This window comes from Gracilibacillus thailandensis (assembly GCF_010994055.1).
Taxonomy (GTDB): domain Bacteria; phylum Bacillota; class Bacilli; order Bacillales; family Amphibacillaceae; genus Gracilibacillus; species Gracilibacillus lacisalsi.
On the sequence record NZ_WJID01000047.1, the window covers coordinates 1 to 44,161 of the forward strand.

General features: G+C 39.2%; 44 protein-coding genes, 1 pseudogene and 1 riboswitch. Of the genes and pseudogenes, 10 read left to right on the forward strand and 35 right to left on the reverse strand.

What is annotated here, in order from left to right:
- Window positions 1–23: 23 nt before the first annotated feature.
- Window positions 24–251 (reverse strand): nuclease-related domain-containing protein, encoded by a 228-nt coding sequence (locus GH715_RS21955; RefSeq protein ID WP_390308476.1) that lies wholly within the window; start codon window positions 249–251, stop codon window positions 24–26.
- Between the two features lie 393 nt (window positions 252–644).
- Window positions 645–2,138, reverse strand: a complete 1,494-nt coding sequence (locus GH715_RS13930) for a nitrate/nitrite transporter (RefSeq protein ID WP_153836859.1) — start codon at window positions 2,136–2,138, stop codon at window positions 645–647.
- A 293-nt stretch (window positions 2,139–2,431) separates the two neighbouring features.
- On the opposite strand from GH715_RS13930, the gene ahpC reads away from it, so the two are divergent.
- Together ahpC and ahpF are read left to right on the forward strand one after the other, a co-directional pair.
- On the forward strand, window positions 2,432–2,995 hold the full coding sequence (gene ahpC / locus GH715_RS13935; protein WP_018932371.1) for an alkyl hydroperoxide reductase subunit C: 564 nt from the start codon (window positions 2,432–2,434) through the stop codon (window positions 2,993–2,995).
- A 15-nt stretch (window positions 2,996–3,010) separates the two neighbouring features.
- Window positions 3,011–4,537 carry an alkyl hydroperoxide reductase subunit F gene (gene ahpF / locus GH715_RS13940; RefSeq protein ID WP_153836858.1) on the forward strand — a complete coding sequence of 509 codons (1,527 nt, stop codon included), beginning with the start codon at window positions 3,011–3,013 and terminating at the stop codon, window positions 4,535–4,537.
- A gap of 87 nt (window positions 4,538–4,624) precedes the next feature.
- Here ahpF and GH715_RS13945 read toward each other — a convergent pair whose 3' ends face one another.
- The 6 genes from GH715_RS13945 to modA all read right to left on the reverse strand — a co-directional run bounded on the left by GH715_RS13945 (window position 4,625) and on the right by modA (window position 10,518).
- Window positions 4,625–5,611 (reverse strand): Gfo/Idh/MocA family protein, encoded by a 987-nt coding sequence (locus GH715_RS13945; RefSeq protein ID WP_153836857.1) that lies wholly within the window; start codon window positions 5,609–5,611, stop codon window positions 4,625–4,627.
- Between the two features lie 186 nt (window positions 5,612–5,797).
- A complete protein-coding gene (locus tag GH715_RS13950; RefSeq protein ID WP_153836856.1) occupies window positions 5,798–6,094 on the reverse strand; it encodes a YerC/YecD family TrpR-related protein in 297 nt (98 codons plus the stop codon).
- 18 nt (window positions 6,095–6,112) lie between these two features.
- Window positions 6,113–7,162, reverse strand: coding sequence for a DUF3048 domain-containing protein (locus tag GH715_RS13955; RefSeq protein ID WP_153836855.1), 1,050 nt, complete (start codon window positions 7,160–7,162; stop codon window positions 6,113–6,115).
- Window positions 7,163–7,287: 125 nt separating this feature from the next.
- Window positions 7,288–9,030: an adenine deaminase C-terminal domain-containing protein gene (locus GH715_RS13960; protein ID WP_153836854.1), complete on the reverse strand. Its 1,743-nt coding sequence runs from the start codon at window positions 9,028–9,030 to the stop codon at window positions 7,288–7,290.
- Window positions 9,031–9,125: 95 nt separating this feature from the next.
- Entirely contained in the window at window positions 9,126–9,776 is a 651-nt protein-coding gene (modB, locus tag GH715_RS13965) for a molybdate ABC transporter permease subunit (RefSeq protein WP_153836853.1), read from the reverse strand.
- On the reverse strand, window positions 9,751–10,518 hold the full coding sequence (gene modA / locus GH715_RS13970; RefSeq protein WP_153836852.1) for a molybdate ABC transporter substrate-binding protein: 768 nt from the start codon (window positions 10,516–10,518) through the stop codon (window positions 9,751–9,753). Before modA ends, modB begins: the two co-directional genes overlap by 26 nt.
- A gap of 111 nt (window positions 10,519–10,629) precedes the next feature.
- On the opposite strand from modA, the gene moaC reads away from it, so the two are divergent.
- The 3 genes from moaC to GH715_RS13985 all read left to right on the forward strand — a co-directional run bounded on the left by moaC (window position 10,630) and on the right by GH715_RS13985 (window position 12,307).
- The gene (moaC, locus tag GH715_RS13975; RefSeq protein WP_153836851.1) at window positions 10,630–11,115 is read left to right on the forward strand and encodes a cyclic pyranopterin monophosphate synthase MoaC; all 486 of its coding nucleotides are present in this window, start codon (window positions 10,630–10,632) and stop codon (window positions 11,113–11,115) included.
- Between the two features lie 87 nt (window positions 11,116–11,202).
- Window positions 11,203–11,718: an RNA polymerase sigma factor gene (locus GH715_RS13980; RefSeq protein ID WP_163578667.1), complete on the forward strand. Its 516-nt coding sequence runs from the start codon at window positions 11,203–11,205 to the stop codon at window positions 11,716–11,718.
- Window positions 11,705–12,307 (forward strand): hypothetical protein, encoded by a 603-nt coding sequence (locus GH715_RS13985; protein ID WP_153836850.1) that lies wholly within the window; start codon window positions 11,705–11,707, stop codon window positions 12,305–12,307. The genes GH715_RS13980 and GH715_RS13985 overlap by 14 nt, the downstream gene beginning before the upstream one ends.
- Before the next feature lie 167 nt (window positions 12,308–12,474).
- Here GH715_RS13985 and GH715_RS13990 read toward each other — a convergent pair whose 3' ends face one another.
- Window positions 12,475–12,984 carry a MogA/MoaB family molybdenum cofactor biosynthesis protein gene (locus tag GH715_RS13990; protein ID WP_153836849.1) on the reverse strand — a complete coding sequence of 170 codons (510 nt, stop codon included), beginning with the start codon at window positions 12,982–12,984 and terminating at the stop codon, window positions 12,475–12,477.
- Window positions 12,985–13,038: 54 nt separating this feature from the next.
- Window positions 13,039–13,395 carry a hypothetical protein gene (locus tag GH715_RS21360; protein ID WP_194928297.1) on the reverse strand — a complete coding sequence of 119 codons (357 nt, stop codon included), beginning with the start codon at window positions 13,393–13,395 and terminating at the stop codon, window positions 13,039–13,041.
- Window positions 13,396–13,536: 141 nt separating this feature from the next.
- Here GH715_RS21360 and GH715_RS14000 point away from each other — a divergent pair, with 141 nt between their 5' ends.
- Window positions 13,537–14,412 (forward strand): helix-turn-helix transcriptional regulator, encoded by an 876-nt coding sequence (locus tag GH715_RS14000; protein ID WP_153836848.1) that lies wholly within the window; start codon window positions 13,537–13,539, stop codon window positions 14,410–14,412.
- 259 nt (window positions 14,413–14,671) lie between these two features.
- On the opposite strand, the gene GH715_RS14005 is transcribed toward GH715_RS14000, so the two are convergent.
- Window positions 14,672–15,520, reverse strand: a complete 849-nt coding sequence (locus GH715_RS14005) for a VOC family protein (protein WP_153836847.1) — start codon at window positions 15,518–15,520, stop codon at window positions 14,672–14,674.
- Between the two features lie 116 nt (window positions 15,521–15,636).
- The gene (gene purD, locus GH715_RS14010; protein ID WP_153836846.1) at window positions 15,637–16,893 is read right to left on the reverse strand and encodes a phosphoribosylamine--glycine ligase; all 1,257 of its coding nucleotides are present in this window, start codon (window positions 16,891–16,893) and stop codon (window positions 15,637–15,639) included.
- 113 nt (window positions 16,894–17,006) lie between these two features.
- Here purD and GH715_RS14015 point away from each other — a divergent pair, with 113 nt between their 5' ends.
- Window positions 17,007–17,450, forward strand: a complete 444-nt coding sequence (locus GH715_RS14015; RefSeq protein ID WP_163578668.1) for a hypothetical protein — start codon at window positions 17,007–17,009, stop codon at window positions 17,448–17,450.
- 37 nt (window positions 17,451–17,487) lie between these two features.
- Here GH715_RS14015 and purH read toward each other — a convergent pair whose 3' ends face one another.
- The 14 genes from purH to GH715_RS14085 form a co-directional block, all read right to left on the reverse strand.
- Window positions 17,488–19,023, reverse strand: a complete 1,536-nt coding sequence (gene purH, locus GH715_RS14020) for a bifunctional phosphoribosylaminoimidazolecarboxamide formyltransferase/IMP cyclohydrolase (protein WP_153836403.1) — start codon at window positions 19,021–19,023, stop codon at window positions 17,488–17,490.
- A 2-nt stretch (window positions 19,024–19,025) separates the two neighbouring features.
- On the reverse strand, window positions 19,026–19,598 hold the full coding sequence (purN, locus tag GH715_RS14025; RefSeq protein WP_153836402.1) for a phosphoribosylglycinamide formyltransferase: 573 nt from the start codon (window positions 19,596–19,598) through the stop codon (window positions 19,026–19,028).
- Entirely contained in the window at window positions 19,591–20,619 is a 1,029-nt protein-coding gene (gene purM / locus GH715_RS14030) for a phosphoribosylformylglycinamidine cyclo-ligase (RefSeq protein ID WP_153836401.1), read from the reverse strand. The genes purN and purM overlap by 8 nt, the downstream gene beginning before the upstream one ends.
- 139 nt (window positions 20,620–20,758) lie before the next feature.
- Window positions 20,759–22,171, reverse strand: coding sequence for an amidophosphoribosyltransferase (purF, locus tag GH715_RS14035; RefSeq protein ID WP_163578669.1), 1,413 nt, complete (start codon window positions 22,169–22,171; stop codon window positions 20,759–20,761).
- Window positions 22,147–24,375 carry a phosphoribosylformylglycinamidine synthase subunit PurL gene (gene purL, locus GH715_RS14040; protein ID WP_153836400.1) on the reverse strand — a complete coding sequence of 743 codons (2,229 nt, stop codon included), beginning with the start codon at window positions 24,373–24,375 and terminating at the stop codon, window positions 22,147–22,149. Before purL ends, purF begins: the two co-directional genes overlap by 25 nt.
- The gene (gene purQ, locus GH715_RS14045; RefSeq protein WP_018932347.1) at window positions 24,359–25,042 is read right to left on the reverse strand and encodes a phosphoribosylformylglycinamidine synthase subunit PurQ; all 684 of its coding nucleotides are present in this window, start codon (window positions 25,040–25,042) and stop codon (window positions 24,359–24,361) included. The genes purL and purQ overlap by 17 nt, the downstream gene beginning before the upstream one ends.
- Window positions 25,039–25,290, reverse strand: coding sequence for a phosphoribosylformylglycinamidine synthase subunit PurS (purS, locus tag GH715_RS14050; protein WP_153836399.1), 252 nt, complete (start codon window positions 25,288–25,290; stop codon window positions 25,039–25,041). Before purS ends, purQ begins: the two co-directional genes overlap by 4 nt.
- A complete protein-coding gene (purC, locus tag GH715_RS14055; protein WP_153836398.1) occupies window positions 25,287–26,000 on the reverse strand; it encodes a phosphoribosylaminoimidazolesuccinocarboxamide synthase in 714 nt (237 codons plus the stop codon). Before purC ends, purS begins: the two co-directional genes overlap by 4 nt.
- A 13-nt stretch (window positions 26,001–26,013) precedes the next feature.
- On the reverse strand, window positions 26,014–27,309 hold the full coding sequence (gene purB / locus GH715_RS14060; protein WP_153836397.1) for an adenylosuccinate lyase: 1,296 nt from the start codon (window positions 27,307–27,309) through the stop codon (window positions 26,014–26,016).
- 13 nt (window positions 27,310–27,322) lie between these two features.
- Window positions 27,323–28,450 carry a 5-(carboxyamino)imidazole ribonucleotide synthase gene (gene purK / locus GH715_RS14065; protein WP_153836396.1) on the reverse strand — a complete coding sequence of 376 codons (1,128 nt, stop codon included), beginning with the start codon at window positions 28,448–28,450 and terminating at the stop codon, window positions 27,323–27,325.
- Entirely contained in the window at window positions 28,437–28,928 is a 492-nt protein-coding gene (gene purE / locus GH715_RS14070) for a 5-(carboxyamino)imidazole ribonucleotide mutase (protein ID WP_018932342.1), read from the reverse strand. Before purE ends, purK begins: the two co-directional genes overlap by 14 nt.
- A 351-nt stretch (window positions 28,929–29,279) precedes the next feature.
- Window positions 29,280–29,378, reverse strand: a riboswitch (purine riboswitch).
- A 191-nt stretch (window positions 29,379–29,569) separates the two neighbouring features.
- Window positions 29,570–30,259, reverse strand: a complete 690-nt coding sequence (locus GH715_RS14075; RefSeq protein WP_153836395.1) for a hypothetical protein — start codon at window positions 30,257–30,259, stop codon at window positions 29,570–29,572.
- 121 nt (window positions 30,260–30,380) lie between these two features.
- Window positions 30,381–30,545 carry an NETI motif-containing protein gene (locus GH715_RS14080; protein ID WP_153836394.1) on the reverse strand — a complete coding sequence of 55 codons (165 nt, stop codon included), beginning with the start codon at window positions 30,543–30,545 and terminating at the stop codon, window positions 30,381–30,383.
- Complete coding sequence (locus GH715_RS14085; protein WP_153836393.1) at window positions 30,535–31,140, reverse strand: DUF2179 domain-containing protein; 606 nt, start codon at window positions 31,138–31,140, stop codon at window positions 30,535–30,537. Before GH715_RS14085 ends, GH715_RS14080 begins: the two co-directional genes overlap by 11 nt.
- 120 nt (window positions 31,141–31,260) lie before the next feature.
- Between GH715_RS14085 and GH715_RS14090 the strand changes: the two genes are divergently transcribed.
- Complete coding sequence (locus GH715_RS14090) at window positions 31,261–31,674, forward strand: Hsp20/alpha crystallin family protein (RefSeq protein WP_240469395.1); 414 nt, start codon at window positions 31,261–31,263, stop codon at window positions 31,672–31,674.
- 50 nt (window positions 31,675–31,724) lie between these two features.
- On the opposite strand, the gene GH715_RS14095 is transcribed toward GH715_RS14090, so the two are convergent.
- The 5 genes from GH715_RS14095 to GH715_RS14115 form a co-directional block, all read right to left on the reverse strand.
- Window positions 31,725–32,855, reverse strand: a complete 1,131-nt coding sequence (locus GH715_RS14095; protein WP_153836405.1) for a Gfo/Idh/MocA family protein — start codon at window positions 32,853–32,855, stop codon at window positions 31,725–31,727.
- A 20-nt stretch (window positions 32,856–32,875) separates the two neighbouring features.
- A complete protein-coding gene (locus GH715_RS14100) occupies window positions 32,876–33,844 on the reverse strand; it encodes a sugar phosphate isomerase/epimerase family protein (protein ID WP_153836391.1) in 969 nt (322 codons plus the stop codon).
- Between the two features lie 238 nt (window positions 33,845–34,082).
- Complete coding sequence (locus GH715_RS14105; protein WP_153836390.1) at window positions 34,083–35,183, reverse strand: Gfo/Idh/MocA family protein; 1,101 nt, start codon at window positions 35,181–35,183, stop codon at window positions 34,083–34,085.
- Between the two features lie 13 nt (window positions 35,184–35,196).
- On the reverse strand, window positions 35,197–35,847 hold the full coding sequence (locus GH715_RS14110; protein WP_153836389.1) for a ThuA domain-containing protein: 651 nt from the start codon (window positions 35,845–35,847) through the stop codon (window positions 35,197–35,199).
- A 2-nt stretch (window positions 35,848–35,849) separates the two neighbouring features.
- On the reverse strand, window positions 35,850–37,433 hold the full coding sequence (locus tag GH715_RS14115) for a glycoside hydrolase family 43 protein (protein WP_153836388.1): 1,584 nt from the start codon (window positions 37,431–37,433) through the stop codon (window positions 35,850–35,852).
- A 227-nt stretch (window positions 37,434–37,660) separates the two neighbouring features.
- Here GH715_RS14115 and GH715_RS14120 point away from each other — a divergent pair, with 227 nt between their 5' ends.
- Window positions 37,661–39,655 carry a YjhG/YagF family D-xylonate dehydratase gene (locus GH715_RS14120; protein WP_153836387.1) on the forward strand — a complete coding sequence of 665 codons (1,995 nt, stop codon included), beginning with the start codon at window positions 37,661–37,663 and terminating at the stop codon, window positions 39,653–39,655.
- A 146-nt stretch (window positions 39,656–39,801) separates the two neighbouring features.
- Here the strand turns inward: GH715_RS14120 and gucD are convergent, their stop codons facing one another.
- The 3 genes from gucD to GH715_RS14135 form a co-directional block, all read right to left on the reverse strand.
- Window positions 39,802–41,256 (reverse strand): alpha-ketoglutaric semialdehyde dehydrogenase GucD, encoded by a 1,455-nt coding sequence (gene gucD, locus GH715_RS14125; RefSeq protein ID WP_153836386.1) that lies wholly within the window; start codon window positions 41,254–41,256, stop codon window positions 39,802–39,804.
- Window positions 41,253–42,152, reverse strand: a complete 900-nt coding sequence (locus GH715_RS14130) for a fumarylacetoacetate hydrolase family protein (RefSeq protein ID WP_153836385.1) — start codon at window positions 42,150–42,152, stop codon at window positions 41,253–41,255. The genes gucD and GH715_RS14130 overlap by 4 nt, the downstream gene beginning before the upstream one ends.
- 109 nt (window positions 42,153–42,261) lie before the next feature.
- Window positions 42,262–43,026 (reverse strand): IclR family transcriptional regulator, encoded by a 765-nt coding sequence (locus GH715_RS14135; protein ID WP_153836384.1) that lies wholly within the window; start codon window positions 43,024–43,026, stop codon window positions 42,262–42,264.
- A 578-nt stretch (window positions 43,027–43,604) separates the two neighbouring features.
- On the opposite strand from GH715_RS14135, the gene GH715_RS14140 reads away from it, so the two are divergent.
- Window positions 43,605–43,763 (forward strand): S-Ena type endospore appendage, encoded by a 159-nt coding sequence (locus GH715_RS14140; protein ID WP_153836383.1) that lies wholly within the window; start codon window positions 43,605–43,607, stop codon window positions 43,761–43,763.
- 210 nt (window positions 43,764–43,973) lie between these two features.
- Here the strand turns inward: GH715_RS14140 and GH715_RS21595 are convergent.
- Window positions 43,974–44,161 (reverse strand): annotated as a pseudogene (locus GH715_RS21595) (hypothetical protein); the annotation flags it as partial.

Sequence of the window (44,161 nt, forward strand, 5' to 3'; positions counted from 1 at the left end):
CACTCCAGGAAGCACCACCACATTTAGTATAGAGCCAAAAATAATTTATCTTTTTCATAATAGTATACTCCAGGATAATTTTTCACTTCGTACATATAAAAGATGTTATTCACAAGCAGTGCATTATCTATTTGGAAGCATTTATTGTGGTGGGTAAGCCAGAGGTCATTTAAGGAAAGGAAATCACAAGGTAATTCTTCAATGAAGGTATCAAATAGAAGTTCTCCCTCATATCCTCTTTTCAACTTCACAAATTTCCTTTTTTCTTGCTTTGAAAATGGTTTTCGGACACGGAGATATTCATAGACCTTGAGCTCATTTGACTTTTGACGAGTTATCAATAAAACCCTTCCTTTCTATTAAATTTGTCTATATTTTACAACACTCACAAAATAATGTCGATAAGAAAAGCGCAGAGCGCGCCCGCTTAGAAACGTAGCGACTGGAACGAATTAACTGAGATAAAGGAATCACGGTGAGTTTACGAACCGATGATGACTTATCGTAGGGCGATTCGTGAAGTCGCCTAGTTTCTGGGCGCTCGGAGCTAGACATCTGCTCAAAATTTATACTTTCTTATCTTACAAAAAAAAGAGCTTGATTTCATACCAAGCTCTCTACAAATATTAAAATTGGCACATAAATCACTCATGTATTTCACTAAATACCCCGACATAATTAGTTATATTATCCCCTGCATCTTTTAGCACACTTATAGACAACCATTGCGTATAGAGTTCTCCGTTTTTACGCTTATTAGTAATCTTACCTTGCCAAATGTCTTTCTCTTTCAACTGCTTCCACATTCCTTCATAAAAACGTGGATCTTGCTGTCCAGAGCTTAATATATTGGGATTCTGACCAATTACTTCTTCTTCGCGATAACCGGTTATTCGTTCAAAGGCTCGGTTTATCTTTGTAATGCTGCCATTTTCATCGGTCACTAAAATGCCTTGTCCCGCATTATTCACAATATAGTTGGACAAATTCAATTTATCAGTATAATACATCCAAATAATGATGATTAAACTCGCCAGTGCAAACTGGGATAGTGCCATAAAGCCAATCGCATAGTGACCATTAATATCATAAACCAAAGTGAGAATTATCGGTGGGAAAAATCCACCTAATCCTCCCATGGCAGCCACAATACCATTAACGATTCCTGCTTGTTTAGTGAAATATAAAGGAACAAGTTTAAAAATCGTCCCATTGCCAATACCAGCAAATAGTGCCACTGATAAACTACCAATTGTGTATAGCGGTATCGTTGGTGAAAAAGATAACAGAACACCTGAAATCGTCAAGCCTGTAAAAACGAACATCAACACTTTAAATGGGTCAAATTTATCTCCTAACCAGCCACCAACAGGTCTGAGTAATGTACATAATGCAATAAAGCCCGCCGTTCGTAATCCGGCATCAACTTCAGATAGTTGAAATTCCGATACTAAAAAGTTTGGTAAATAAACCGTTAAAGCAACAAAGGACCCGAATGTTAAGAAGTAAAAGAAGCTTAAAAACCATAGTTTATTATTTCTATAAACTCCTAATACCTGTTGCTTTAATGAAGTTTGAACTTTTGGTTCATGGCGATCTCCCCATATAAAGTTGAGCACCGCAAACAGTAATAAGGGAATAATAAATGTAAACACTGCCATTCGCCAACCAAACATCCCAGCAATAATTGGTGCACCAAATGAAGTAATCGCCGTCCCGATGTTCCCGACACCATAAATACCGTTCACAAATCCGTGTTTTTCTTTCGGATAATATTTCGGTAGTGACGTAACCCCGACAGAGAATACCGCTCCACCAATACCAAGGAATAATCCTGATAGAATTAAATCTGTGAAACTATTTGCCATACCTAAATAACCAACTGGCAGGATTAAAAAGAGTAAACTTAACAGAAATAAACCTCGTGCCCCAAATCGATTCGTATAAAAACCTAACGGAACTCGTAATACAGAACCTAAGATAACAGGAACTGCGGTAACAAACGATATTTGTCCTGCAGTTAAGCTAATATCTTGCTTAATAAAACTCATTAAAGATGAGAGTAATACCCATACCATAAAGCCGACGACAAGGCTAAGTGTTTGTAAGGGTAGTTGCATTTTTTTCACATTCATCATGTTCACCCATCCTTTCTTACACTGTTTTGTTAATGTCATAATATCGGCTCTCAATTAAAAATTGTGTGATCTTCTTCACATCTTGAATAATAATTTTATAATTGTGAATAAACCATGAATTTTACGTTCAAAATGGTAGAATAGATAGATTTATTTTTACGAATTTATGAAATATCATTTGTATCATTACACTTATAAGATAATTTATTTTATAATAATTGTTGTGTAATGAATACTTTTTTTAGAGAATAAGTATTCAAAAAATAAAAAAATACACAAGGAGGACAATCATTATGTCATTAATCGGTAAAGAAGTACTACCATTTCAAGCATCTGCATTCCGTCAAGGAGACTTTGTAGATGTAACAGAAGAAAATTTTAAAGGTCAATGGAGCATTGTTTGCTTCTACCCTGCAGACTTTACCTTCGTTTGCCCAACAGAATTAGAAGACCTACAAAATCAGTATGCAGAATTACAAAAGTTAGGTGTAGAAGTATACTCTGTATCTACGGACACGCACTTTACACATAAAGCATGGCACGAAAGCTCTGATGCAATCGGTAAAATCGAATACACAATGATCGGTGACCCTTCACACATCATCTCTCAAAACTTTGATGTACTACGCGAAGACGAAGGTTTAGCTGATCGCGGAACATTCATTATTGACCCTGATGGTGTCATCCAAGCAGCGGAAATCAATGCAGAAGGTATTGGTCGTGACGCAAGCTCACTAATTAACAAAATTAAAGCAGCTCAATACGTGCGTAACAATCCTGGTGAAGTGTGCCCCGCTAAATGGGAAGAAGGCGGCGAAACACTTAGACCAAGTATTGATCTAGTAGGGAAAATATAAGAAAAGAGGGTCAAAATGCTTGATCAAGAAATAAAAACACAGCTTAATGAATATTTGAAACTGTTAGAAAATGATATTGTCATCAAGGCAAGCGTCGGTTCTGACGATGTTTCAAAAGAAGTAGACGAACTAGTAAATGAAATTGCAAGCATGTCTGATAAAATCACAGTAGAGAAAGGCTCTTTTGACCGCACTCCTAGCTTTAGCATTAATCGTGCAGGCGAGGACACTGGCGTTATTTTCGCTGGTGTCCCACTTGGTCATGAGTTTACTTCTCTTGTGTTGGCATTATTACAAGTAAGTGGACGTCCACCTAAAGTGGATGATTCTATTATTGAACAAATCAAAAAACTAGAAGGTCCGCTTAACTTCGAAACGTATGTAAGCTTATCATGCCAAAAGTGTCCTGATGTCGTTCAAGCACTTAACATTATGAGTGTTGCACATCCTGACATTACTCATACGATGGTAGAAGGATCTGCTTTTAAAGAGGAAGTAGATAGTAAAGACATCATGGCTGTTCCTTCCGTTTATTTAAATGGCGAACAGTTTGTTGATGGTCGACAAACCATCGAAAGCATCCTTGAAGCACTAGGAAGCAGTGCTGACATTTCCGAGCTAAATGATAAGGATCCTTATGATGTATTAGTCGTTGGTGGAGGACCTGCTGGTTCCAGTGCTGCTATTTATGCTGCTCGTAAAGGTATCCGTACTGGTATCGTGGCAGAACGCTTTGGTGGACAAGTACAAGACACACTTGGTATTGAAAACTTCATCACAACGAAATATACAGAAGGTCCTAAATTAGTAGCTAACATGGAAGAGCATGTACGTGATTATGATGTAGATATCATGAACTCTATGCGTGCTAAATCTTTAGAGAAAAAAGATCTTTTTGAACTAGAATTAGAGAATGGTGCAACACTAAAAAGTAAAACAATTGTACTTTCAACCGGTGCTCGCTGGCGTAATATCGGTGTTCCTGGCGAAGCAGAGTTCAAGAACAAAGGTGTTGCATACTGTCCACACTGTGACGGTCCCATCTTTGAAGGAAAAGATGTTGCTGTAATCGGTGGTGGAAACTCTGGTGTCGAAGCAGCTATTGATCTAGCAGGTATTGTTAAACATGTAACACTGATTGAATTCGCTCCAGAATTAAAAGCAGATAATGTTTTACAAGACCGCCTATATAGTCTATCCAATGTAACAGTGCTTACAAACGCCAGAACTTCTGAAATCTATGGTTCTGACAAAGTCGAAGGACTAAAATACGTAGATCGAGAATCAGAAGAAGAGAAACAAATTGAGCTTGCAGGTGTCTTCATTCAAATTGGACTTGTTCCAAACACAGAGTGGTTGAAGGATACTTTGGAGTTAAATAAGTTTGGCGAGATTGTAGTCGATGAGCGTGGTACCACAAGTATCCCTGGTGTATTTGCAGCAGGTGACTGTACGAACAGCGCTTATAAGCAAATCATTATTTCAATGGGATCTGGTGCTACTGCGGCATTGGGAGCATTTGATCATTTGATTCGGAATTAACATAGAAAAGGCTGTCACACCGATGACAGCCTTTTTTATTTCTTATGGACAAGTTTTAGTGATGTTTGCATTTTTTGTCCGTAAGATTTATTTTTCATCAGCCTGAAATACAAGCCCGATTTCTTTTCGTGCCTGATCTAGTATTCGCATCGTTTTAAGGGAATGCTCCCATGTGTTGATATCATTTTCCAGCTTCTTTTGTTCAATTGACTCGATAAATGATTTTGCTTCATAATACATCGTGTTATCTTCTTGCCCGGCATTTAAAACCTCTTCAGAACCATCTTTGTACACGATTTTTACATTGTTCATATCAGAAAGTTTCCCAATAACAATTGATCCTTTTTCCCCTTGAATTTCTGATGGGATAGCAGAGTTCGTAATTTTAGAAAACATACAGACACCGTTCAATGAGGGATAGTCCACTGTCACGGTTCCTTCACCGTCAACATCCGATTCCAACATATATGCTGTTGCTTTCACACGGTCTGGTCCGCCAAATAAAGCGACCATCGGATAAATGCAATATACACCAATATCCATTAATGACCCATTTGACAATTCTGGTTTAAATGCGTTTAATACAATTCCTTCTTTGTATTTATCATAACGAGAGGAATATTGACAGAAGTTCGCAACATAGCGGCGAACTGGTCCAATTTTAGCTAAACTTTCTTGAATAAGCTTAAAATTAGGAGTATGCGTCGTTTTCATTGCTTCCATCAGCGTGACGTTTTGTTGTTTTGCGGTATCAATCATCGCTTGTACCTCTTGCTGATTAGAGGCAAAAGGTTTTTCAACAATAACGTGTTTACCACCTTTCATACAAGCTGTCGCATGTTCACAGTGATAAGCTGTCGGTGAAGCAATATAAACGGCATCGACTTTGTCACTGTCTGCCAACTCCTGAATAGTTGTATATGTATGCTCGACATTATACTTACTCGCAAAATCTCTTGCTTTTTCCTCCGTGCGTGAATAAACAGCATTTAACTTAAAATCATCTAATTTACTTGCTCCATCAATAAAACGATCGGTTATCCAATTTGTACCTATTACTCCAAAGCGAATCATATATATTGCCTCCATTTTGTTATTATATTTTCTGGACACTTTCAAAGATTATCTGGACACTATCCCACTCTTTCTGGACACTTATGTGCATTATCTGGACATTTTCCACTGTTATCTGGATACTTTCATCACTTTTCTGGACACTACCTAAAAAGAGTCCCTTCTACTAAGAAGGCACTCTTGATTTTACTCTTTTTCCTTCAATCGGTCTAACACTAAACGATATCCATCGGTACCGTAAGCGAGGCATCTCTTCACTCGAGAGATAGTTGTCGTAGATGCGCTAGATTCTTCTGCAATAGCTGTATATGTTCTGCCTTCGTCAAGCATTTTCGCTACTTGCAGGCGTTGTGCTAATGATTGAATCTCGTTCATTGTTGCAATATCATCAAAAAAGCGGTAGCATTCTTCCCGGTCTTCCAGCGATAAAATAGCATCAAATAATTGATCTAATTGTTTGCCACGCAATTTATCGATTTGCATGGTATACATCTCTCCTTTTTACTCCGCCGTGTTTGAAAGTTCTATACCATCAATACCAGGGCTCGTAGGAATCACATTGATCCACGTTTGACCTGGAACAAACGGAACTGGCTCTCCATCTTTCATTGGGATTATTCTACCATCATTTCGCTCCCATTGCACGTCTTGCACTTTACCTTGTTGTAGCAATAAAGCATTTCCTCCAGAGTTAAAGTCAATTTCGCGACGTCCCTCGTCATCAATTACTTGATGGGCTGTTTCTATGATTAATACATTATCCAATTGAATAGGTGAACTGTCTGTATATTCTACTGTTTGTACACCATCGCTATATCGTAAATATTTCTCTGTTGTCTCATCATATTGGTATCTTACACTATAATTACCGTAATTAAAGCTAACACCAGAAGCATCTTCACCTTCTACAGACTCGTCCTCTAAAAATGTCATTGGTTGATAATCTGCTTCAAGCCTATACCCCTGTTCCTCTGCCCGCTGGTAGATACCGTCAAATAAGGTATACGAATTATGCGGTGGGTTACGGTCCGTTGATCTTTCAAATAACACTTTATCATTATCATAGTACATGCCATTTAACCCTTGCACTGCACCAGATTGAACCATATTCTCAATATGATCCGCAGCACCGTGATAGACATAAAGCGCATTATAATCGTTTGCTAAATTAAAATAGTATGGCCTTGCACTTCTAACAGGACCAACACGATCAGGCATATGACTGTGATAGAGCGCCATAAACCGAGTTACATTGCCTTCTGCCAAAATCTCAAAAACTATATCTGCCTGAGAAAGGCCTGTTTGCGGTCTTGCTTTTGGATGGTTATTGACCATAACAGCAATTAATCGATTGGTCACATCCTCCTCCGCTTCAAGCCCTGTTAAAGGGTATATATGCTCTGGTTTTTCCGGTTCTTCAGGCTCAACCGGCTCCTCTTCCACAATTTCTTCTGGTTCTTCCTGATCTTGCTCGTTTGTCGTTTCTTCATCATTAGAACATGCTACAAGTGAACATAATAAAATAATAAAAAGTACACACCATTTCTTCATCAAAAAGGCCACCTTTTCTAATCTCTAAAAATAGTTTAAACGGAATATCGGCATGCTTATTCACTGCATGCCGATAGAACTAATTCTATTATAGAGGAAAGTTGACTAATCGCCAACCTCTTTTCTTAACGCATAATCGCTGGAAAGAGTATATCTTTTTTCTTCACATCGATGATTCCTAACGGAGTAATCCGGACAAAAGGTAAATGCATCGACGATAAAAAAAGTAAATTGTAAGGCGGATCCTCGTATTGATAGCCGTGATCAATTAAAATTTCCTTTAATCGCTTATCTTCTTCTATCAGTTTTGGCATCTTGCCATTGTACATCATGCCAGCAATTTGTAACGGTAATTCAAAAACAACTTTTCCTTGATGTACAAGGACAATTCCTCCACCAATTTCCTTCATTCTTGAAAACGCTAGTAATAGATCTGATTTACTTTTCCCAATTAACACAATATCACCGGTTAACGAATAGGAACTGGCCAATCCACCTAATGTTTTCGTAAATCCTTTTATAATTGTGTTTACTCGCCATTGCCCTTCACGATCGATTAACATCAGGAACGATTCATCTTTTGAATTTGTAATTTCTTCCGTATTGGCATCAATTGTAATTGGATATGGTTTCATAATGACATCATTAACCATCTTCAGTCCAACCGGCATCGAGAATTGCAAGTCTTTTTCTGTTAGCTGCCAATCTAAGCTAAGCTCTCCTAATCCGTATTTATCCCAATCGATTTCGATATTTTGCTCAACCAATTGTCCGTCTCTTTTCAACCATCTTCCTTTCGCAATAACAGATTCAGGTGTGGCATTGTTTACTTCTGATAAAATATTTAGGTGTGCTACTCGACCTGGAGCAATGCCACCGAGTCGTTCCTCTAAATGGAATTGCTCTGCTGCATTGTATGTTCCCATCATATATGCCTCAATCTCCGGAACCCCACTGTCTATTGCAATCTGAATACATTGATTAATGATGCCGTTCTCATAAAAGGCAGGTGTAGAACCATCTGTTGTCATTGTTAGGAAATCATAAGAATGAATTCCGAGATCCTGTAGCTCTTTTAACAACTTTGCCAAGTCAGGGCGTACCGAAGAATTGCGCAAACCTACGCGATACCCCATTGATAGACGATTATATACCTCTTCACCAGATAATGCTTCATGATCTGAGCTGACACCGAGAAGTTTTAGCTTTACCAATGTATGCTCAGAAGCACCTGGGAAGTGTCCCTCTACCGGCTTACGAAGTCGTTTTGCTTCCTGCATCCAATAAAGAATACGGTCATCATCACGCATGACTTGCGGCCATGCCGTTAATTCTCCTCCTTGCACGACTGCTTCATGCTGCAACCATGCTTGGACTTCCTCATCCTTAAAAATCTCTTGTTCCTCATTAATTTCAGATTGTGAATCAAATCTTGCCCACCAGTACATGGATACAGGGAGCTTCATGAAATCCTCTAACAATGTAAACGCTTTCTCTCTATTAGTTAAATAAAGCCATGGTAAGTTGTCATTCATCAATGTTGTTGTTCCTGTTTGCCCGGCATACATAGCTAATTCATAAGGATTATAAAGTTGAAATGGATGTGCATGTGGTTCAATATATCCCGGCACCACATATTTACCTGTACAATCCACTACTTCTATACCTGTTAAGGATGTTGGTAATTTCGAACCCACATATACAATTCGGTCATGGTAAATCCAAATATGAGCCTCCAGCCATTTTCTTAAAAAAACGTTTAAATAATAGGCATTTGTCAAAATCAGTGTAGGTGACTCTTTGCCATCAATAACAGCTACTTGCTTACGAATTTCTTTATTTCTCCATCTATATAAATGATCATTCATCCTAATCTCCTCAACTTCTTTTGTGATTTCCTTCTATTCTAACACGCATTGATAGCGTTTGCATTGTGTGGTTTTTACAAATTTATGACTATTTTTTAGGCAGATTTACGTATAAAAAATAGCATAACAAAAGATACGACAATGATAGACAAAACCCATGACCATGCTAATGTCATTTTATTGGATTCAAAGGCCACGTAAATTGCCATAGGTATTGTCTGTGTTCGTCCGGGAATATTTCCAGCAAACATTAATGTCGCTCCAAATTCGCCTAATGCCCTGGCAAAGCTTAGAATCACACCTGAAAGAATAGGTCTCTTGATTAATGGTAACGTGATATACCGAAAAACGCCCCATTCGTTGGAGCCATCTACTCTTGCGGCATCTTCAATATGACGGTCCACAAATGATAAACCTGTCTTAACAGACTGATACATAAGTGGAAAAGCAACTACTACCGCTGCAATAATAGCTGCCCAAATCGTAAACATAAGTGATTGATGAAACAGCAGATTCGTTAATGTACCCAATATTCCATTTTGACCAAACAACATAATTAAAATAAAACCAATTACAGTTGGAGGTAAAACAATTGGCAACAATAATACCGTTTCAATCAATACTTTGCCCCTAAACTCTTTTCTGGACATCAGCCATGCTGCTGAAACGCCTAAAATAAAGACGATCAATAATGCTATACTTGCAACAATTAATGATAATTTAATCGGTTGAAAAAATGCTTCCATCTGCGTCACCATCTATTTCTTGAAATCCGTATTGTTGAAATATTTCGAGTGCTGCTGCCGACTGTAAATAGTTATAAAAAGCTTCAACCGCTTGGGAATCCTTAATGATACCTACGGGGTATATGATTGGTTCATGCTCTCCCACTGGCAGAGTTTCATTGATTTGCACCTTATCAGAAATCATGGCATCCGTTTGATAAACAATGCCTGCATCTACATTATTACTTTCTACATATTGCACGACTTGTCTAACATCTTTCGTAAAAATGAGTTGCTCTTCTATTTCCTTATAAATTCCTTGCGCTACCAACGCTTGTTTTGCATAGTTACCAGCTGGTACGGTTTCTGGTGTACCAATTGCCATTTGATCAAATGATTCGACTGTAGTAGCTAGTTGAACATTTTGTGGCTGAATCCACACTAGTTGATTGGCTAATAAAGCGTGAGCACTCTCTTCCTCGATTAACCCTTCTTGTAAAACCCGTTCAAAATGTGGAACAGACGCAGAAAAAAAGATATCTGCTGGTGCCCCTTGTATAATTTGCTGACTCAATGAACCTGATCCGCCTAGATTAAGTGAAACGGTGATATGAGGGTTTTCCCCTTCGAACTGATGTACAATTTCTTGTAATGCGTCCGTTAAGGATGCTGCTGCCGAAATTGTTATTTCTTCTTTTTCTTGCTGACATGCCGTTATTAAAGTAAGAGCTAATAGTATGTATAGTATTCGTTTCATGTTCATTGGTAACCCTTCCTGTCAAGATCTTTCTATTATAACATGTTTTGTTATAGTATAATGGTGAGGAGTATCACAAGTTGTTATCGTATAATAGGGATGAAGGTTGGTGATAGCATGACTGAATTTTCTCATATAAATAAACAAGGTAGAGCAAAAATGGTGGATATAACAGACAAACAGATAACAAGCAGAACCGCGATTGCCCGCTCAAGTATTTTGGTAAACAAGGAGATTTACACGAAAATCGTAGATCAAACCATTGGTAAAGGGGATGTCCTTTCTGTTGCACAAGTAGCCGGAATTATGGCAGCCAAGCAAACATCGACAATTATTCCGATGTGTCATCCGTTACCATTAAGCGGGGTCAACATTCATTTTGACTGGAAAAACGATGAGAATACATATGAGTTAGTGATAACAGTAGAAGCCAAAACTAAAGGAAGTACTGGTGTGGAGATGGAAGCCTTAACCGCTGCTTCTATTACAGCGTTAACCGTTTATGATATGTGTAAAGCAGTTGATAAAGGTATGGTAATTGGCCAGACTTATTTAGTTGAAAAAACTGGTGGAAAAAGTGGGGTATATAAGAGAGAGGAGTAATCACTCAATAAGATGTTGAGTGATTTTTTTTATTTTGTGTAACCTTTTGAGAACGAATACGTTGTTAAGGTAGAAAAACAGAAAGGAATGGGGGCATTGGATTCTTTGCAACATTGGTATCAAAAATACCATCAAGATATTTATAATTACATCTATTTTATGATTGGTGATCACGAACAAGCGAAAGACTTGATGCAAGATACGTTTGTTCGAGCCTATCACAGATTTGATTCGTTCCATGGTGGTGACGAAAAAGGCTGGTTAGTTCGAATAGCAAGGAATATAACAATTGACCATATTCGCAAACAAAAACCGATTGCCTTTTTATTAGATCGACCTACTACTTTACAGGCACTAGATAAAACGCCCGAACAAATATCAATGCTAAATGAGTCGGAAAAAGAATTGTATCATGCATTACAAAAGCTAAAGATCTCTTACCGCGAAGTCATTATTTTACGAAAAATTAAAGAATTCTCTATTAAAGAAACCTCTGCCATTTTACATTGGTCTGAAAACAAAGTGAAAGTACAGTTATTTAGGGCTATGAAATCGTTAAAGAAAGAGCTGCAAAAGGAGGGATACATTCATGAGCAAATTTGATAACGAATGGCAAGGGCTTGATCAAAAAATTAAGTTATCCAAAAAGGAAAGTGCAGATTTATACGACAGTATTTTTCGAGAAGTGCAAGAACCTAATAAGGAAGTCCAAACAACTCACCTATCTATAAAGCCGCTCTTAAGTTTAGTTACTGTAGCTTGCCTCGTCACCATTTTGGTACTTAGTAATTGGAATACCACAGATGATAATGGAATATTAACTCCCGCCTCCAACGATGAGGCTAATGAGGAGATAATAATAGTTGTCACCAATAACACGACATTTGAGTTTCTAGGCATCTCCATTAACGTTTATAAGGATGGGTTAAAAGTTTCAAATCAAACGACGATCAATGCAGATAATTCTACAGTAGATACTGGTCAAGAACTCCATTTTCAATTCTTGAAAGAGGATTTTTCATTAACAGGAGAAGTCTCATTAGAAGCTTCGGTCGTATTAAATAATGAAAACCAAATTCCTATAACACCACATGTTCCTATCACTATTGAAAAAGGAAACAAATATTATTTATCAATTGAGGGAGATTCTGTTGAGTCATCTCAACTAACTATTGAAAACAGAGCAGAATAATAATCTGCTCTGTTTTATTCACGGTAATCATAATACATTTTCCTTTTTGAGATCCGTTTTATTTTACCTTCTGCAACAGCCTTTTCCCATCTCGCTATTGCGATTTTATCCAGTGCTTTTCGTTCTCCTATGCTCTCAAACGGGGGGTTTACAAATGATTAGTACCGTTAGATATCCTTATTGATCTCCCTGATAACATGTCCCAATTCTGGAATAATCAATTTTTCCATCGCTAATTTAACAGCTCCTGAGGAACCTGGCGTAGCAAAAATGGCTTTATCCTGCACTACTCCTGCTGTTGCTCGGGAAAGAATCGCTGCTGAACCAATATCTTCGGTATAACTTAGCATACGAAAAATTTCTCCGAACCCAGGTATTTCTTTATCTAGCATATTTTCAATCACTTCAATGGTCACATCACGTTTGGCAATTCCTGTACCGCCATTGATTAAGATTGCATCAATGTCAGTCTGCTGAATACCATTTTCGATCGCTCGTTTAATTTCTGTTTGTTCATCTTTTACAATATCATACGCATTCACTTGATGATGGTGTTCTTCTAAATATTGGTACATTAGTTTCCCACTTTTGTCGGTGTCTTGTGTTCTTGTATCGCTGACGGTAATGATTTTACATCTTACTATTTTAGGTGCTTCTGCTTTGTGTACTTGTGACATGCTATTAAACTCCTTTTTTAGAGAAAGCTGTTTCGTTCATTTTATCATAGAAAACTAGCGTAGTGGTGCCTCTCCTTGGTACTGTAATCGGATTATTTTATTATCTACAAGTGTTGCTGGGTATAGAATAATTTCACCGGTAGGAGGATCTGTTGTGTTTTGATCAAAGTAAAAATCATCCCCTAATCCAATTGTCCATACAGCTTCATTATTTTCCGCTAACACGATAGCCAATGTACCATCGGAACTAGTGATTCCTTTTTCTTTGGATGTATCGCTTTCCTCTTGTTGTTGGTTCTGTTCAATATTATAGTAAGGTAAAGGGACTGGTTCACGACTTTGCTCATAAAAAATGGTTAAGATAATCGTTAGAACGATCATACAACTAAGTGCTATTAATACTTTTTGCATAATGTGATCCTCCTTAATCGAATTATACAACATTATCTTACATTTAAGGGGATTATTAGTTTTTTTACATATTCGAAGCAAAAAAAATCAAAAAAAGAAAAAATTGTGCTTTTATAATGAATTTGTGAGGGGGAATTCATATTGTCATACAATGAAGCCATAAAAAGAACAATTGACTGGATCGAACAGCACCTTCAAGAAGAGATTCATATTGACGATGTTACCAGAGTCAGCCATTTCTCTAGATATCACTTCCATCGTATTTTTCAGCATGAAGTAGGAATGTCAGTTGCTTCGTACATTCGATTACGAAGAATCGTTCATGCAGCAATGAAATTACTACATACATCAGAAAGAATCCTTGATATTGCATTAACATATCAATTTGAATCTCAAGAAGCATTTACTAGAGCATTTAAGAAAATATATCACCTTCCCCCTGGACAATATCGAAAATTCATGAAGCAAATGATTGTGAAAAAGGAGGAACTTCACATGCATGAAGAAATTAATGGATGGTTTATCAGCGGAAGCCATCCGCACTTTTACAAAAGCGGAATTGATCGCGAACAGGTTCATCAGGGTAATGCTTCTGCTTACTTAGAATCACTCACAGTCGATGAAAACGACCAATTTGCAACACTAATGCAACAAGTTAATGCAGACAAGTACAAAGGAAAAAGAATAAAGCTTTCAGGTTTTATCAAATCTAAAAATGTAGCAACTTTTTCAGGTTTGTGGATGAGGGTGGATAGTGCATCAGAGGACTTATTACAATTTGACAACATGCATGATCGTCCCATTACCGGCACAAATAATTGGAATCATTATGCTATCATACTTGATATTCCAGAAAACAGTGCCACTATCTCTTACGGAATTTTACTAACAGGAGCAGGTAAAGTATGGTTGGATGGGTTAAAGTTTGAAGAAGTAGATAACAATGTACCTACAACACATTTAGAGATTAATGTTGTACTGCTAGATAAACCAACCAACCTAAATTTTGAAGAGTAAAAAAAGCTTGGTGCAGACCAAGCTTTTTCTCCTACTATAGCACATTATCTATGATGGACACTTTTTTTGGGATTTATCACTTTCTGGCCGTCATGACGCTTGTGATGGACATTTTTTTTGGATTTACCTATTTTCTGTCCTTCATTTCGCTTATGATGGACACTTTTTTCGGATTCATCTATTTTCTGTCCTTCATTTCGTTTGTGATGGACACTTTTGTCTGATTTAGTCTTTCATTTCGTTTATCACATCAGTTGCCTTAAGAAGTAATAATAATCTTATTACCAGACGGATCTTTTGTAATAGCTTGGTTTTCTTCTTCCTTAACTGAAGCACCAATTGCCTTCAAATTTTGCACCGTATGATGGACCGCTTCTTTTGTTGGATAGCTGATCGTATAAGATTGCAAACCGACGCTATTTTCTGAAGGTTGCGGGGCACCTACTCCATTCCATGTGTTCAGACCAATGTGATGATGATACTTCCCTGTTGAGATAAATAATGCTTGATTACCGAATTGGGATACCGTTTCGAAACCTAATCCTTTTTCATAAAAATGTTTGGTATTCTCCATTTCTGCTACATGCAGATGGATATGACCCATCACAGTCCCTTTTGGAAGTCCTTTCCACCCCCCTTTTTCTCCTGCTTGTAAAAGATCTTCAAAATCCAATGGATCGACAGCCATTTCTACTTGATCACCTTGCCAAGTCCATCCAGCAGGATCTCGGTCACGATAAACTTCAATTCCGTTTCCATCTGGGTCTGAGAAGTATAATGCTTCACTTACTAAATGATCAGACGAAGCTAAAGGTAAGCCAATATCTATACTATGAAAAACAAAGTTTGCGAGGTCCCTTCTTGTTGGTAGTAATATAGCAAAATGGTACAAACCTGTTGTACGTGACTGTTTCGGCTCAGCATTATCAGGTTGTTCCAAGGTAAGAATACTTGTCTTACCATCTGCAGTTAGCTCAGCTGTTGTGTTGTTTTTTTCTAATATATCAAAACCGATAACTTTTTGGTAAAAAGCTATCGATCTAATTAAATCCTGCACTTTTACGGTGACATTGCTGACAAATGTAATCGGTTTTCGATGAAAATTCATTATTTGTCTCCTTTTTAGGTTATTTTATGTAAGTAATTATACTTTTGTAAGCATGATATATCAAGAAAAAGCTACTAATCTGGCATGAATAGTAGCTTTCCCTTTTGTTCGTTATTTTATTGTTTAGAGAAACCTATATCTTTTCGATAGAAGAAATCATCGTTTTGATCAAACCGTTCCAAGTATTGATAAATCTCTTTTTGTGCTTGCTCCGGACTGTCTTGGATCGAACCTACTAATAGAACACGACCGCCTGTAGAGGAGAATGAGCCATCTTCTGTACGGGCTGTTCCAGCATGGATTACATAAACTTGATCATCTGCCGTAAGATCTGGGAGGCTTACATTTTTAGCATATGAACCAGGATAACCCTTGGAAGCCACTACTGTCCCTATTGCGTAGCCTTTCTTCCATTTTAGCTGTGGATCTTTTCCGGCGGTGACATCCTCAATCACTTGGATCAAGTCATTTTCCAACAATGGCAAAACAACTTGTGTTTCCGGGTCACCAAATCGAGCATTAAATTCGATTACTTTAGGTCCTTCCTTCGTCTCAATCAAACCACCATAAAGAACACCGGTATAGGTGCGTCCTTCCTTCTTCATTCCTTTGGCAACAGGCTTTAAGATTTTTTCCACTGTAAACTCAATATGCTTTGGATCTAAATCTGGTACTGGTGAAAAAGCACCCATTCCACCGGTGTTGGGACCTTCATCATTGTCATAGGCGCGTTTATGATCACGAGCAGGTACCATCGGATAGACATTTTCACCATCAACAAAAGCAAAAAGAGAGAATTCTTTTCCTTCTAAATATTCTTCAATCACAACTCTGCTTCCAGCTTCGCCAAATTTATTGTCAATCAGCATATCCTCAACCGCAGCTAACGCTTGATGCTCTGTCATCGCAACAACAACACCTTTTCCGGCTGCTAGTCCATCTGCCTTAATTACAATTGGTGCTCCCTCTTGTTGTATATACGCCTTTGCTTTTTCTACCTCAGTAAATGTCTGATATTTCGCTGTCGGAATATCATATTGTTTCATAAATGCTTTAGCAAAGTCTTTACTTCCTTCAATAAGAGCAGCTTCTTTTTTAGGTCCGAATACTTTTAAATTTTTTTCTTGGAAAGCATCTACTACACCTTTTGTTAAGGGAACTTCAGGACCGACAATCGTCCAATCGATTTGTTCCTTTTGCGCAAATGACACTAATTCTTCAATTGCATCATCTTTGATTGGTACACATGTGGCATCTTGCGCAATACCGCCATTTCCAGGTGCAGCGAAAATTTCTGTTACACGCTCACTACTCTTTAATTTTTTTACGATGATATGCTCACGACCACCACCGCCGATTACTAATACTTTCATGGGAGGCCTCCTTTTTCTATCTATGAATAAGGGAAGATTCTCATAGACACTTTTTATGGATTTGGAATTATTTTGTCCGTGAGAATGCTTCTCGTGGACACTTTTTACCGTTTTTGTTTTCTTTTGTCCATGAGAGTGCATCTCGTGGACACTTTTGGCCGATTTCGCTTGCTTTTGTCCGTGAGAATGCATCTCGTGGACACTTTTTACCGCTTTTGTTTTCTTTTGTCCGTGAGAGCGCATCTCATGGACACTTTTCGCCGATTTCGTTTTCTTTTGTCCGTGAGAATGCTTCTCGTGGACACTTTTGGCCGATTTCGCTTGCTTTTGTCCGTGAGAGTGCATCTCGTGGACACTTTTTACCGATTTTGTTTTCTTTTGTCCGTGAGAGTGCATCTCATGGACACTTTTCGCCGATTTCGTTTTCTTTTGTCCGTGAGAATGCTTCTCGAGGACACTTTTGGCCGATTTCGCTTGCTTTTGTCCGTGAGAGTGCATCTCAGGGACACTTTTCGCCGATTTCGTTTTCTTTTGTCCGTGAGAATGCTTCAATCTGAGAAAAAGGATTCCCAAATTATTGAGAATCCTTTCTGCTTAATGCTTGAAGTGACGCATCTTTGTGAATACCATTGCGATACCGTGTTTGTTGCACTCATCAATGGAATCTTGGTCACGCTTGGATCCACCTGGTTGGATAATCGCTTTGATTCCTGCTTTTGCAGCATTTTCTACGGTGTCTGGCATTGGGAAGAATGCATCTGATGCCATTACTGCACCTTCTGCCTTTTCTCCTGCCTGCTCAAAGGCAATTCCTGCAGCACCAACACGGTTCATTTGTCCAGCACCAACTCCAAGAGTCTGGTCCCCTTTGACAACAACGATTGCATTAGACTTCACGTGTTTTACCACTTTCCATGCAAAGAGAAGCTCATCGATTTCTTTTGCATCTGGTTTACGATCTGTCACAACTTCGATATCTTCTGCTAACACTTTGCCATTGTCGCGGTCTTGAACAAGTAGTCCGCCAATCACGCTGACTACTTTTTTCGTATCATTCTCGTTTACTTGCATAGGTGTTTCCAATAAGCGAATGTTCTTTTTCACGGTTAAGATCTCGAGAGCTTTCTCAGAAAAGCTTGGTGCAATAACAATTTCTAAGAAAATTTCTTTCAGTTGGTTGGCAGTAGCTTCGTCGACTTCACGATTTAATGCTACAATACCGCCAAATATAGATACCGGATCACCGGCATATGCCTTTTTGAAGGCATCAGAAATCGAGTCACCGATACCAACTCCACATGGATTCATATGTTTTACGGCTACCACTGCTGGTTGTTCAGGAAATTCAAGCACAACTTCTAAAGCAGCATTAGCATCCTGGATATTGTTATACGATAATTCTTTACCATGTAATTGTTTTGCATTGGCGATAGACGCGCCTTTTACATTACCTTCTTTGTAAAATGCCGCTTTTTGATGTGGGTTTTCGCCATAGCGAAGGGATTGAACTTTTTCGAAAGTTTGAGTAAATGTTTCCGGATCCTCTTCACCTGTAATATCGACAAAATAGTTCGCAATCATTGCATCATAGTTTGCGGTATGACGGAACACTTTTGCCGCTAGTTGTTTACGAAACTCAACTGTTCCACCATTATTGCTTAAGTTGTCTAACACCGCATCATAATCAGATGGATCCACTACTACCGTGACATCACGGAAGTTTTTCGATGCAGATCGTAGCATCGTTGGACCGCCAATATCAATATTTTCAATTGCATCCTCTTCTGTTACATCTTCTTTTGCAATCGTTTCTTTAAACGGATAAAGATTGACAACGACGACATCAATCGGAGTAATGCCACGCTCTTCTAATTGCGTGACATGAGACTCTTGGTCTCGACGTGCAAGAAGTCCCGCATGGATATATGGATGTAATGTTTTAACACGACCATCTAGGATTTCATCAAAATTGGTGATTTCCGAAACACCTTTTGCAGGTAATCCAGCATCTTGTAATGCTCGCAATGTACCACCTGTTGAGATTAATTCATAACCTAATTTATCTAATTCTTCTGCAAAAGGAACTAAATTGCTTTTGTCAGAAACACTTAGTAATGCACGTTTTTTCAACGTTATTCTCCTCTCGTGATCAGTTTTTGAATCGTAGCTGGATAAAGCTGATGTTCTACTTGCTGAATGGCTTTTTGCAATTCTTCCCTTGTCATGCCGTCTTCAACATCTACCGCTTGTTGTGCAATAATTTTTCCCGTATCCATACCTGAATCGACGTAATGAACCGTAACACCTGACACTTTTACGCCCGCATCAAATGCTTGTCCGATTGCGTCCAATCCTGGGAAGGCTGGTAAAAGCGAAGGGTGAATATTAATGATTTTCCCATCAAAGGGGTGTAATAAAGTGTCACCAATTAAGCGCATGTAGCCTGCAAGGATGATCCAATCGATTTTTTCTTCTTGGAGCACTTCCACTATTTTCGCTTCGAACATCTGCTTATTTCGATATTGCTTTGGATCAAATACAAAAGCAGGTGTTCCATTTTGTTTTGCCTTCTCTATTACTTTTGCATTCGGTTTATCACAAACAAGTAAGGCTACTTCTGCTTCAAGTGTACCATTTTTCGTTGCTTCGATAATAGCATCGTAATTACTGCCGGTCCCTGATGCAAACACCGCTAATTTATTCATTAGAGAATGTCACCCCAGTTTCTTCTGTCACCTCTCCGATAATAGCTGCTTGTTCGTTGATATCTTTTAATAATTGAAGTGCCATATCTGCTTCATGTGCTTCAATGATAACCGCCATGCCGATCCCCATATTGAAGACACCATACATCTCTTCTTCTTGTAAATCTGCTTGTTTTTGTAAGTAATCAAAGATAGCTGGCTTTTGCCATGATCCTTTTTCAATTCTTACACCAAGATGTTCTGGAATAGCACGTGGTAAGTTCTCATAGAAGCCACCTCCTGTGATATGACTAATCCCTTTGATCGTGAGGTCTAATTTTAATTGTTGAATTGCTTTTGTGTAAATTTTTGTTGGTTCTAAAAGTGCTTCACCTAATGTTTTGCTCAACTCTGGTACTTGATCTTGGTAATGTAACCCTTTATCATCAATTATTTTACGGACTAAGGAAAAACCGTTGGAGTGTACTCCTGATGAAGTTAAACCAATGATTTTGTCACCAACTTTTATCTTTTCTCCAGTAATAATTTGTTTTTTATCCGCAATCCCAACGACAAAGCCTGCAAGATCATATTCATCCTCACTGTACATGCCTGGCATTTCTGCTGTTTCGCCACCAATTAGAGCAGCACCCGATTGGACGCAACCATCTGTTATCCCTTTTACAATTTGCTCGATCTTTTCCGGCTGGTTCTTACCACAAGCAATATAATCTAAGAAAAAGAGTGGATCGGCACCTTGGGCAACAATATCATTGACACACATAGCTACAAGATCGACGCCAACCGTGTCATGTTTACCCAATGTAAAGGCAAGCTTCAGTTTTGTTCCGACACCATCTGTTCCAGAAACTAAGACTGGTTCTTCATATGAGAATTTACTTAAGTCAAACAGGCCGGCGAAAGCACCGACTCCTCCGATTACTTCAGGGCGATTCGTCTTTGTGATATGTTTTTTCATTAAATCAACTGCTTTGTATCCTGCGTTCACATCGACGCCTGCATCTTTATAGATATCACTCATTCCTATAGACTCCTTTTTGGTGCGGAATTTTTATTGTCTGATTTTATTGGACACTTTTTATTGTTTATTGGACACTTTTTGCTATTTATTGGACACTTTCCAGAAGTTATTGGACACTTTCGCTCATTTATCGGACACTTTAGTCTTTATAAGCAGGAATTACCGTATCTGGATAGATTTCAGTCGGGTAATTTCCTGTAAAACATGCTTGGCAAACACCATGTTGCATACGATCACGATCTTCCACAATCGAGGCTTCTAATCCTTCCGTTGATAAAAAAGATAACGTGTCAGCACCGATGATTTCGCGCATTTCCTCGATAGAATTGTTCGCTGCGATTAACTCTCCTTTTGTGGATGTGTCAATCCCATAGTAACAAGGATTCTGTATTGGAGGAGATGCTATACGAACATGAACTTCTGTTGCACCTGCTTCTTTTAATAAGCGCACAATACGGCGACTAGTAGTACCACGAACAATGGAATCGTCTACCATTACGACCCGCTTACCCTCTACAATCCCACGAACAGCGGATAATTTCATTTTGACACCTTGCTCGCGTAGTTCTTGTGAAGGTTGGATAAACGTTCGACCGACATAGCGGTTTTTAATTAATCCTAACTCATATGGAATACCAGTTGCTTCGGAAAAACCGATTGCTGCTGATATACTGGAATCCGGTACACCAGTGACAACATCTGCTTCAATTGGAGATTCATTTGCTAATTGTTTTCCCATTGTTTTACGACTAGCATGAACATTCTTCTCATTTAAGTCACTATCAGGGCGAGAAAAATAGACATATTCCATGGAGCAAAGTGTGCGTTGCATGGGAGATGTAAATTGTTTGGTTCTAAATCCATCATCATCGATCACGATTAATTCACCAGGTTTTACTTCACGCTCGTAAGTCGCACCGATTAGATCAAATGCACACGTTTCTGATGCGACAACATATGCATCACCTAAACGGCCGATAGATAGTGGGCGTAAACCGCGCGGATCCAATCCGATAAACAGTTGATCCTCTGTTAAAATCGAGAATGCATAGGCACCTTTGATCATACCTAAAGCGGAAGAGATCGCTTCTTCCATCGGTACATTACCACTGCGTTTTACTAAATGGGCAATCACCTCTGTATCTGAAGTAGTCTGCAAAATACTTCCTTGTGCTTCCAATTGATTCTTTAAGGCGTGGGCATTGACGAGGTTTCCATTATGGGCCAATGCCATACTATTCGTTTGTGAGCGAAAAACAAGTGGCTGTACGTTTTCAAAGCCACCACCACCTTGAGTGGCATAACGAACATGCCCAATTGCCGCATGTCCTTGCAGGCGGGAGACTTCTCCTTCTGAAAAAACGTCATTGATTAAGCCGACACCTTTATGAACATTTAATTTTTCACCATCTGTTGTGACAATTCCGGCACCTTCTTGACCACGATGCTGGAGTGCATGCAGCCCGTAATAGGTCATTTCGGCAGCTTTCTCATGTCCCCAGATCGCAAATACACCACACTCTTCATTTAAGCCTTTGATTTCAGCAAGCACGGGATAGCTCCTTTCCACAGTTGTTGTAATGATCTTACATCTTCTGTGATTGCTTCTGTTTCTCCGTTTTGAACCACTAGTTTATTCGTATTTGTTACCGTTCCTAATAATGTTGCATCTTCTACTTTTGCTTCGAACGCTTCACGATCTTTCTCTGGAATCGATACGATAAAACGTGATTGTGTTTCACTAAACAATACCGTTGTTAAATCTCCTTCTACTTGGACGTCCGCACCAAGACCTTTTTCATTAAAAAGGCATTCTGCTAATGCGACACCAAGCCCTCCTTCTGCAATATCGTGAGCTGAGGAAACAAGACTAGCACGGATTGCTGCTAATAATTGCTCTTGACGTTTTGCTTCCGTCTCTAAATCAATTGCCGGAGCTTTACCGAAGTATTTACCTTCCAAGAGGTTTTGTAATTCACTACCACCGAATTCTGCTTCTGTCTTACCAATTACATAAATCAAATCGCCTTCCTGTTGGAAATGGGACGGCGTAATGTGGTCAAGCGATTCATGTAATCCAACCATACCGACAACTGGTGTTGGGAAGATTGCCTGACCGTTTGATTCGTTGTAAAGTGAAACATTACCGCTGATAACCGGTGTGTTCAACTTTAAGCTGGCCGCACTCATACCTTCTACACTTTTCTCCATTTGCCAGAAGTTTTCTGGTTTATCCGGATTACCAAAGTTTAATCCGTCTGTAAGTGCTAATGGTTTTGCACCAGATGCAACAATATTTCGTGCTGTTTCTGCAACCGCAATTTTACCGCCTGCTTCCGGATCTAAATGAATATATCGGGAATTACAGTCCGTTGTCATCGCAATTGCTTTATCATATCCACGAACACGGACAACTGCCGCATCTGATCCTGGAGAGAATACGGTGTTCGCCTGTACCATTGAATCATATTGATCATAGACATATTCTTTGCTTGCGATCGTTGGTTGCTGTAATAACTTTTTCAATGTTTCTGCATGATCTTTTACTTCTGGGGTATATGCAGGCATTCTTTGGTATTCTTCATAAAAGCTTGGTACTTTCGATTCTTTATGGAAAATCGGTGCATCCTCTGCTAAATTATCAACAGGAATGTCTGCCACAACTTCTCCTTTATGCAATAAGCGGAACATTTTATCATCGGTAACTTGACCTACTGCTACTGCTTCCAGCCCGTATTTCTTGAAGATATCGACGATTTCCTGTTCCTCACCTTGTTTCACGCATAATAACATACGTTCTTGTGACTCTGACAACATCATTTCGTACGCTGTCATGTTTTCTTCACGCTGTGGGATTAGATCTAGGTTCATTTCCATTCCCATGCCAGCTTTACTTGCCATCTCACTTGCGGATGAAGTAAGACCAGCTGCCCCCATATCTTGAATGCCAACTAATGCGTCAGAATGAATTACTTCCAAGCATGCTTCAATTAATAATTTTTCCATAAAAGGGTCGCCAACTTGTACATTAGAACGTTTGCTTTCAGAGTCTTCAGATAAATCTTCCGAAGCGAATGTTGCACCATGGATTCCATCACGACCTGTTTTCGAGCCAACATACATAATCGTGTTTCCAAGTCCTGATGCGATCCCTTTTTGAATATCTTTCGTATCTATTAAACCGACACACATTGCATTAACAAGTGGATTGCCTTCATAACAATCATCGAATTGTACTTCTCCTCCGACTGTTGGTACTCCTACACAATTACCATAGCCGGCGATTCCGTGGACCACTTCATCAAAAAGATATTTAACCCGACCAGTATGAAGATTACCGAAACGTAATGAGTTTAATGATGCAATCGGACGAGCCCCCATCGAGAAAACGTCACGGATAATACCACCGACACCTGTTGCCGCTCCTTGATACGGCTCAACCGCTGAAGGGTGGTTATGGCTTTCCACTTTAAATACGACACCTTGACCATCACCGATATCAACAACTCCGGCGCCTTCGCCAGGACCTTGCACGACTTGTGGTCCGTCCGTCGGAAATTTCTTTAATAATGGTTTAGAAGTTTTATAACTGCAGTGTTCCGACCACATTACCGAGAAAATACCGATTTCAGTAAAGTTAGGGCGACGACCCATAATATCTTTAATCATGTCATACTCTTTATCTGTTAATCCCATTTCCTGATAGACTTTATCTTGTTCTACCAATTCAGGAGTAATCTCAGGCGCCTGCAACATAACGTTCCCTCCAGTTTTCTAACATTGATTGGAATAGTTTTAATCCGTCATCACTATTTAAGATTGCTTCTACCGCACGTTCCGGGTGTGGCATCATACCTAGCACATTTCCTTGTTCATTGATGATTCCGGCAATATCTGCGACAGAACCATTTGGGTTGTTTTCATACGTGAATACAATCTGATTATTTTCTTTTAATCTAGCGAGTGTCTCTTCATCACAGTAATAGTTTCCATCATGATGTGCGATCGGAATCGATACTACTTCGTCTTTTTCATATTTCGAGGTAAAAAGGGTATCATTGTTTTCCACGATTAAGTTTTCAAAATGACACATAAATTTCAGATTCTTATTGCGTAGCATTGCACCTGGCAATAAACCTGATTCTAGCAATATTTGAAACCCATTGCAGACACCGAGAATGGGAACTCCTTTGTCTGCTTGTTCTCGTAATTGCACAACGATATCAGATGTAGACGCGATTGCTCCAGAACGGAGATAATCACCGTAGGAGAAGCCACCAGGGATTAAAATCGCATCATAACCTTCCAAGTTTGCTTCTTGATACCAAAGCATATCTGCTTCTTCGCCCAGTGCATCCTTTGCTGCATAGTACATATCGCGGTCACAGTTGGAGCCAGGGAAGACAATTACAGCAAATTTCACTGAGCAACCCCCTCTTCTACTGTATATTTATAATTTTCGATAACTGGATTTGCGAGTAGCTTGTTACACATTTCTTCAATTTCTGCTTCAATATTTGCATCATCGTTCACTGTTAATTCTAAATATTTTCCAACACGAACTTCCTTCACATTGTCATAGCCTAATGTATTTAAAGAACCTTGTACGGCTTTACCCTGTGGGTCTAATACACCTTCTTTTAATGTAATGTGTACTTTTACTAGTTTCATTGTTTTGCCTCCAGTCTCGATAATATATTGTCATATACAGTAACTAAATCACCTAAATCTTCACGAAATACGTCTTTGTCCATCTTCTCACCTGTTCCGATATCCCAAAGACGGCAAGTATCAGGACTCACTTCATCTGATAACACAATCTCACTACTCGCATTGCGACCGAATTCCAATTTGAAATCGACAAGCTGTAAATTGATTTCTTTGAAGAAAGCTTGCAATTGCTCATTTACTTGAAGGGCCATTTTTTTAATTTTTGTCAGATCTGCTTCAGTTGCATCCGTTAATAATAACACATGATCGTCATTGATTAACGGATCACCAAGCTCATCTTTTTTATAAAAAAGTTCCACTAGTGGCGGATTGAAAATCGTTTTCTCTGTAATGCCTGTACGGCGGACGATACTTCCCGCCGCAACATTACGAATGACTACCTCAAGCGGAATAATCGTTGTTTTTTCTACTAGTTGTTCGGTCTCATTTATTGCTTCTTTAAAGTGACTATTAATCCCCTTTTGCTGGAGGTATTCGAATACTTTAGCAGAAATCAAGTTATTAAAACGACCTTTCCCTTGAAATTCCGCTTTTTTCTCGCCGTTAAAGGCTGTTGCATCATTTTTATAAGACAGGACTAATAAATTCGGATTATCCGCTACCGTAAATACTTGCTTTGCTTTTCCTTCATATAACAGCTTGTCTTTCATTGGATTCCTCTCCTTATGCTAGGCCAATTTTTTTGAAAATCTGATCAACATTTTTCAAATGGTACGTATAATCAAAACAATCATCTAATTGTTCTTTCGATAATGTACTATTAATACGCTCTTCTTGTTCAATCAGCTGACGAAATGGTGTGGCTGTCTCCCATGCTTTCATCGCATTCGGTTGTACGATGTCATATGCTTCTTCACGACTCATACCTTGATCGATCAACGAAAGTAATACACGTTGAGAGAAAATAACACCATACGTACGGTCAATATTACGTTTCATATTTTCCGGGAATACCGTTAAGTTTTTCACGATATTACCAAATCTGTTCAACATATAATTCAAGGCTATTGTTGCATCCGGTAAAATGACACGCTCTGCAGAAGAGTGAGAAATGTCACGTTCATGCCATAAAGACACGTTTTCATAGGAAGTGGTCATATATCCGCGAATAACACGGGCCATTCCTGTCATGTTTTCAGAACCAATTGGGTTACGTTTATGTGGCATTGCGGATGAACCTTTTTGACCTTTCGCAAAAAATTCTTCCACTTCTCTCGTTTCTGTTTTCTGTAAACCACGGATCTCCGTTGCGAATTTTTCGATAGATGTTGCGATCAATGCCAATGTGGACATATATTGGGCATGACGATCACGTTGTAACGTTTGAGTAGAAACCGGTGCTGGTTGCAACCCTAATTGTTCACAAACATATTGTTCAACAAATGGATCGATATTCGCATAAGTACCAACTGCACCTGACAGTTTTCCTGTTTCAATCACTTTAGCTGCCGCATCAAAGCGTTCAAGGTTACGTTTCATTTCTTCATACCATAGCGCCATTTTCAGGCCGAAAGTTGTCGGTTCTGCGTGAACACCGTGTGTACGTCCCATCATAACAGTATTCTTATGCTCGATTGCTTTATCTTTTAAAATCTCAATAAAGTTCACGATATCACGACGGATTAATTGGTTTGCTTGTTTTATCATATAGGAGAGTGCAGTATCAACAACGTCTGTAGAAGTAAGACCATAATGCACCCATTTCTTCTCTTCACCTAATGTTTCTGAAACGGCACGAGTGAATGCTACGACATCATGACGAGTCTCTTTTTCAATTTCAAAAATGCGGTCGATATGAAAAGAAGCATTTTCTCTAATTTTTTTGACATCCTCTTTTGGAATGATCCCTAATTCACTCCATGCTTCACATGCTAATATTTCCACCTCAAGCCATGCATTAAAGCGATTCTCATCTGTCCAAATCTTGCCCATTTCTTCTCTTGTATAACGTTCGATCATAAAATGTTTCCTCCTAGTTTTCGATTATCTTTTTTTCCACTAGTTCATTATATATGATTAAAGGATTGTCCCCAATAAATGTTACATGCCCCATTTTACGCAATGGCTTGTTTTCTGCTTTTCCGTACATATGAATGTGTGCATTAGAGTTGTCATCTAATTGACTGAAAAAAGGGTCTACATCTTTTCCAAGTAAATTAACCATTACTGCTCCACCATGAGAGTGAACGGGTATTAATGGTAATCCACAAATGGCTCGAACATGCTGCTCAAATTGTGAGACGTCACATGCTTCAATCGTAAAATGCCCTGAGTTATGTGGTCTTGGTGCTAATTCATTGATTAAGATATCTTCTCCACAAACGAACATTTCGATGGCGAATGTGCCGACAACACCGATCGTTTCTGCAATAGCTTTTGCCGCTTGCCGAGCTTTTTCGGCAATCTGTTCAGAAACTCGAGCAGGTGCAATTGTTGCGTGTAAAATATGATCACGATGGATATTTTCAGCTACTGGAAAATAAGAAATTTCTCCGGATTGTGATCGTGTGAAAACAATCGAGATTTCTTTATCAAAAGGTACCCATTTTTCTATAATTAAACGATCTGCTTGTTGTAGCATTTCAACTGCTGATTCAATATCTGTTTTATTAGTAAGTTTCACTTGGCCCTTTCCGTCATATCCTCCACGGCATGTTTTGGCAACAGAGGGGTAGCCAATTTGTTCAACTGCAATTTGTAATTCTTCGGTGGTTGTGACAATTGCAAAATCGGCAACTGGCTGATTACTATCAACCATTGCTTTTTTCTCTAATTCACGGTCTTGCGTAACCCTCAGCGAATTTGCCCCTTGTGGAAGAATTCCAGCGTCTTCTAAAATTTGTGCTGCTGTTAAATCAACATTCTCAAATTCGTATGTCACAACATCACTTTTCTTAGCCAGTTCTTTGACAGCATTTAAATCATCATAAGCTGCGACTATTTGCTCGTCAGCTACTTGGGCGGTCGGGCAATCTGGGGTAGGGTCGAGTACCATAACACGATATCCCATATGCTTAGCTACTGTTGTCATCATTCGTCCTAGCTGGCCACCACCAATAATTCCGATAGTAGACCCGAATAACAATTTATTGTTCTGCAAGATTGTCCCTCATTTCCGCTACTTTATCTTTTAATTGATTTTGATGATCAACTAATCGTGCTGCTGTTTCTTGATCTGTTGTGCCAATGATTTGCGCTGCGAGAATGCCTGCATTTTTCGCTCCCGCTTTACCGATGGCGACTGTGGCAACTGGTACACCGCCTGGCATCTGTACGATGGAATAAAGTGAATCGACACCGCTAAGTGTACTTGTTTTCACTGGTACACCGATGACTGGCAAAGTTGTCTTAGACGCGACCATACCAGGTAAGTGTGCTGCACCACCTGCTCCTGCAATAATTACTTTTAAACCTCTATCACGTGCAGTTTCGGCATATTCAAACATATCTTCCGGTGTTCTATGCGCAGAGATAACTTCTTTCTCATAACTAATGCCAAGCTCTTCCAACGCTTCACAAGTATGCTGCATCGTTTCCCAATCCGATATGCTCCCCATAATCACACCAACTTGTGCCATACAATCCCCACTTCCCTCTATTTAATATCTGTTTGAATCTTGTAATTAGTATATACTGCGAATTAGCATGAACTTGGATAGGTTCTTGCACATTTGACCTCGGACGGACATCTATTCCGCTATTCATCGAAAATCCCGTTCATTTAAACAGAAAGGAACTGAATAAAGGATTAAATGTCTGCTAGCACCGAAATACAGGTGTTATTCTAGCAAATAACGCACTAAATGTCCGCTCCGTTCATGGCAATTCATTAATCATTGGATACAAAAAAACCTATCCATTTCTCTATCAGGAGAGAAGATGAATAGGTGGTGATTCCATAACTATCCTGATGATTTTTCTCGATAAAATCATCGGTCATCTTCCCTCATAGTCCATCATTTACGGTGATGGGTAGAAACTTTTGAGCCGTATTCTCAAATTATATGAGGTAATTACTTTGTTAGGTTTTTTTACTACACTGTTATGATAACAAGAGCACTCGAATCCTGTCAACAAAAAATCGAACATTAAAATAATAGTTTATGTCAACGTTCGGTTTTCAAGAAGTTGCTCGTCTGAACTCTAATCAATAGGAAGTTTTAATACTAAAAAAAATACAAGAGCTTGCTGACCATCATCGCCATACAAGCTCCTGTTTTTATATCGTCCATTCATCATTCACCAATGCAATGAGTTTCCATTCACCTTGTTCATTTGGCTCAAAAACGACATGCAAGCTGCTCCAATCTAACTCTTCCTGACCTTCTTTATAAAATTCTACATGATGCGAATCTGGAAAGAATTCTTTAATATTATTGATCATATTTCCACGACTATCCGTGTTATCAAATGTTACCTCATCCGGATTAAGGTAATCAGCTTGATAAACATACTCTTCATGATATTCGACTGGAGTTAACTCAATAGGAAATCCACTACCATCTTCCACACCCCATACATACTCCTCTGTATCTTCCTTGAATGCCACTACTTCGCTTGGCTCAAAAACAAGATCATCTTCACTCACATTAACATATGGAGAATATAAGAGTCCCTTCTCCTCATGTACATAGTTTGCTAGCTCTTCAAAGTTTTGATTTGCTAATAATTCTATAATTTGATTTGCTTGCTCCTTTAATTTCGTTTCAACGTCTTCTTCTTTCTCTTCTTCACCTTTCTTATTAAAAAACACCGGTACAGCTTCCTGCTTATGATACTTCGTAAATGCCCTTGTTTCAACTGCACTTACTGAATTTGCATCTGTAGAATTAAGAATACCTGTGTAATTCAAAGTCATAATTGTTACTAAAAGAAAAACAACAGCTATCCCCCATCTAATACGATTCATAATCATCCTCCTTTAAATAGTTACAAACATTCAAAATTATTATTTACAAGAGGTTGATTATTATCATCAGAAAATTAAAAAGTACAGAATGAAGCGAACCATTCATGTATAGTAATGTCTCTTAATGTTCGTGTTTTACTAATTTTGCATCAAATACTATCTTTCTGCCATTAGGAACAGGTTGACCATTTTCTTCTATAAAAATTGGTTCCTCCACCCGCCTTGTCGGCTGATACCCTTCTTGATTTATTCTATCTAAGCAATCATCAATGGTTTCATTCTCCATTACTTCGAACTTCTTCTTGGTTGGCTTGTTGTTGTTCTTCTGCTTTTTGGACACTTTTGCGAATCCTCCCTCTCTTAACTTGTTTTACCCAGAACCCACCATGGATTTGTTTTGGCTCGTAGGCGATAATAAAGGCTTTCGGATCAATCGATTTAATCGTTTCGTATAAATGAAGCTCATATTTTCGCGGTGATAAAATTTGCATCGATAACCGGTCGCCGTCCATGCCGTACGCATACCAACTCGTTACGCCATAGCCTTTATCCCTTAACTGTTTTGTAAATGAGATATCTGGATCTGATGAAATCACATTTACCGTAATATATCCAAGCGCTAATTTTTCTTCTATTTTTGAACCGATGACTACACCAAGGCCATACCCCAACCCGTAAGCCACTAGATTTTGAATCTCTCCTAAGTTATCTAACACGATGCCAAGACCTAGCGTATAGATCATGATTTCGAATATACTGATTGCTCCGGCAATATATCGTCTACCTTTTAGCATAAGAATTACTCTTAATGTGGATAACGATACGTAGACAATATTGATGATCATTATAATAACAATCATCATAAACGCGTTTTCAAGCATTTTAATACACCTCCGCTAATGCACAACGATTTGTCAAAGTCATATCTTATAACATAGCGAAACCATTTTATCACAGCAAAAAGAGAAAAGGGAGAGATAATTTTGGATCCGTTTCAACATATGCATGATTGGAAAGATAACTTAGATCAATTCTTTGGCGGTAACTTTTGGGACGACTTTGAACATATGATTAAACCGCCAATTCCAGCCGTTAATATGTACGAATTAGACAATGAAGTAATCGTTTATGTTAATTTGCCCGGAATCAAGGATCGTAAACAAGTGAAAGTTTACGTTGATTATGATGTATTGGAATTAAAGGGGACGCTTTTTCCTGTTAAACAATCGGGGAAATTAATAAAGCAGGAAATCTTACATGGAGAATTCTCGAGAAAGGTTGACTTACCTTTTCCAGTTAGGGAGGATCGTATTACGGCGACATTGAAACAAGGTTTGATGACGATCCACCTTCACCGACTGGTAAATAATAAGAAGAAAAAACATGCCATTGACATTGAGGAATTTGAGGAGTAGATGATAAAAACAGGAGAAACCATCAGTGTCGTCTCTCCTGTTTTTCCATATTATTCAATAGATACCCATGATTTCGTTTCTGATGATTTCTCTACTGCTTCCAAGATGACTTGGTTCTTCACACCGTCTTCAAAGTTTGGAGCAGGTTGGTAGTCTTCTGCGATACCACGGAAAAATTCATCAATTAAATGGATAAAGGTATGTTCATATCCAATAATATGTCCTGGTGGCCAATATGCTCCAGCATATGGATGGACTTCTTCGGTACAATTGATCAGGCGAAAGCCTTGTGTACCCTCCTCATCATCCGCAAAATAGACTTCTAAATTATTCATGTTTTCCATATCCCAACGGATCGAGCCTTTTTCACCGTTAATTTCGAATTTGTTTTTGTTGCGGTTTCCTCCAGCAAATCGAGTTGCCTCAAATGTACCTAATGCGCCATTTTCAAAGCGAGCAAGAAAGGCTACAGCATCATCAACGGTTACTTCACCCATTTCATTTGTATCACCTTTGGCACTAAGCCCCCCAGTCATCTCGCCGATTGGACGCTGTTTAATGAACGTTTCCATCGTGCCAGTGATTTCCGCAAATTCACCAATTAAGAAGCGAGCAAGGTCAATACTGTGAGCGCCGATATCACCTAACGCACCAGATCCGGATACTTCTTTTTTCAGTCTCCATACCAATGGGAAATTGGGGTCCATTATAAAATCTTGTAAATAATTTGCTCGATAATGATAGACACGGCCTATTTTACCGTCTTCCAATAATTTTTTGGCATATTGAACAGCTGGTGCGAAGCGATAATTATGGCAAATCATATGTTTTACACCATTTTCTTCAACCGCTTGAAGCATTTCTTTTGCTTCCTCTACAGTTAGTGCTAGTGGTTTTTCGGTAATAATATGTTTTCCTGCTTTGGCTGCTGCAATCGCAATTTCAGCATGAGTATGGTTCGGTGTTACGATATCGATCACATCAATATCGTCTCGCTCGATTACCTTTTTCCAATCCGTTTCATAGCTTTCCCAACCCATTTTCTCTTGGGCTTCTTTGACCGCTTCTACGTTCCTACCAGCAATCACTTTTAACTCCGGTACTAGCGGATTATCAAAGTAAAAGGGAAGATCACGATAAGCATGGCTATGTGCTTTACCCATAAACTGATAACCAATCATACCGATTCTTACTTTTTGTTTTACGCCCACCACATTTCACCAACCTTTTCTTTAATTAAAGCTTTTTTCAGAACTGCTACTGCTTTTTGGAATCCTTCCTCAACAGACATTAAGCTGTCTTCATGTTCAATACTTACAGCACCTTGATAGCCTACTAGTTGTAGCGCACTAATGATTCTTTTCCACTCTTCTTCACCATGTCCATAACCAACAGTACGGAAAATCCAAGAACGATTTAGTTCATCACTATATGGTTTTGTGTCTAACACACCATTTGCCGCTGTGTTTTGCGGATCAATTGCCGTATCCTTCGCATGGAAATGGAACAACGCATCATGCTCTCCAAGCTCTTTAATGTTAGCGACAGGATCCATTTGCTGCCAATATAAATGACTTGGATCAAAGTTGACACCGATATTTTCCCCACATGCATCACGAAGCTTCAAAGCGGTTTCATTATTATACACGACAAATCCTGGGTGAGGTTCAATGGCAATACGGACATTGTGTTGTGCGGCAAAATCATTTTGCTCTTTCCAGTATGGAATGACTTTTTCTTGCCATTGCCATTCTAAAACTTCTGGATGATCTTCTGGCCATGCAGCAGTCACCCATACTGGATATTGAGAATACTCCGATTCTCCTGGGCATCCGGAAAAGGTAACTACCGTGTCGACACCGATCTTCTCGGCTAATAACACTGTCTCTTCAAACTGTTGATGATGTTGACCGGATATATTTTGATTAGGATGTAATGGATTACCGTGACAACTAAGTGCACTAATTTCAATATTTCTTTCGGTAAAAGCTTGCTGAAATGCCGCTAGTTTTGCTTCATCCGCCAAAAGCTCTGCCGGATTACAGTGGGCATTCCCTGGATATCCTCCTGTCCCTATTTCAACAGCTTCCAACCCTGCGTCCTTTACCTGATCAAGTGCTTCTTCTAACGACTTATCACCAAACAAAACAGCAAATACTCCTAACTTCATTCCATTCACCTCATTTAATAATTTTTTGAGCGGACATTTAGTACGTTATTTAGTTGAACAATAGCCTATTTTCGATGTTGGCGGACATTTAATCCCTTATTTGGTAGATTTCATTAAAAATCAGCATTAATTTCGATGAATAGCGGAATAGATGTCCGCTGATACCCTGAAAACGTCATTTTTGTCACAAATAGCGGAACAAATGTCCGTTTGCATTCTGTCCAGGTTTACCTGAAGATCACGTTTTTTTATTAAAAAATGTTTCATCAATGCCTATTGGTAATGGTTCGGGTTGTTTGCAACTGCTTGTTAAAACATAATGTTTATTGTCTCGTGATGCATCATGTACCCCGTGCATAATATCAAGTACATGAAACGCCAGCTGTCCATCTGTTCTTGCCGTACGCTTATTCTCAATGGCATCAACCATATCTGCGACACCCAACCCACGGCTATTATCACTAAAACCGTGTGTCAAAGGTACTTCTGACCATTCTTTATGCTCTTTTCTTCTTACATAAACAGGACCACCAAAATTATTCGGATCCGGGACAGAAATCGTACCTTCCGTACCGTAAATTTCAATTTTCGGAAGCTGATGGTGCCAAGTATCAAAGCTTGTAATAATAGAAGCAACTGCGCCAGATTCAAAATCAAGTACACCGTTAATCTGCGTCGGAACTTCTACTTGAATTTTTTTACCGTAATTCGGTTCACTCGTGATCGTTCTTTCCTTGTAAGTCATTTGAGCAGATCCAGTAATGCGCGATACCGGTCCCATCAAATTGATAAGAGCCGTTAAATAGTACGGCCCCATGTCAAACATTGGACCGCCGCCTTCTTGATAATAGAAGGTAGCGTCTGGATGCCAGCTCTCATGACCCGGAATCATCATAAATGCTGTGGCAGAGATTGGCTTTCCAATCCAACCATCATCGATCAACTTACGTGACGTTTGAATCCCTGCTCCTAAAAAGGTATCTGGTGCATTACCAATATATACCCCTTTTTCCTGTGCCACTTCTAACATCCGCTTACCGTCTTCTCGGCTAACTGCTAACGGCTTTTCGCCATAAACATGCTTACCATTTTCTAATGCTTGAATTGCTATTTCTGCATGAACTGCTGGAATTGTTAAATTAATAACTAACTCAATATCTGAATCCGCTAACAATTCTTCTGTTGTGTATGCCTTCGGAATTCCGAATTCCTGGGCACGTTCCTCTGCACGTTCTTTTACAATATCTGCAACTGCCTCGATCTCGTAATTGCCAAACCTTGCTGCGTTCTGTAAATAAATACGACTGATATTCCCACAACCTATAATTCCAACCTTCATGTTGACTCCCCCTTTATCTACTTGCCCAAGTCATTCCGTTTCTCATTAATTGCATTACTTCTGGCATACGGACAATTTCAGCTACATGACCTAACCCACAGTAATAAACTTTGCCTTCGCCCCATTTTTTCGTCCAGACTACCGGCATATCTACTTCTCCATTGGTCTGGTAAGGTCCTTCTGCTACCGGAAAACGCGTTGTCGCATGCACCTTTACAGCAGGGTCAACATGCATATAATATTGTTCCGATACAACGGTAAAATCCTCCATCCCTTCTGTTAATGGGTGATCTGGATCTACAATATGTACGTGATAGGAAACCCCGTCATTACCCGGATGTGCTACCCATTGGCCGCCAACCATAAATTGATAGTCAACTTCCCAGCGGAATGAATCTCCCATACCGCCATGTAAACCGGCTAAACCTGTACCTTGAGCCACTGCGTCTAATAGAGGTTGCAGTTGTTCTTTTTCGATTGTACCTTGTGTCCAGTTCGGAACAATTAAGTCATATTGGGTTAAATCATCTTCTTGTAATGTCGTTAAGGTATCCGTTATCTTAACTTCGAACCCTTCTTCCTCCAAAATTCCACCTAATATATCTGCCACTTCTTTTGGTTCATGACCTTCCCAGCCACCTTGAAAAATGAGTGCTTTCTTCATGACTATCCCTCCATTAGTAATCTTTTATAGTGAAAATAATCAAAATCTGCATGTTTGCGCTGACCACTTAAATCTTGTGCGGCCACTCCAACAAATGTTCCAGTAAAACGAATGTATTCTGCGTCATCATCGGAAAGATGCCCTATATCTATTTGTTCTCCGATCGTTTGCCAGTTTCCTTCTTCTGTCGCGTAAAAGAATTGTAAAAGGTGGTGATGAATCTCTGCTTTTAAATATATTTCCCTGTTTTCTGGTAATGCGACATCTTTGTCGAGCAGTTCATCATACTCACCATACTTCGTTTCGATGATACCTAAACATTTACCATGCTCCTCATGCTCTGTTACTCGTAAATAGACATGATCATTGGTATCATAGTAAATCATTAAGCCTGCCATTTGTTGAAAATGATCGGGATGGAAATCAATTTTGGTTTCGACCTCTACATCAAAATGTTCCAACCTTCTCATCAACATACTTTGTCGATGGAACGAACTTACTGATTCTTCACCAAACAAACGTAAATAACTAGGCCTGTCTGTTAAGTTAAACCACTCTCCATCAAAGGTCCGTCTCAATGCATTCCAATATTTTAGTAGCTTATTATCATTAAAATCATCGTAGTCTGGCAGTTTCTCCACTTCAAATTCTGGTAGATTAGGAGCTTCGACAGTAGTGCTAGGATGTGGTCCATTTACAACTCTAATCCAGTCATCATCTGTCCAATAGCATTTCTGTATCGCTGTTTCTCTTCCTAATATGCACTTGTCATCCATAACAGGGCGTCCACATAAATGGGCGATATACCATTCACCGTCTTGTGTCTCTACAAAACAACCATGCCCCGCTTTTTGGAGCTGATTTTCTTGCGATTTATCAGAAGTTAGAATTGGATTAGTTGGATCCACTTCATATGGGCCATCAATCGATTTGGAACGTGCTACTGTTGCTGCATGGGTATACCATGTCCCACCTTCAGCAGTTAACAAATAATAGTAGCCGTTTCGCTTATATAAATGTGGGGCCTCTGTTAATCCTAGTTCTGTACCTCTAAAAATATTCTTAATCGGGCCAATTAATTTTTGCTCAGTAGGCGAATACTCCTGTAAAGCAATACCCGCAAAAGAATTCGTTCCTTTGCGATGGTCCCAAATCATATTGACGAGCCACTTCTTACCATCGTCATCATGAAAAAGAGAAGGATCAAACCCACTACTGTTGAGATAAATAGGTTCTGACCATGGTCCCTCGATATTCTGTGCTGTTACGAGAAAATTATGAGTGTCTTTAAATGCTCCCTGTCTGCTTTTGACATCCGTGTAGATTAAGTAAAAAACACCATCGGCATAAGACAAGCATGGCGCCCAAACGCCTCCTGAATTAACATTACCTAACATATTTAACTGTGATTCTCTTGTTAACGGATAACCTGTTAGCTCCCAATTTATTAGGTCTTTAGAATGATAGATTTGCACACCTGGAAACCACTCGAAGGTGGAAACGGCAATATAATAATCTTCTCCCACTCTTACAATTGACGGATCAGGATGGTAGCCAGGCAAAACCGGGTTTGTTATCGTTTTCATTTTTACCTCCTTAGCCTTTTCACTGAACTTGCTATAAGTCCAGTTACTATTTCCTTATGCTATAAAGTATACCAATAAAAAAGGGAAACTTCCAAGTGTAAGGGCTCACATAATTAAGAATTTGTTCTATAATATAAAACTAACTTTTATATTATTGACACTATCCCTTATTACTTCTATACTTACACTATGTTATGTAAACGCTTTAAAATGGAGAGGGGTTCTTTATGGATAAACTTGATCATTTGATGCATCATCCCGAAGACACTTATGATATTAAAACCGTTGCACGAGGGCCAATCGGAAAATTACCTCTAACAGATAATATGCTGAGAAAATCACCAAGCGGAAATTTATTTGGGCTCTCACAAAATGTAGGTATGGGATGGAGTCCAAATAGGTTAGATGGAAAACAGGTATTATTGTTAAGTACACAAGGTGGTTTAAAGGATGCAGACGGTAATCCATTAGCTTTAGGTTATCATACAGGCCATTGGAAAGTAGACATTTTAATGAAAGAAGCAGCCAATGAAGTTAGTCAACATGCAGGTATTCCTTTCGCTGCATATGTTAGTGATCCATGTGATGGAAGATCCCAAGGAACGACCGGTATGTTCGATTCCTTTCCTTATCGTAATGATGCCGCCATGGTTTATCGTCGCTTAATCCGTTCGTTACCAACCCGAGATGCCGTTCTTGGTATAGCTACCTGTGATAAAGGATTACCTGCCATGATTATTGCATTAGCATCGATGCATGATCTGCCTACGGTGGTTATTCCAGGAGGTGTCACGTTACCACCGCTATACGGTGAAGATGCCGGGAAAGTGCAAACTATTGGCGCCAGATATGCTAATGATGAATTATCATTAGAAGAAGCTGCTGAATTAGGCTGTATGGCTTGTGCGACTCCTGGCGGCGGATGTCAATTCCTTGGTACAGCCGCTACAGCACAAGTCATTGCCGAAGCATTAGGTATGACAGTTCCTCATGCCGCACTAGCACCGTCTGGACAGAAAGTATGGAAAGAGATGGCTCGTCAATCAGCAAGAGCCATTATTGCGATGGAAGACGAACAACTAACAACAAAAGATATCGTGACCGATGATGCCATTCATAATGCAATGGTGGTGCACGCTGCTTTCGGTGGATCTACCAATCTATTATTACACATCCCTGCCATAGCCCATGCAGCTAAATGTAAAACACCGTCATTGGAAGATTGGCACCGCATTAACAAAGAAACCCCTCGTCTTGTGAGTGTTTTACCAAATGGGCCAACACCACACCCAACCATTCGCGCCTTTCTTGCAGGAGGAGTTCCAGAAGTCATGTTACATCTACGTAATCTAGGTTTATTACGTGAACAAGTTATGACGGTTACTGGTCATACACTGCAAGAAAATTTGGATTGGTGGGAACAATCTGAACGCCGTCAGAGAATGAAGCAAAAGTTAAAAGAAGCTGATCAAATCGATGCGGACGAAGTCATTATGTCAAAAGAAAAAGCAATACAACGCGGATTAACTTCTACCGTCACCTTTCCTACCGGCAACATTGCACCTGAGGGAGCCGTTATTAAATCTACATCTATTGATTCATCAAGATTAGACGAACAGCAAGTTTATTACCACAAAAGCGAAGCAAAGGTTTTTACTAGTGAGGCAAGTGCTATCGAAGCAATCAAGACACAACAAATTAAAAAAGGCGACATCATGGTTCTTACTGGCTCTGGTCCATTAGGGACAGGGATGGAGGAAACATATCAGGTTACCTCTGCGTTAAAACACTTATCCTACGGTAAATTTGTAACATTGATTACGGATGCCCGTTTTTCAGGCGTATCGACAGGTGCTTGTATTGGTCATGTTGGACCAGAAGGGTTGGCAGACGGTCCTATCGGCAAACTACAAGATGGTGATTTAATAGAAGTTCGAATCGATGCCAAAAATCTTGAAGGATCGATTAACTTTATCGGGAAACCACAACAAGAGGTATCTCCTGCAGAAGGTGCTGACATTCTTGCTTCTAGAGGTAGGAATGCTAATATTAAACCATCGGACAATTTACCCGATGACACCCGTCTCTGGGCTGCTTTACAGAAAGTAAGCGGCGGAACTTGGAAAGGCAGTGTCTATGATGTCGACCGGATTATCGAGGTGTTGGAGGCTGGGGAGAAAGCATTAGAAAAAGAGAAAGAAGCTCACACCAGTCGCTTTTAGAGCGCCACCTAGTTTCTTAGTGCTTCGTGGATGCGACTCACCATACCCATACTTTTCCACATAGCCAATTTTTATAATTTTCTATACTATGAAAAAGCAGAAACTCAATTCATTTGGTTTCTGCTTTCTCTACGTGAATTTAGATTTTATCCTTTAAGAAAAACCGTTTTTGTAGTTGTAAAGAACTCTTTCGCTGCTTGACCTTGTTCTCGCGAATAAGAGCTGGATGCTTTCATTCCTCCAAATGGTGCCTGCAATTCTACCCCTGCTGTTTCCGAATTAATACGAACTAGTCCTGCTTCAATATCATCGATAAAGGATAGAATATGATCAATATTTTTAGTGAAGATCGAAGCACTAAGCCCAAACTCCACATCATTAGCTAAATCAATTGCTTCTTCGACTGTATCTACTTTCATTAAAGCTAGAACAGGTCCAAAGATCTCTTCTTGAGCAATGGTCATATCAGTAGTAACATCCTCAAAAATAGTCGGTTCTATATAGTAACCATCTTTTAAATTTCCTTCTGTTAATTGATTACCACCAAGTACTAATGTTGCTCCTTCTTCTTGTCCTTCGGCAATATAATGCTTGACAGTGTTAAATTGGCCTTCGCTTGCACATGGCCCCATCCAAGTTGATGCTTCCATGCCATCGCCTACTTTAATGTCTTGTGCTTTTTCCATTAAGCGTTGTTTGAATTGCTCATAAATACTAGATTGGACAATAACACGACTGCTACAAGTACATTTCTGTCCGGTAGATTTCAGACCACCACTAAGTGTCGCATCTACCGCTGCTTCAACATCTGCATCCTCCGCTATTATTATTGGGTTTTTACCACCCATCTCAAGTTGATATTTACCACCACGAGCGGCTACAATTTTTCCAATGTTTTTCCCTACTTGATTGGAACCTGTAAATGTAACAGCATGGACATCAGTGTGCTCCGCTAAGCCTTGACCGATAACAGAGCCACTACCTGTTACAAAATTAATAACTCCTGCCGGAAAACCAGCTTTATCAAAACATTCGATTACCTTAGCAGCCGTAACCGCCCCTTCTGTTGCAGGCTTTAAGACAACGCTATTACCGTAAATTAAAGCAGGTGCCATTTTCCAAATTGGAATTGCTACTGGGAAATTCCACGGGGTAATCACACCAACAACTCCAATAGGTACACGTTTACTAAACATGAGTGCGCTTGCATCTGTAGATGGTATGACATCACCATCAGAACGCATCCCTTCACCTGCATAATATTTAAGGATTTGAATGCCACGATTCGTTTCTCCTTTTGCTTCAGGTAAGGATTTCCCCATTTCTTTCGTCATGGTTATGGCGATCTCTTCCAAATTTTCCTCTAACATTGCTGCCGCTTTGTATAGATAATTTCCTCTTTCAGCCCCTGCTAATTTTCGCCATGCTTTTTGGGCTTTTTTGGCTTGCGCTACGGCCTCATCTAATTCAGATATCGTTGAATTTTGCACACTTCCGACTACTTCATGTTTATTGGCTGGATTGTAGCTTGCCAACACTTCACCTGACACTGTTTCTTTCCATTCTCCACCAATGTAATTCAAGTATGCTTTGTCACTCATGTAAGACTCTCCTTTTTGTTAATATTGCTGGCTAATTTAACGGGATTTCTTAATACACCTATTGATTCAATTTCAATTTCGATGACATCTCCCTCCTGTAATGTGAAGCTATCATCTGGAATGATACATGTTCCTGTAAGTAAAGTTGTTCCATCGACAATGTCATTATCCTTTATTAAGTAGGAGACTAATTCGTTATAATTCCTTTTCAACATTGAGGTATTCGCGGAACCTTTCGATATTACTTCACCATCACGCTGAATGCGGCATTCAATTTCTAAACTATAAGGATCTTCTATTGTATCCGCTAACACAATTGCTGGACCAATGGAACAAGAGTGTTTCCACATCTTAGCCTGTGGTAAATAAAGTGGGTTCTCTCCCTCAATATCTCGACTACTCATATCATTTCCAATGGTATATCCTAAAATTTCTCCATCTGCTTTTACCACTAATGCTAATTCAGGCTCTGGTATTTGCCAAGTGGAATCTGATCTAATTCCGACAGGTTCTTCTGGACCTATTAATCTACGGGCAGTAGACTTTAAGAAAATTTCAGGTCTCTTGGCATCGTACACCTTATCATAAAATGAATTGGTTTGTACTTTTGCTTCTCTGTTTCTTGCTTCTTTACTTTTTAAATAGGTTACTCCTGCAGCCCATACTTCATCTGACACAACAGGTGCTAATAACTCTAAGTCAGATAAACCTAGTGAGATTGGCTGCTTATTTATGATTTCCTCTTCAATCATTTGACTGCAACTTTTGTCGGCTTTATCAGCTTTACGTATCAAATCTTGAAATGAACCTGCAGATAACTCATAGATTCCATTGTCATAAGTAATCACAGCTAACTGACCTACACTAGAATCTTTTTTGAATCGGATGATCTTCATTTTACTCTCCTCCCATCTGTTAAATAAAAAAGATAACGATTATTCCCTCCTTTAGTTTTATAATATAAAACTAAGTTCTTCAATATAGTAATTAAAAAAATTTATCCTTCTACAGATAAATTTTCCTATTACCTAACGCTCGAGAAATTTCGGAACACGTTCGTTTCAGTGTAGTTACGATTTCTTGTTCTAAAGTTGGTGTAATCGTTTGTTTTGTAGTAGAAATACTAATAGCCGCCACTACATTATTGGCATGATCAAATATGGGCACTGCAATACAGTAAATACCTGGTTCATTTTCCTCATTATCTATCGAATAACCTTGCGTCCTTACTTTTGTTAGTTCATCTAGGTATACCTGTTTGTCTGTAATCGTGTTAGCCGTTTGGACAAAAAACTCATAATCTTGTAAAAGTTCATCTATTTCCTCTTGTTGTCTAAATGCCATTAAAGATTTTCCAACAGCACTACTGTGAATAGGAACCCGTTTCCCAATTCGGGAGTAAACTACTGCTGATGCGCCTTCGACCTTATCAATATAAACACCATACATACCTTCTAGGATAACCAAATGTGTTGTTTGACCGGTTGTAACAGATAGATCAATCAGGAATTTTCGGGCTATCTCTCTTATGTCCATACTATTTAACATAAATTGACCTCGTTCCAGCAATTTCAACCCTAAGCTATATTTCCCACTATCCGTATCCTGTTTAATATAATTATGCTCTTTTAATGTTTTTAATAACGAATGTGTTGTACTTTTATTTAAATCTAATTTCCTACTGATTTCTGTAATTTTCATTTCACTGTTGTGTTCATTAAATAAATCAAGGATTCTTAATGCTCTATCGACAGACTGGATGATCGGCATATTTATGTAACCTCTTTCATCATTTGCTTTTCTAAGATTATATCATATTAGTTTTATATCATCAAAAGTTTTTTAAAATAGTTAAACTCATTTATATCAGCCTATTATAAGAATAAGCGACAGTAGTCTATTAAACTATTACCTATTTATATTTTTTTCGTCCAAATGAAGCTTATCCAATATATTGGTCCATATTCCTTTATCTTCTTCCGCATATACTACGAGTGATACATGGAGAAGGAAGGAGAATCACTCGTTTGTTCTCATTCAATAGATTCCCAGATGACAACAAATCCCTTAATCTTTTTTCTTCCTACTCATAATGAATAACTTGGATGAAAGGGTGAGTAATGGGGAAATGGGGAAAATTTGCAGCAACTGTCATTCATCTGTTTGCTCTCAGGCACCAGATTGTAATTTTGTAATGGACCAAGTTTGTGTTGGTTGGAGTTCTCCTCAAGGCGTTTCACAGGATATATATGTCGCTTCCGGCTTGAATATAGTAGCTTCAGGTTACTTGGCATATGATGACGGTGATTCAGATTTTGTAACTTAGCTTTTTCAATGGTGGTGAACTAGTGGGTGGGCCACTAACAGTATATGAGGGTAGTAGTGTAGCATTTACCAGTATTAATTTTACTCGAATCGAAGTAACTGTACCGCCGGGAGCTGAAGGCGATATAGCAATAGGACAATTATGTATTACGCCTCGTTACCAAATAGAATGTGATTTTTAGTTCTATTGTTTTTGACTCTGTTAGCCATACTTCACTGATAACTGTGATCTGTTTTTCGGAGGTAGTTTTTCTGCATAAAAATTATTAAAGAGGTGATGATTCATTGTCAGGAATTAATTTTCATGATAGTAGTGGAGGATGTGCACGTGGACCTCGAGGGCCTGAGGGACCGGTTGGACCGGCTGGACCTGAGGGGCCGGTTGGACCTCAAGGACCGGCTGGACCTGAGGGAGCCGAGGGACCGGTTGGACCTCAAGGACCGGCTGGACCCGAAGGACCCGCTGGACCGGTTGGACCTCAAGGACCTACTGGACCTGAGGGACCGGCTGGACCGATCGGACCTGAAGGGCCTGCTGGACCTGAGGGACCGGCTGGACCGATCGGACCTGAAGGGCCTG

Coding starts and splice junctions, on each gene's coding strand:
- purM (WP_153836401.1), bottom strand. CDS start 20,619: ATGAGTGATATCTATAAAGATGCAGGCGTCGATGTGAACGCAGGATAC.
- purL (WP_153836400.1), bottom strand. CDS start 24,375: ATGTTGCAGGCGCCTGAGATTACTCCTGAATTGGTAGAACAAGATAAA.
- purS (WP_153836399.1), bottom strand. CDS start 25,290: ATGAAACTAGTAAAAGTACACATTACATTAAAAGAAGGTGTATTAGAC.
- GH715_RS14110 (WP_153836389.1), bottom strand. CDS start 35,847: ATGAAGAAAGCACTCATTTTTCAAGGTGGCTGGGAAGGTCATGAACCA.
- GH715_RS14105 (WP_153836390.1), bottom strand. CDS start 35,183: ATGAAGGTTGGAATTATAGGTTGTGGGAATATCAGTCGTATTTATTTA.
- GH715_RS14075 (WP_153836395.1), bottom strand. CDS start 30,259: ATGAATCGTATTAGATGGGGGATAGCTGTTGTTTTTCTTTTAGTAACA.
- GH715_RS14090 (WP_240469395.1), top strand. CDS start 31,261: ATGCATGATTGGAAAGATAACTTAGATCAATTCTTTGGCGGTAACTTT.
- GH715_RS13945 (WP_153836857.1), bottom strand. CDS start 5,611: ATGATTCGCTTTGGAGTAATAGGTACAAATTGGATAACCGATCGTTTT.
- GH715_RS14135 (WP_153836384.1), bottom strand. CDS start 43,026: ATGCCGATCATCCAGTCTGTCGATAGAGCATTAAGAATCCTTGATTTA.
- gucD (WP_153836386.1), bottom strand. CDS start 41,256: ATGAGTGACAAAGCATACTTGAATTACATTGGTGGAGAATGGAAAGAA.
- GH715_RS13990 (WP_153836849.1), bottom strand. CDS start 12,984: ATGTCACAAGTACACAAAGCAGAAGCACCTAAAATAGTAAGATGTAAA.
- GH715_RS13980 (WP_163578667.1), top strand. CDS start 11,203: ATGGGGGCATTGGATTCTTTGCAACATTGGTATCAAAAATACCATCAA.
- GH715_RS13950 (WP_153836856.1), bottom strand. CDS start 6,094: ATGCAAATCGATAAATTGCGTGGCAAACAATTAGATCAATTATTTGAT.
- GH715_RS14130 (WP_153836385.1), bottom strand. CDS start 42,152: ATGAAGATCATCCGATTCAAAAAAGATTCTAGTGTAGGTCAGTTAGCT.
- GH715_RS13985 (WP_153836850.1), top strand. CDS start 11,705: ATGAGCAAATTTGATAACGAATGGCAAGGGCTTGATCAAAAAATTAAG.
- modA (WP_153836852.1), bottom strand. CDS start 10,518: ATGAACATGAAACGAATACTATACATACTATTAGCTCTTACTTTAATA.
- modB (WP_153836853.1), bottom strand. CDS start 9,776: ATGGAAGCATTTTTTCAACCGATTAAATTATCATTAATTGTTGCAAGT.
- GH715_RS14095 (WP_153836405.1), bottom strand. CDS start 32,855: ATGATTGGTTATCAGTTTATGGGTAAAGCACATAGCCATGCTTATCGT.
- GH715_RS14120 (WP_153836387.1), top strand. CDS start 37,661: ATGGATAAACTTGATCATTTGATGCATCATCCCGAAGACACTTATGAT.
- GH715_RS14085 (WP_153836393.1), bottom strand. CDS start 31,140: ATGCTTGAAAACGCGTTTATGATGATTGTTATTATAATGATCATCAAT.
- GH715_RS14005 (WP_153836847.1), bottom strand. CDS start 15,520: ATGAATTTTCATCGAAAACCGATTACATTTGTCAGCAATGTCACCGTA.
- purB (WP_153836397.1), bottom strand. CDS start 27,309: ATGATCGAACGTTATACAAGAGAAGAAATGGGCAAGATTTGGACAGAT.
- GH715_RS13930 (WP_153836859.1), bottom strand. CDS start 2,138: ATGATGAATGTGAAAAAAATGCAACTACCCTTACAAACACTTAGCCTT.
- purC (WP_153836398.1), bottom strand. CDS start 26,000: ATGAAAGACAAGCTGTTATATGAAGGAAAAGCAAAGCAAGTATTTACG.
- purN (WP_153836402.1), bottom strand. CDS start 19,598: ATGAATAAATTAGCGGTGTTTGCATCAGGGACCGGCAGTAATTACGAT.
- GH715_RS14115 (WP_153836388.1), bottom strand. CDS start 37,433: ATGAAAACGATAACAAACCCGGTTTTGCCTGGCTACCATCCTGATCCG.
- purD (WP_153836846.1), bottom strand. CDS start 16,893: ATGAAAGTATTAGTAATCGGCGGTGGTGGTCGTGAGCATATCATCGTA.
- purE (WP_018932342.1), bottom strand. CDS start 28,928: ATGGCACAAGTTGGTGTGATTATGGGGAGCATATCGGATTGGGAAACG.
- GH715_RS14100 (WP_153836391.1), bottom strand. CDS start 33,844: ATGAAGTTAGGAGTATTTGCTGTTTTGTTTGGTGATAAGTCGTTAGAA.
- ahpF (WP_153836858.1), top strand. CDS start 3,011: ATGCTTGATCAAGAAATAAAAACACAGCTTAATGAATATTTGAAACTG.
- GH715_RS14080 (WP_153836394.1), bottom strand. CDS start 30,545: ATGGAGAATGAAACCATTGATGATTGCTTAGATAGAATAAATCAAGAA.
- GH715_RS21360 (WP_194928297.1), bottom strand. CDS start 13,395: ATGCAAAAAGTATTAATAGCACTTAGTTGTATGATCGTTCTAACGATT.
- ahpC (WP_018932371.1), top strand. CDS start 2,432: ATGTCATTAATCGGTAAAGAAGTACTACCATTTCAAGCATCTGCATTC.
- GH715_RS13955 (WP_153836855.1), bottom strand. CDS start 7,162: ATGAAGAAATGGTGTGTACTTTTTATTATTTTATTATGTTCACTTGTA.
- moaC (WP_153836851.1), top strand. CDS start 10,630: ATGACTGAATTTTCTCATATAAATAAACAAGGTAGAGCAAAAATGGTG.
- GH715_RS13960 (WP_153836854.1), bottom strand. CDS start 9,030: ATGAATGATCATTTATATAGATGGAGAAATAAAGAAATTCGTAAGCAA.